Source organism: Coleofasciculus sp. F4-SAH-05, assembly GCF_040222985.1.
Classification (GTDB): domain Bacteria; phylum Cyanobacteriota; class Cyanobacteriia; order Cyanobacteriales; family Coleofasciculaceae; genus Coleofasciculus; species Coleofasciculus chthonoplastes.
Genome location: NZ_JAVKBY010000254.1, coordinates 1 through 57,671, shown reverse-complemented (window position 1 = coordinate 57,671; position 57,671 = coordinate 1). Strand labels below are relative to the sequence as shown.

Here is a 57,671-nt window from a genome sequence, read left to right as displayed (position 1 = left end):
ATTACATTCCCAAAACCCGCTTGGAAAAGCAATACTTACAGCAGTTTTTTCAGGGAATCGGCAGGGGTCGCCATCATACTCGTATGCTACGATATAAACGATGGCAACGTCCCTTTATGTTTTTCTTGTATCTGATTAACGATTTTCGTCGCCTCGCAATTCATTGGTTAAAATACCGCCGGGTGATGACGACTGATATCGTAGCTGCGAGTGAAATGTCATTGCTAGTTAATAGTTTAGCAAGTCCTTTCTATTTGAGAAAACGTTAGTTTTGGCGCTAAATTTAATTATTTATTAATTTCATGAACCAATCAACTCCCAAACATTCCCAAGGAAATCTAAAAGTAGGTGTAATTGCTAACGAATTTTTCGATCTATCTGTCAGTCGCATGGGCGGATTTGGCTGGGCGACACGGCAAGTGGCTAACTGCTTTAACGCTAATCCCAACTTAGGCGTGGATGTCGTCTTTATTGCGGGTGAATCCTACGCTCAATCTAGTCAACCCGATCCCCGAATTCATCAAACACCTCTCATCCAGCGCCAGCCTAATAAATGGGCTTATGCTCGTCGCATTTGGAGTGAAAAAATCGACTTAATCCTATCGATTGACTACCGCCCAAATTATCGCCCTTTATTTTGGCTTCTACCGCGCACACCTATCGTTCTTTGGGTACGTGATCCGCGTCCGCCAGAAGATGTCGAAAAAATTAATACAGTACGCATTCCGGGGCAAGAAAATATGTTGCCCTTAGGGCTAAAATGCTTTGACTGTACATCCTTTGCTGGAGTCGTTAACCAATCAAAATGGATGGGGCGTCGAATTCTCTTTGCCACTCCTGCACCTTTTCTCAAGGATAAAGTTTTAGGAACTTACGGAGTACAACCGCCAGAGGTTTATTTTTTGCCTAATATTATTGATCTAGAACCCGGAGAGATTGTCAAAAGTGAACAACCAAGCGTCATTTTTTTAGCCCGTCTTGATCCCTATAAACGCCCTTGGCTTTTTGCTGAATTAGCCCGCCATTTCCCGGATGTAGAGTTTATCTTTATGGGGCAACCTCATTTTCAAGGCAAGGGGGCTTGGCAACCCGATAACTTACCTGATAATGTGAAACTAATGGGTCATGTTCAAGGAGAGGAAAAAGTTCGCCTTCTGGCTTCAGCCTGGGTCTTGGTTAACACCTCTATTCATGAAGGATTAGCTGTCAGCTTCCAAGAAGCACTCAAATGTGAAACTCCTTTGTTAAGTTGTGTTAATCCTCAAGATGTCGTGTCTCGGTTCGGGATTTATGTGGGGCGTTGGGATGGGAGTGGGATGGACAGTATTCCTCAATTTATTGACGGTTTGACTCGTCTAATCGAGGATCGGGAATTGCGAACTCGCTTAGGTAAAGAAGGTAGAGAATGGGTTCTAGCCAACCATAATCAATCTCAGTTTTTAGCCGCATTCTACGATTTGTGTAAACGAGCCAGAATTGGTCAATCCAAAATTAATGCACTTTTAGGTAAATAAGATAATCTCATCAGCAGAACCCCGAAGATATGACATTGCCTAATTTTTTAATTATCGGTACAGCAAAAGCGGGAACAACATCCTTGAATAACTATCTTGACGAGCATCCACAAATATATATGAGTCCTCGTAAAGAACTGAATTTTTTTGCCCTTGAAGGAGAACGCCAAGACGATTATTGTGGTAATTTTCAGGGAGATAGTGATACGCCTAATTTTATTACTAATCTTGAAGCCTATTGTCGTTTCTTTGAAAAGGTTTCTAGCGAAGTAGCAATTGGTGAAGCATCACCCCTTTATTTGCTGAGTCCAAAAGCACCGGACACGATAAAGCACTATATTCCTGATGTCAAGCTTATCGCAATCCTGCGCGATCCGGTTGAACGAGCCTACTCTGACTTTTTATTTAATTTGAGTAGAGGCGCTGAACCCATTGCTGATTTTTCCCAAGCAATCGCAGCCGAACCCGAGCGAATTTGTCAGAACTATTGGTTTCGTTGGCATTATAAACAAAGAGGGTTTTATTATGCTCAGTTGAAGCGCTATTTCGACAAATTTGCCAGCAACCAAATTAAAGTCTATCTTTATGAAGATTTTCAAGCTGACTCTCTTTCTGTATTAAACGATACCTTTGTTTTTTTGGGTGTAGACGATAATTTTTGTCCCAATATTTCGCAAAAATACAATGTTACTTCTATTCCCAAAAATAGAACGCTGAATAAGTTTCTCGATCCTCGCAATTCAACCAGTGCATTTTTTCGCAAATTTGTGTCACCTGAATTACGCAAGTCGGTAAAATCAAGATTATTAAACCTTAACCGCCGTCCCAAGCCTCCACTACTTCCAGAGGTTCGTAAACAACTGATAGAAGAGTATCGAGAAGACATCTTGAAGCTGCAAGAGCTTATTGATAAAGATTTAACAAGCTGGTTAAACGTTTAAGGTAAAACTAATGCATTATCCCTTGGTTTCTGTGGTAATTTCAACTTATAATCGGCTGGAATTTCTCAAACAAGCTGTCGCTAGCGTTGCAGCCCAAGACTTTAAAATTTGGGAACTTCTGATTGTCGATGATGCTTCTGAAGACGAAACTTGGACGTGGCTAACCACCCTAAATAAACCTAATATTAGGATATTCAAGCAACCCGAAAATTATGAACGTTCGGCAGCACGGAACCGAGGGTTAAAAGAGGCTAGAGGAGAATTTATCATGTTTCTAGATGATGATGATTTACTGCGTCAAAATGCTTTAGATAATTTAGTCAAACCTTTAGTGAAAAATAAAAACCTTGTCGCTTCAGTTGGTGCCAGATGGAAGTTTAAAGCGGGTGATTATGCCCTGAAAATAGAACATCCCCTAATTTATGTAGAGAAATTAATTTGGTCGGAATTACTGGCGGGTTGGTCTTCGATTTCGGGTCAGAATTTATACCGAACAAAAATTATTAGAGACGTGGGCGGTTATCGACCCGATCTGATCATCTGTGAGGATAGGCAACTTTGGCTGAAAGTGGCTAAATTGGGTAAAGTTGCTGTTATTCCAGATATTGTACTAGATTACCGCGTTCACGGTAGACAGTGGCGACCGAAAAATATAGAAGAACTTAGAGAAAAAGTGTTTCAGGAGTTTATTGATAGCCTTCCGGCTACAGAGCAACCCAAGGGAAACCGGATTCGAGAAAGCGCTCGTTTGTCGCAAAGCGCGGAAAATGAGTATAGAAAAGGGAACTATAGAACGGCTTGGCAGAGTTATTTAAAAGCGTCTAACGTTGCACCAGAACTGGCTTTCTCTCCGTTGACTGGTCCTCCGTTAATTCGCAGTCTAGCTAAGTCGATCCTGCGTCCTCTGCTGCCGAAATAGGCTAAATCATTAATGAAAAAAATAGTTCTTATTTACCGCGACCAACTGTTACCTTATTCAGAAACGTTTATTCCGGCTCAAGTTGAAAGTTTTACGTCTTATCAAGGATTCTACGTTGGTTCTTCCTATCTGCCTAGTGCTAAATCTATGGTACTCAAGGAAAATTGTATAGTTTTGGCTGATGAAAAACCCTTGCCCGGTTTATGGAAGACAGCGTACAAATTAGCTGGCGTACTTCATCCAAATTGGCTGAGGCGAATTGAAAATTTATCACCTAGCTTGATTCACGCTCATTTTGGCTTGGATGGCTTTTTAGCATTACCTTTAGCTCGGAAGTTAGGTGTTCCGCTAGTTGTAACATTCCACGGCTATTATGCCACGGCGGAAATCGAGGTAAGCGGAAAAACGTGGTATGAATATGGGGAAGATTTTTTCCAGCGACGGGGGCAGTTTTTTCGGGAGTTTTATGGGAGAAGGCGCGAGATACTTTTTCGAGAAGCCGATTGTTTAATTGCGGTTTCCCAGTTTATCCGTTCTCAACTGATAGAAAAAGGATGTCCGTCGGACAAGGTGAAAGTTGGTTATATTGGAATTGATGTAGATAAATTCACGCCAGATTCCCGGAGACAACGAGAATCAACGGTTTTGTTTGTGGGGCGTTTGGTTGAGAAAAAAGGGTGCGACTATTTAATTCGGGCAATGACTGAGGTGCAAAAAATTAGACCCGATGTTGAGTTAGTGATGATTGGCGATGGTTCTCTGCGTCAGAGTTTAGAAACGTTAGCGAAAAAGGGATTAAGTCGCTACCGTTTTCTGGGAGTACAAGCACCAGAAACGGTTAAAATGTGGATGAATTGTGCTTCTGTACTCTGTGCGCCAAGTATCACGACTGATCGGGGAGAGACAGAGGGGCTGCCGATAGTTATTTTAGAAGCCATGGCAATGGGATTACCTGTGGTGAGTTCTAGGAGTGCGGGGATTCCTGAAGCTGTGGTGGATGGCGAAACAGGGTTTCTGGTTCGAGAAAGGGATTGGCAAAATCTGGCAAAATGTATCTTGATTCTGGTGCAGGATACACAGATGAGGGAAGCGTTTGCGATCGCGGCACGTCAGCGCGTAGAACAACGATTTAGTCTGCAGCGGAACACGGCTTGCCTGGAACAGGTATACACGAGTATCTTGGGTTAATTAGGTAGCGGTAAAAAACCTTGCAATGCAAGCCTAAAAGCAGCATCTCCCTCATCTCCCTCATCTCCCCCTCACCACTCACTCTGGCCACCAGGTCTCGTGCAACACCGGGTCTTCCGCGAACCCAGCATCGACCAGGAGATCCCTCCAATCGATCTTAGCCAATTTGATCGCGTTCCGTAGTTCCGCTAGGTCGCCCTGGCTGACTTTGAGCGCGGCAGTACAGATTCTCTCACAAAGACGGGTATAGGCATACCCACTCCCGACCTCTATTTGCTCGAGGAGCCGAGTAGCTTCATCGGCATCTTCCGGAGCGAAGAGCGTCGCGAGACGCCGGATCGTGTTTGGACTAAGGTTGCTCATCTCTTCATCAAACTAACTTATAATTTTACCGGATTTTTGGTATAGTATTAGCAATTGAGAACCGCTAGACTCTCCCCGAATCGCTGTCTCTGGCAACACATACTCGACAGTTACATCCTCCGTATGACGCATGATTAAAGCAGCATTGCCCACCAGAATACGAGGAGTGTGCCATTCACTCTAAGCTAAAGCCCTCACCCTTCGGTATATTTGTTAACCAGGAAGGCGCGAAATGTCGTCAAATGCCAAAAAGCGAAAGAAAAAAAACTTTGCTAGCTTTAATACCACAGAAGCTTACAAGCAATTAAGCATCAGTGAATTATTACCCTGGAATATTGATAGTAAACCTATTACACCCAGTCCCTTTTTCCAAGAACGCTGGGCTAGATTACAATGTTTTGATTTACAAAAGTATGAAGAATCTAAAAAAATAGTGATTGATGCAATTTGCGAAGAAGCTATCCAACCCTATAAAAAACTAAAAATATGGAAAGGGGCGGCTCTAGACTCTGATATAACTACAGGAAATGTTGATTATTTAATTACTGAACGTAAGGCTTATATTGAAGCTCCTTATCTCTGTATTGTTGAAGCCAAAAAGGATAACTTTGAGCAAGGATTAGCTCAGTGTTTAGTAGAAATGCAAGCCTGTTCCTGGCAAAATCGCCAACGCGAGCAGGAGATTGATGTGTTTGGAATCGTTACCAATGGAGATGGTTGGCGGTTTTATAAATTAACAACTGAAGGTGAGGTGTATGAAACATTACTCTATGGAATTGCTCATCTCGACGAGATTTTAGGGTTGCTGCGCTATATTTTTCAGCGATGTGAACAAAATTTGCATTAAGATAGGATGTTGGATTGTATTGCAACCGCCACAACGGTTAGGACAGTCAATCACCAAATTTTTGCCATCCGCAAGACAAATCCTGGTAGCACTGGCTCACCGCTGACTGTTTCAGGATTCTCCAAGATTTCCGGTTCTTGATTGGGGCGGTAAATATAAACGTTTCGGTTTTTGCGGTCGATCAACAAGCCGAGTAATGTACCATTGTCAATATATTCCTGCATTTTGTTTCGCAATCCACTAAGGGTATCGCTCTGAGAACGTAACTCAATTACGAAATCTGGACAAATCGGTGCAAAAGAGGCTTTTTGTTCCTCACTTAAGGCATCCCAGCGCTCTAGTTTAATCCATGAACCATCAGGGGAGCGGATTGCTCCATTGGGTAAGGTAAAGCCAGCGCTGGAGTCAAACACTTCACCCGTACCATCTTGTTCTGCCCAATTCCCCAACTGTAGGGCAATTTTCATGTTGCGATTCCCTGTATCTGAAAAGGCTGGTGGCATAATAATCACTTCCCCACTGGCAGTACGCTCGATTCTCAAATCGCGATTGGCTAGACAGAATTCGTAGAATTGTTCAACACTAATCGATTTAAGAGCAGGAAAATTCACCGTCAGGGGGACACTTTGGGTTTGAATTAGCAGCGTCGTCATTATTTTTCCTCAGTTGCTTGCTTCCATCTCAAAACTTAAATATTAGCGCGATCGCATTTCTTTTCTTTTTTCTTCTGGGAGGTTCGCGGGTTTGATGGTTAAAGCGACAGGTGCAATATCGGAGGAATCCTCAATCCAATCATCCAATTGGTGCAACAACGCTACCGCTACTGCTGCGGCTTCCCCCCGCTTCCCTGCCATCCGGAAAGTACCAGAAACAACACTCGGTAAACTCGCTTCAGCCAGTATCTCGCGATCGCGCCAGAGTTGATAATTCGATTCATCACCAATCAGCGAGTACAGTTGATCTACATCGGGTGAGGTAGAAGGCTCCCAACCGGGGGGCAAATAATCAGGAAGACATTCCAGCATCCTTGCTTCATTGACGCGAACGCCAATACGCACCCCATAACTGATAAATGAGAATTCTGCCTCCCACTTGAGGCAATCCAATTCAAGTGAATCAGAGTTCTCTTCACTTGGTTGATTCAGACTCGCCAAGGTTAAACTTGGCATGGCAAGGTTGTCATCGGATAGAAGTCCATTGGATGCGATCAAATGGATGCGATCAAAAGCAACGACGACCGAAAGGATTCAAAATATACAATTGCTAATTAGCTTACCGTTTTGAGCCACTTTGTCAAGTCAAAATAAAAAAAATCATGTTAATCGCCAAAAAGCTCAACAGCACAGACAGGAACTGGCTCAAAACTATAACTTGGTTAATCTGAGGCAACGTCTCCTTACTCGCCATCAATACCCAATGAGTTGATATCAAGTGCGTCTTTTGACTGACGCAGGACTTATGCAGCTACACCACATATCGTGGCAAAGGTGCGTTACGCTACGCTAACACACCCTACACATAGAGGTTTTGCGTAAGTCCAATGACGAAAACTTTAACGGAGCCATATTGCGTTGGCTGATCAGACGATTGCCCGGACTTGATGTAGTCAGCCTGAAGAATATGAAAATCAGATTCTTTTTATTCCTTTTTCTTTATTGCTGTCTCTGGCAACACATACTCGACAGTTACATCCTCCGTATTACGCAGGATTAAAGCCCGATTCCTACTGTTTGCTAAATCAAGGTTTCTCAGCGAAGACCCTACTACATTTTCCAAAAGGATACTGCCAACAGCAGATATATTTTCCGTTGAGTTGGGTAATTTTTTCCGGAGTGTAAATCCACTTAAATGTATATCCTGAATCCGATTCTGACGAGAATCCACTTTTTCGATTAGGGGTCGCATGACTAGAACGGCTTCTGTATCGGGTTTACTAATATGCGCTTGTAAAATCGTTCGCCGCATCCCTTGCCCTTTAATAATTGTGTGACTGCGATTAATTTCAATGGGATGAAACAAGTCAATTTCACCAATGGGTAAATTAATCTGTACTGGGTCTTCACCAGACAGACGATTAATTAACGCCTGGAGGGATTTGGCATCATCTTTACCATCATTGGGAATAATTCCATGATCAATCGCTTCAATAATTTGAGGGGGAACCGATTGACTCATCGCCCAGCTACTGTTTGACCATAAACCTACCACATCTTGTAAGGGACTGAGCAGGCTGGCAAACCAACATAAAATAACCACAAAACCAAATAACTGGGAGACATAAAGAAAACGAGACACACTTACTTTAACCAACCGTTCCCAACCCGATCCGGCGGCGGAGATACTTTGATTCCCTCGGTTTGACCACTTTTGTTGAGCAAGGTTCATCTGAGTCCAGATTTTGATAATACAGGAACTCCACTGGGCAATTAAAAAGACAGGTAAATGAATCGGTTTAAGTCGAGATTGTCGTCCCAAAAAAATGATGGTTAAAATGATCGGTCGAGTACAAAGAATCCAACAGAGAATCAGTCCAGCGGCTAACCAATACCCTTGCACTAAACAAATTGATAACGAACCGGGAGTGATTAGAGTTGTCCAGTAACTAATCCGTTGATCCAGGAGACAATACCACATAAACCATCCCGCCTTACCTGGACCCAATCCGATCGCGCGATCGCTGTTCCGCAGCATATTCCCATACCAGCGGCGCATATTCTGGTAAGCGCGATCAACTAATGACCCAGAAATCGTCTCAATGGAATAGACAATCACATCCGGGATATAAAGCATATCGTAACCTCGGCGCAGTAGCCAATACCACGTCGTTTTATCGTCGCCAGAGAGGAATTTAAACTGTCCCCACAACCAATCATCCAACGTATCCAGTTCTAACTGATCCGCAAATGTAGGATGCAGCGCCGCCTCCGCCCGAAATAGGGAAAAGCGTCCCGTCAAACACATCACTTTTTGCGACAGGGACACAGAACACATTTGATAATGACGCTGGGATAGGCGTAAATGGAACCACTCAGAAAACAGATACGATCCCTCAACAATCGGTAATTCATCCGTCGTCAGCGCCCCCATTTTGGGAAAGAGGCGAAAAAATGGCAAACAGCGACGTAAGGTTCCAGGCGTCAGTTCAGAATCGCCATCCATTAAACCAACAACGGCATTTTGGGGTAGATTTAAACGCGCTAATTCTCGTAATCCATCCGCCATGGCTTTGCGCTTCCCTTCCCCGGTTTGTACCATTTGGATTAGGCGAATACAACTGAGTTCAGGATCAACGGATTTAAGTACCTTTAAAATGGCAGCATTTTCCTGATCACTGCTACTGGTAACCAAAAGTGTCAGAGGGTGAGAGAGGCTTTGGGCTTCTTGGGCGATTACCCGAAAGACTCGTTCCGTGATCCAGGGTTTTTCCTTATAGGTAGGGACTAATAAACAAACAGGCGGTAACTTATCCAGGGGAATGCGATCGGCTTGTTTGCGCCACCGGGGAAAAACCCAGTGTAGGTAAATCCGAGAACGAATCACTTGCAGCGCCCACCATGACCATCGCCAAATGCCGATCAGCCCCATACTAATTAAACCAGATATGCCTAATAGGTCTAATTGTTCTGGGTTACGCAGCAAGTAAAAGCCAATAAAACCGAAGGCGGAAAGACACAGCAGGGCGAACCAATTGAGATAGGACGAGATATTTTGCCAACGAAATAATCGAGTCATAGAGTTTTTGAATGTAGAGACGTGCCATGGCGCGTCTTGAATTATTTGTAGGGGCGGGTTTGACGACTATCATTTGTCACCTCACCCAGATGTAACTAAACCCGCCCCGACCAAGAGAGATTACAGTTATCATGTTTTACCTCACAAAAGATGTAACTAAACCAGGACTTACGCAGCCAAACCATATATATTGGTTAAGGTGCGTTACGCTACGCTAACACACCCTACCTATAGATCCTTTGCCTAAGTCCTATAAACTTGCAATCAAGGGAATACAGATAAAAAAAATTGAGATATAAATCCCAATTCAACGATTACCAAAAAGTTTCTTCGGAAACGTTAGCCTCACCGCTTGTCCCAATCCACAGAACTGTTGGGAATTCTCATGTTGCGGCGGCGGTGGAATTTGTACTGTAATCCGCGTCAACGGTTGTCCCACCAATTTAGGCGGAATCGCAGGCTGTAGGGCTTGAACCTGGGTCAACTTATTAAGTTGTTGCAGGTTACTAATTGGCTGAATTAAGTCAATTTCGCCCTTGACTGTTTGGGCATAACCTGCTAGTCCTACAGTCACGGGTTTATCGGTATTGATTGAACTGGCTTGTTCAGCGCTAACCACGGTTTCTACCCACAGGTTATTGCAATCGAGTAGCGTCACTATCGGTTCTAACTGATTAACTTGTTCACCTTGTTCTCGTTCCGCTGTGTAGACAACACCCGCAAAAGGCGCTGACACGTTTTGCACTTTCCGTTCGCTTTGCAGTTGTTTGAGATCATTAACCAGAGAAGGGGCATTTTTTTGTAGAGACTGGCTGTTATTTAGCTGCTGCTTGAGTTTAGCCAATTGAGCTTCCATCGTATTCACCACCACCGATTGCTGTTGAATCGTCTGCTGCAAACTAATCCGTTGATCGGACAGAACCCCGCCCATAATATTATTGCGATTACTGCGAGCAATACCCGCTTGGGCAGCATTGACCGCCTTTTGCGTCCCATCCAAGACAGATTGGGCTTGCTGGACTTCTGCTTGTGCCGATTGCCAGACTAAGCGCAACTGATCCGTTTCCTGTTCGGATACACCTCCTGCTTCTAATAACTTTTGATACCGTTGATAATCTAATTGGGCAGCTTCAGCTTTTGCCTGTGCCGCTTGAACCACAGCTTGCTGTTCCTTAATCGACTCTAAGCCCAGTTCTACATCCACTTGGCGCACGGCTTGGTCTCGACGTTCAAGTTGCTGTAACTGAGTTTTCAGTAATGCTAGGGACTGTTTTGCCGATGCTAGCTGAGTTGCATTCACCTGAATTTGCCCTTGTAATTCGAGACTTTCAAGCTGATTGCGGATTTGTTCTTGGTCTTGGGCGCGTTCTAGGCGGAGTAGGGCTTCTTGTTCTTGGGGACTGGGTTCTTGGCTAATCCGGGCGAGAAGTTGTCCTGATTTCACAACCACCCCTGGCTGGGCGTAAAATGCTTGAATATTTCCCGTGGTTGGCGCTTGTAGCCGCACAATTCGCCCGTTAATCGTGCTACCGTCTACAACTAAGTGACTGAGGCGATAGCCAATGGAGGCAATCCCCACACCAACTGCCCCTAATCCCAGCACCACAAACCCAGTTCCCACCAGGAAACGCCAGGATTGAGTAGATTTTTGGACTTCAGCCGTGGGTGAATCCTGTTCCTCCTCTGGGCGAACCAATTCCGTCCAATCGGGTGCTGGACTAGGGGTTTTAAGATGGTGTCCTTGTACTAAGTCAATCCCGACTTCTTCCACCAGTGAGAGGGTAACCGCATCGCTGACAAATTTAGCCGCCACCTGACTCAGCGCCTGAATGCCTTCGAGAATGGCTTTGGTTAAGACACGACTACTCGGTTCTGTTTTTAAGCGTTGGATGAGTTGACCATCAACTTTAACCAGATCAACCGCCAGTTGTTGACATTGAAACAATGTTAATTCGCGACTGGCAAAGTTATCCAGAACGATCGCACAACCGAGACTTTTGAGTTCGCGGACAAATGCCCGAATTGTGGGAAAATCTTTGGCGATGGTTGATTCGGTTAGCTCAAAACTTAGTTGCTTCGGGTCAACTCCTGATTGATCCAGAAGTGTTTGAATATATTCGATTAGTTCAAAGTTATTTAATCCCTCTCCCGAAAGATTAATCGACAGGCATCGATCCGGCTGTTCCGCTAAGAGTTCTATTCCCTTGCGAATAACGGCGCGATCAGCCTTTTGCAGTTGTCCGGTATCCGACAACGTGGGTAAGAATTCCTGGGGTAAGTGCAGATTTCCGGCTTCGTCTCGCCAACGCAGAAGTATTTCATTGTGTAATACAGCACCCGTCGCCGTTTGATAAACGGGCTGAAACCACAGTTCTAATTTCCCGGTACTGAACGTATCCATTTGAGCGAGGACAGACTCTGGCGAGTGTAAGGTCTCTAGCAGCATAAATTAAGTTCAAGCAGGTAGATACAAATCAAGCACCGAATTAATATCTCTGACGGAAAAATTGCCATAAAATTCCCCTCAGAAACCTCCCAGCAACGTTGTGCCAGGTTACAGCCTCACTTCGATCCGTGAGGGTCGAGCGACAACCTTCGAGCCAAAATAAATTTGGCAGTTTTGTTAGCGAATCAGCTAAAACTCTTGAGGTATGGCACGTCAACGCTCAAATCCTGCACCCTAAACCGCGTTGGTTTGCCTAAGATCTAGTTGTGTTAAGAAAGTTCAACTAATATCATAACCACAGGCAAGAGCGATTGTCAGGGGTTGGGCGTTGAATTTGTCTCAATTTCACGTCCTGAAAGGAATTAAGCGATTTTAAGCATGGCGAAGACTTGCCAGTATGGGTTTCAATGTAACATGGTAGAGCTTGATACTTTACCGCACTAAGCTTACGCGATCGCTCTATTCGGAAAAACCTATGAGAATTCTAGTTACAGGTGGTGCTGGTTTTATTGGTTCCCATCTCGTTGATCGGTTAATGGAAGCAGGTCATGAAGTTCTCTGTCTGGATAACTTCTATACTGGCACCAAGCGAAATATCGTCAAATGGCTGAATCATCCCTACTTTGAACTGATCCGCCACGATATTACCGAACCGATTCGCGTCGAGGTTGACCAAATTTACCATCTAGCTTGTCCAGCTTCGCCCATACACTATCAGTACAATCCTGTCAAGACGATTAAAACCAATGTTATGGGTACCCTCTATATGTTGGGGTTAGCCAAGCGGGTAGGGGCGAGATTTTTATTAGCTTCAACCTCGGAAGTGTATGGTGATCCGGAAGTTCATCCTCAACCCGAAGAATACCGAGGAAATGTTAATCCAATTGGACCGCGCAGTTGTTACGACGCTGAAACTGAAATTTTAACGGAAAATGGCTGGGTTCCTTTTCCCCAATTACAGCCAGGGGTGCGAGTGGCGACTCTTAATCCCGATAATCAAGTCGAGTATCACGTCCCGGACGAGTATATTGTGCAGCCTTACGTGGGTAATTTGCTCCGGTTTGCCAATGCTAAATTCGATCTGTGTGTAACGCCAAATCACTGGATGTATGTACGCAGTAAAACCGGAAAATTGCAATTTTTGCGTGCGGATGAAGACCGACATTGGCATTCTTGGCGTGTCCCTACCGGGGGTGAGTTTCAGGGAGAAGAACCAGAATGGTTTGAACTGGGAACTGCACCGAAAAATGCCAAGGTGAGAGTCGAGCGAATTCGGATGGATGATTGGTTAGAATTCCTCGGTTACTACATTTCTGAAGGCTGCGTTCATGTCCGACGACGAGGGCGGGTTGTTGGTGGACGTGACTATGAGGTGGCTGACTATAACATTTTGATTGCCCAAGAAAATCCAGAGGGTCGAGCTAAAATAACCCACTGTTTAAACAACCTCGGCTTTAAGTTTTTCTCATCAGATGACCACCAATTCCGGATTTGTAGTAAACAACTGGCGGAGATTTTATGTCCTCTGGGTAAGTCGGGTGAGAAATATATTCCGCGCCAGTTTTTCTCGTTATCCAAGCGTCAGTCGCTGATTTTGTTTAAGGCATTAATCATGGGAGATGGTTCCCAGCGCGGAGATGGCTATGTTTATTACACGAAATCAAAACAACTGGCTGATGATGTCCAAGAGTTAGCCATGCGTTGCGGTTATGCGGCGTCTGTTGTGTCTCATGCTGTGGGTCGTGATTTATATCGGGTGAATATTCGACCTATAAAAGACGCTCATTTAATCACCCCAGAGCCATTTCGATATGCTGGCAATGTTTACTGCGTTAATGTGCAGAATCATGTGGTGTGTGTGCGTCGCCATGGACGAGTCGCGTTTTGCGGGAACTGTTACGACGAGGGGAAACGAGTGGCGGAAACGTTGGCGTTTGATTACCATCTGCAAAACGGTGTGGACATTCGGGTGGCTCGTATTTTTAATACCTACGGCTCTCGGATGCTGGAAAATGATGGGCGAGTTGTAAGTAATTTTGTGGTGCAAGCGCTTAAAGGTGAATCGTTAACGGTGTATGGTAAGGGTTCACAAACGCGCAGTTTCTGTTATGTATCGGATTTAGTAGAAGGATTAATTCGGTTGATGAATAATGAACATACCGGACCGATTAATCTGGGGAATCCGGATGAGTATACGATTTTACAATTGGCGCAGGCGGTGCAAAATATGGTGAATCCGGATTCAGAAATTATCTTTCAGGATTTACCGCAAGATGACCCGCAACGTCGCCGTCCGGATATTACGAAAGCGAAGACGTTACTGGGTTGGCAACCGACTATACCTTTACAGGAGGGGTTAAAAACGACAATAGAGGATTTCCGCGCGCGATCGCTTAACGGCTGAAGGGTATTCCCTTGTTTCCAGTTAAGCGACTACAGTATTAACTCATAGGGGCATAGGGGCTTACTAGGACACGAATCAATCCGCTAGATAGCCCTGAGTCCTACCATCTACCAGAGAGGATCAGCTCATGCGCGTTTGTGTTATTGGTACTGGATATGTTGGCTTAGTAACCGGGGTGTGCTTAGCCCATATCGGACACCATGTTATTTGTGTGGATAACAATGAGGACAAAGTCAAATTAATGAAATCTGGGCAGTCGCCCATCTATGAACCGGGATTATCGGAACTGATGCAAGCTTGCAGTGATGCGGGCAGTTTGGAGTTTACCTCGGATTTGGCGAGGGGTGTCGATCATGGCGAAATTCTGTTTATTGCGGTGGGAACGCCAGCATTACCCAATGGTGAAAGTGATACTCGCTATGTGGAAGCCGTAGCCCGTGGGATCGGCAATCACCTGAATGGGGGCTATAAGGTGATTGTGAATAAGTCAACGGTGCCAATTGGTTCTGGGGATTGGGTACGAATGATTGTCATGGATGGTGTCGCTGATCACCAAAAGTCCTCTGGAGGTACGACGTCAGACACAAGTGTTGAGTTTGATGTGGTGAGTAATCCGGAGTTTTTGCGGGAAGGATCAGCGATTTATGATACCTTTAACCCCGATCGCATCGTGTTGGGGAGTAATAGCGATCGCGCTATTTCCATGATGCAGGAACTCTATGCGCCAATCGTTAAGCGGGAACCGGCTGAAGATAAATCCCTCCCCCCGGTTCCGGTGGTGGTGACGGATTTGAGTTCAGCGGAAATGGTGAAATATGCCTCCAATTCCTTTTTAGCTACCAAAATTAGCTTCATTAACGAAATCGCCAATATCTGCGATCGCGTGGGCGCGGATGTGACTCAAGTCGCCCAAGGCATTGGTTTAGATACTCGCATTGGTGGTAAATTCCTGCAAGCTGGGATTGGTTGGGGCGGTTCCTGTTTTCCGAAGGATGTCTCGGCGTTGATTCATACGGCGGATGATTATGGGTTCGATGCTCAACTGTTGAAAGCAGCGGTGAGTGTCAATCATCGTCAGCGCTTAATTGCTGTGGAAAAACTCCAGCAAGAACTTAAAATCCTCAAAGGGAAAACAGTGGGATTGTTGGGATTAACCTTTAAGCCGGATACGGATGATATGCGCGATGCTCCCGCACTGATTCTGATTGAAAATCTCAATCGGTTGGGCGCAAAAGTGAAGGCTTATGATCCGATTATTTCATCGAGTGGGATGAGTCACGGTCTATCTGGTGTGCAGGTGGAAGGTGATCCCGATCGCTTGGCAGATGGCTGTGACGCTTTGGTATTAGTCACCGACTGGGAACAATTCCAGAGTCTGGATTATGGCAAGATGGCGAAGCTGATGCATAATCCCGTGCTTATTGATGGTCGTAACTTTCTCGATCCTAACGTGCTAGAAGACGCTGGGTTCCGCTATGTCGGAGTTGGGCGTTAATTTTTCTAAGTGTTGATTGATAGGGGTGGGTTTGGTTGTTTCCCTTCGCGTGACATCCTCCAGCACTCTAATCGCAGATTAGAGTGCTGGGTTATAAGTAGGTGGACATAATTAACGTGAACGGTGAAGAACTCGCGAGAGCGAGAAGCAAGCTACGTCATTCGTCATTTGTCATTCGTCCTTCGTCCTTTGTAAGTGTAAGGGTTTGATATCATGTCCGCCGAAATAACCCTTAAAAATTAATGCGACGATAGATTTCAGACAGGGGAACTTCTATGTTTAAACTGTGCAGGACGATCACCTGCTCAAGGTTAGAGTACACTTGCCACAGCCAGCGATCATTACTGCTAGGCTCAAGATTATGATACTGCTCAATGTAGGGTTCAGCTTGGCTCACCAGCAGATATTCACAAAAACTAGCAAGAGAACGATATTTTCTGAACTTTTCACCTCGATCATAGGCTTCCGTAGAAGGCGATAGAACTTCGACAATCAGGAAAGGATTGAGAATTTCATCATTGCGCTCACCATTGAACTCTGGGAAGCCATTAACCACCATCAAATCAGTATAAGTCCCACACTGATATTCAGGAATCCAAACTCGCAAGTCGCTGTTATACAAACGAAAATCGGTATCTCTGAGCAAAAACCCCAAGTAAATTAATAAGTTGCTAGCGATCGCACTATGGGCTTCAGAACCTCCCGACATTGTAATAATCTCTCCGTTGCGGTATTCATGACGTTCCGGGTGGGTTTCTTCCATCGCCCGATACTCGTCTAGCGTGAGGCGAGTTGTTCCTACATCTGGGGAACTGGTTTGAGCAAAGACCACAATCAGACCTCTTGAATCATTACATCCTTACCTCTAATCTAAAACGATTGAACGCACCCCAGCTAATCCAGCTCTCGGACAAAAGACATGGCAGTATCGACAACGAGAGTGTGATAAATCGGCGTAAGTAAAATGAAAATGGCTAGCCCCCTGCTCTGCGAGAGCTTCTTTAAGCTGAAGTTCCCCCCGTCCAGATGTACTAAGTAGTCTGACAAAAGTAAAGTTAACGGTGGAGATTAGGCAACAGGCAACAGGCAACAGTAAGGGTTTGAGGCTTGTTAACATTTCTTAGTAAAGTGAACAGAATTGTATGTTCAGATACTTACACCCAGGCTAAAGCCTTATCCCCTGATTCCCCTTGGCAAATTCTTTCAATATGTTAAAACTGAGAAGTTAAGGCGTAGTTGTAGAGGAATGCTCACTTGCCACTCCAATTCCCCAAAGGTTATGGAGGCTCTCTTAACGGACGCATTAAACTAGATAGGGACTGGTGATTCATCCCGCGCTGAATGAAAAATTACAGCCTAGGGAACCTATCGCCAGATGAGCTAAAAATTACTCAGGGGTGCAATTTTCGCTCTAAGAGCGAAAAATTTGTGAAAATACGGTCTACGAAATGAGTACCCATTCGGTAAAGTCAAAGTATCTGCATCTGTTATAGTGTTGCACTCGCCAACACCGTTAGCTGATTGAACTTTTGATCAAAGGAGGTTGATGAGAACGCGATCGCTGTTTCGGCAACGAGCGCAGGAATAGTCACTCAAGGCTTCGGGCGCTCAATGTCTTGTACCTTTGGGTGAAATTACTAGGGGACGGATTCAGGCTTTGCCCAAACCGTTCTATTTACAGCTAAACGTTTCTCGAATTAACTCCCTTAAATTGTTTAGTCAACTATCATTGACTCGGCAAAATTTCCGGGTGAGGATTAGTTCGTAGGTGAACGGTTGCGGCAAGAGTACCCTAAAAAATATGGTGGGAATTGACCTATCAATTTTCTGGAATTCAGACGTAACCGAGTGGTTTTAGCTAAAGCAGGTGGATGTTTATAACCAAAAAGCGTCACTGGCTATCCTCCATTATCTATTAAGACAAGATTCAACCTTCATTCAACCAAGGTTATATGAATCGCCAAGGACTAAGTCCTTTGCTAAAGTGGCGACAGGGTGCAGGGCAAACATCAATCGGTCAAACCAACTCCGGTAATGAACTTAATAGTCCCTGATTCTCAACGATTCGGCTTGCTTAAGCCGCTGCTATGGATTAATCTGCTTAGTATTGGATCACTTATCGTTTTCTGGACGCTAGGATTACTTGAAATTAAACCCGCTCAGGCGACTCTACCTGACTCAGAAGTCGCCAATCAGCAAGATATTGGACAAGAAAAACCGTCCGGTGATTTCCAATTATCTCTGAATCAAGCCGATCGCTTGCATAAACCTGGTTCTGAGCTAAACCAACATCCAGATCCAGCGCCCGTTTCTGCCCAAAGGGTGGAGCATGTCTCAAGACGAGATACTGCTGGCTCGACAAGCCTGAATTCTAACCCTTCAGTCGTAGCCCTTGAACCTAATGCTATTGCGGCGAAAATTGATGAAACCCTTGACCAAACCGTTCCAGCCAGACACGAGGAACGACAAAATAACGACAATAATCCCGCCTCCATCGATAGGGCAAAAGATAGCGGAACAGGGAGAACAGAAGACGTAGAAACTAGAGCGTATTCCAACCGTATTGCTTCCCCCATCCCCAATCCCCCGATTCAAGCTAGTCTATCAACTCAGTCGGGTTTATTCGAACTAGCTTTAAACTCTGCTCACCAACCCTTAGCTATTGAGGAAGAACCGTTTATTCCCGAATTTTCCTCTGATCACAATTGTCACGATTCAACCCCCTGTAACCAACCCCTTACCACTGAAACCTCAGTCCGGTTTAGGGATACCTTCGAGGTGAAGGTGGCGCAGCTTCCAACTCTGTTCCAAAATTCATCTCCCCTCCCTGTACCGACAAACTCGATTCCTCTGGGTTCTACGGGATCTAACTCAGGACAGCTTCCCGCCTTTCCCACGGTTATTTCACCGAATGTTCAACCCCAGGGCGTGAATCCCTACACCCAAACTTGGGGACAGCCCTCTTCGTTTACTCAAACACCTAATACTATCCCTACGGCCGGTACTGGGGCGGCGATGAGTCCTAACTCCTACACCCCAACCTGGGGACAGTCCCTGTCTGGAACCCAAACGCCTACGGTTATCCCCATGCCCAATGCGGGGGCGGCTATGGGTAATAATCTTTACAATCAACCTGGGGGACAATCCTCTTCTTTTGTCACCCAAACGCCTAATCTTATCCCTATGCCCGGTGCTGGGACAGCAGGTGTCAATCCCTACAACCAACCGGGAGGACAACCCTCTTATATTGTCCCCACTCCTAACTTTATTCCTGTGTCAACTCAGGGTTTTCCTGGAGGAGTCAATCCTTACAATCCAGGGGGACAAGTCCCTTATCTGCCTCAAACCGTAATCTTGGTTCCTGTCCAAACCATGGGAATGCCTCTAGGGGGTAATCCCTACAACCCAGGGGGAGGACAAGTTCCTTATTTGCCTCAAACCTTTATCCTTGTGCCAGTACAACCCATGGGAGTTCCCATGGGGGGAAATCCTTATAACGTGGGCGGGGGGCAGGTTGCTTACATTCCCCAAATGTCCCAAGTTGGCTTAACGGTACCGACTCAGATTCCAGTTGGGTTTAATCCCTATAATCCTGGTGGCGGACAGTTTTCCTACTTACCTCAAAACCAAGCCGTTTTACCTGCACCGATTAATCCAAATCCCCAAAATTTTAACGGTTATAATTCGGGTAGCGGACAGGTTTCCTATTTACCGCAAAACCAAGCCGTTTTACCTGCACCAATTAATCCAAATCCCCAAAATTTTAACGGTTATAATCCGGGTAGCGGACAGGTTTCCTATTTACCGCAAAACCAAGCCGTTTTACCTGCACCAATTAATCCAAATCCCCCAAATTTTAACGGTTATAATCCGGGTAGCGGACAGGTTTCCTATTTACCGCAAAACCAAGCCCCCTTACCTGCACCAATTAACCCAAATTCACCAAATTTTAACGGCTATAATCCAGCGACAGGACAGGTTTATGCCCAGCCGCAAACCCAAGCCGCACTACCTCCAATGGTTAATCCCACGGTCAATCCGTCCAATGGGATGAATACAGTGGCACAGTCTCCTTTCGGATCACCCAATCCAGTCGTTGTACCCGGTACAGCTAACCCAACATTACCTCCCCCCATTCCCATTACTCCGCCAACATTAAGACGACCTCAGTCCAATCCATCCTCCTCTCTGCTACGCAGCACAGCCTTACGAGATCCTTCCTTAGCATTCCAAGGAAGCTATGTGGTACAGGGCGACTCTTCTGTGGCGCGGGCGCGGTTGGCTGGTGTCTATCCTCTAACTCCGAAAGCGCTATTTGCTGCCACGTTAGATTTAACTAGCGAAGATAGTGGTTTAGCTGATTCTCCCAACCAGGGATTAAACATTAATGAACTCTATTTTTCTACCGCTCCGTTTACCGATTTACCGAATTTGCGCTTTGTACTCGGTCAACTCGATTTAACGTCTTACTTTGATCGCAATAGCTTTGCTAAAGATGGGGTCACCCATTTCTTTAATCCGGTTTTTCAAACCAATCCAGCCTTAAGTGCCACCGGAATTTCTTCTCGTCCCGGCGTCTTGGTTAATTGGACATTGACCGACACTATTGAAGCCAAAGCAGCGGCGTTTTCATCATCGGGAAGTATTGGTGATTTTGCCTTAGATGGATTTGCCGGTGAAGTGGGTTTACGTTATGGCAATGGCATTATTCGCGGCACTTATGCCACCAATCGCGATGCGGGTTCAGAAACAGGATTTAACGAAATTTTCTCCATCGCACGCGGGGACAATAATGTGGGACTGGAAGAAGATGATCGGGAAGAGGCGTATGGTCTCAATGCTGAATACTTTATCCCTGATTGGAATATGGGCATCTTTGGTCGCTATGGTCGGTATATCAACCGAGAAATAGACGAAGCGGCGACGACCTATAGTTTTGGTGTGAGCTTTTTGGATGTATTTACCCAAAATGATCGCCTAGGATTAGGCTATGGGCAAGAATTATCGAATAACCAAGGAGAAGAAGATCCCGACGTTTTAGAACTATTCTATGATTTCCGATTCTTACCCAATCTCCGTCTAGGATTTACCATCCAGCAACGCAATAACTTCTCCGAAACCGATGTCGGTGTCCGCTTAAAAACTGAATTTGATGTGATTCCTATCGATTGAACAGAGCCGGGGTAGATGGGGGAGATGGGGGAGATGGGGGAGATGGGGGAGATGAGGGAGATGGGGGAGAGAATTTACATAAGACGAATGACAAATGACAAATGACAAATGACGAATGACGAATGACAAATGACTAAACTCATTGGATTAGGATTAGCTGGATTAGCCATTAGCGCACCGATGGTGTACACCATCCCGGCTGTTTATGCCCAAACCGTACCCACAGCCGTTCGCGAAGCCTTTTCACTGCTGAGTCAAGGACGAGTCCAAGACGCGATCGCGGCATTTGAAGCAGCGGTACGGCGCTATCCGGATTCCTTGGATGCCAAGTTAGGGTTAGCGATCGCTCATCGACGACAGGGGAATCTTGACCAAGCCTGGAATGCTTATCAACAAGTATTGGCACAAGATCCCACCAATGCATTAGCCTTAAAATCAGTGGGTCTATTCGGAACCTATCGATCCGAATGGCAGGTTCAGGGAATCGAAGCCCTCACCACATTACTGAATCTCAATCCCAACGATATCGAAGCCCGGGCGTTGCGAGCCCAACTCTACGGTTTTCAACAACAATTTGCCGAAGCCTTAGCGGACTATCAAATTGTCCTACAAGGAAATCCCCCACCCAATATTTTGCTGGGGGCGGCGGAAACCTTTACCAATAGCGGTAACCCCGAACGGGGATTGGAACTGTTTAACCGTTACCTGGCGACAGGAGGACAAATTACTGGGTATCCCGCCCTCGCTTATGCCAGCGCCTTACAAGAAACCGGGAATCCGGCGGCGGCTGTCCAGATTCTGGAAGGACAACTGCGATCGCCCCAACTCCTCTCTGATCAACAATTGGCGATTTTTACCCGAACGGCTTTATCCCAAGCCTATCTCGCCAATCAACAGCCCACTGACGCCTTAAATATCTTAACCCCCCTACAAGGCAATCCTAGTGCAACATTACCCTTAGCACGAGCGCTGAATGAGATTCGCAATCAGACAGGGAACCAAGCCCTGACTCAACAAGTTGCGAATTTATATAATCAGGCGCTCAATCAAACCCCCAACCCCGAACCCAAACTTTTACGGGAAATTGCTGACGTATTTAGCGGATTACCCAACCAACAGCAAACCGCTTTGAATCTCTATCGACAACTCATCAGCTTACAACCCAATGACCGCACTCTCTTAGTCAAACAAGTCGCCTTGGAACGGGAACTGGGGTTAATTTCCGAAGCCGAACTCAAAGCCCGTCTATTAAGCGCCCTGCAACCGCTCCCGGCTGATCCTAGTCAACGCCAACTCATCGCCCAAGCTTTAGCCGGGATTGAACCCCCAGGACCGGAATTATTACCTATTTACACCAATCTCCTCCAATCTGGTGTCAATGTTCCCTTCTTAAATTTCCGCATCGCCCAGATTTTGTTAGAAAACGATAACCTTGCTGGAGCAAGACAGGCGTTAGCTGCTTATACAGCTACCCCCGCAGGTGCGGAAGACTTAGCCCCCCAATTGTTAGCCGCAGAAATTGAGCGTCGGGAAGGAAACTTAGAAGCCAGCGCCCAGCGTTATCAGGCTTTAATTACCAGTAATCCAGCCGAACGAGATCTTCTCAACGCGGCGATACGGGGATTGGCAAATATACGACTACAACAAAATCGTCCCACAGAAGCCCTGGCTGTATTTGATCAGTTAATTGCCCGTAATCCCCAGGACACAACACTGCAACTCGCCCGCGCTAACCTAGCATATCAGGCGGATCTGATTTCAGAATCCCAAGCCCAAGGGGTTCTCAATTACTGGCTACAGACTCAACCCGCTACCAATGCACCGCCAGAACTATTTACTCTGGTGGGAGCATTACCGCCATCTCCTGAACGGGAGGCACTTTATAACAGACTGCTTCAGCTTGATCCAACGAATCTGCCTGTACAAATTCGCTCAATTCAGCTTATCGCCCAACGCAGTCCCGAACAAGCCAGAGTTAGAGTCGCGCAATTAGTCGCCCGTGATCCCACCAACATCCGCAACTACTTTTTACAAGGACAAATTGGTCAAGCGATCGATGATTTAGAACTCGCTGAACAAGCCTATCAGTTAATTTTATCTGCCCAACCCGATAATCAAGAGGCATTATCCGCCCTAGCTGGGGTTCGATTCCGACAGCGCCGATTAGATGAAGCCAGAAATCTCTATTCTCAAGCCTTAGCCCTTGACCCTAATAATCAAGGAATTCGTCAAGCAATGATTGGACTGAAACGAGTTCAAGATGATCAACTAGAAGCCTTAGCGGATTTAGAAACCATGCAAGTTGAACAATTGCAACAAGGAGGAACGTTAGATCCAGAACTATCGACTCAAATGCAACAAATTCGGGAAGACTTTTTACAACGACGAGGATTTCAACCCCCATGGGAACGGTTCTAGTGTGCGCGTATGTAGGGGCGGGTTTTACCGATAACCTTGAGACTCAAACCACTCACTTAACTCGCACCCGCCCCGCCTAAATGACATAAGACGAATGACGTGAGGGGAATGACAAATGACAAATGACAAAGGACAAATCGATTTAGGGGGAAACTTGCCCAGGGTTCTTAAACGCTGGGTTCGTAGTAGGCACTTTAGCAGAAGAAGCGCTAAAGCGCTGACTACAAGCATGACTATAAGCGCTATGTTACTGCTGTTGAATCTCACCAGTTGTGTATCCATAAAATTCTCCGAACCTGAACCACCGGAAGCCTCGGTTTCCCCTTCTCCCTCTCCAGTAACGGCTTCCCCCGTGGCTGATTTTCCCGTTTTATCCCCATCGCCGCCTATCCAGGATATACTCGAACAAAGCTGGGTCATCTACAGACAACAATTTATTCAAGAAGACGGACGAGTAATCGACTACGAAGCGAGCGATCGCTCTACTTCAGAGGGACAAGCCTACGCTATGCTCAGGGCTGTATTGATTAATGACCCAAACACATTTGCCCTCACCTTAGACTGGGCAGAAGCGAACCTGCATCGACTCTCAGAAACTGGCGAACCTGAAGACAATCTTTGGGTTTGGCTGTGGGGTCAAGATGATCAGGAAAATTGGGGTGCCATTGATCGAAATTTTGCCAGCGATGCTGATATTGATGCGATTACCGCATTAATTTGGGCATCCCGCCGCTGGAATCGCCCAGACTACCTAGAGTTAGCGCGAATCAAGCTGCGCGATTTGTGGGACTACTCCACCATCGCTGGACCCGATGGCAAGCGTTATCTCCTTCCTGGACCCAAGCAAGCCTTTGTTCCCTCACCATCAACGCTTTATCTCAATCCCTCCTATCTCGCCCCTTATGCGTTTCGCCTGTTTGCTCAGGTTGATCCCGAACGAGACTGGCTGAGTTTGATAGATAGTAGCTACTACGTCTTAGAAAACTCCTCAAAAGTTTCGGCGGTTGGGTTACCGAGTGACTGGATTGCTTTGGATTTACAGACCAATCAATTTCAGTCCATACCCCCACAGAGCAAACTGAAAAGCGTCTATAGCTTTGATGCGTATCGCGTCTGGTGGCGAGTCGCTTGGGATGCCGAATGGTTTCAATCAACGGAGGCACTCAATTACCTGAAAACAGCAACCCAATACCTTGAAGATCAATGGCAATCGTCTTCTCGCTTGCCAGCTCGCATTAACCTCGATGGAGAATCATTAGTTAAATACGATGCCACCTCCCAATATGCCATGCTTTATATCGCTATGCGCTTAATTAATCCGGCTCTAGCTGAACAACTATTAGAGAGTAAACTTGTACCCCAATACAATCAGGGAATTTGGGATGATGAATCTGCCTACTATACTCAAAACTTAGCCTGGCTCGCCCTTGTATCACCTGACCTGGTAATGAATTCCGAATTTTTCCAATCCCAGCAGCAGTTTTCCAGAAATGCAATAAGGAAATGATACAGAGGTCAATCTCCTCTGTCAAGGCTTTAAACCATTAAGAATTTATTCGTAACCCGAATAATCGCATCTTATATCAGGGTGGCATCGAGTCGAATACCGATTCAGAGGACTAGAAAATGTCACCACCGTTTCTACAAATAACCGGGTTCAGTCAACCTGTTACTCCTTGGACTGAAGCGGGAATGCTATCTACAAACACGCCTATTTCTAATAGATTTCGTGAGTCAACGATGTAACTTGTCATCGTTTCGGGGACATTTGTCCGTAAACCCTTACGACGGACGAATGACAAATGACAAATGACAAATGACAAATGACAAAACCGTAATAGTTCTCCTATGAAACGCCTGTTTCGTCACTCCCAATCTCCAAATCCTTCCACCCATCGCGGACGTCAGCGCTCCACCCGTGTATCTACAGGAACGCGACTCGGATTGTTGCTTCTGTGTAGCGTTTTAGTCGTCGGGCTGGTGATCACGACCAACTTTGCCGTCGCTCAAAGCGACAGTAGCCTGCAAGAGCAGGAAGATCAGTTAATTCGTGAATATACCCTACCCACCACGCCCCAGAAAGAACCTGTTTACAAACCCGCTCCGGCGTCTCCCCCGAAAAAATCCACATCGCCAACGCGCAAGCGAACGACGCCTGCACCTAGTCAACCGCCGCCGCAGAGCCAGCCCACTCGTTCCGCACCGGCATCAACTGAACCCGAAGCACCTGCACCCGCACGTCGTTCTCCTGCACCCTCCTCACCTGCTCGCGAGGAAGAAACGGCAGAGGCTGAACCCTTACCCACAGAAGAATACATCCTGCAATTCAATCGCTCCCCCATCGTCGGGAACCGCTTCCGATTCCGAGGTGTGTATTCTGAAGCGCGACTCGGTTTTACCCGTCCCCGGGGCTGGAAAATCCAAGGGGCGAAAGCCCTAATTCGGTTCCAGCATTCACCTGCCCTAATTGCCAAGGACTCCAATCTCACCGTCCGAGTTAATGGCACGAGTGTGGGTTCAGTCCCCCTCAACCGCCAACAATCGGAAATCGGCAGCGTCCTCTTCAACGTCCCCTCCCGACTGATTCAGGACTATAACGAACTGACGATTGTCGCTCGCCAAAGTAATGACGAAAAATGTAGTGATCCGGGTGACCCCACGCTTTGGACAGAAGTACTACCGGATTCAGAATTACAGTTTGAATATCAGCCCCAACCGATTCCGCTCAACTTTAGCCGCTATCCCTATCCTTTCTTTGACGACCTCAGTTTAGATACCAATCGCATTGTTTATCTCTTGCCCAAGGTTAACGACACCTGGTTAACCGCCGCGTCTCGCTTTCAAGCCGCATTAGGCAGAATGGCAGAATTCCGTCCCATTGATACGGACATCATCAACGATTTAGAGGATGTCGAGTGGGGTCAACGGTTGGTCGTCATTGGCACACCCGCCGAACAACCTGCATTAGCGGATTTGGATCTGCCCTTTAGCATCAGTGGCAACCAAATTTTAGATGGGAACCAAGTCGCTTTACCCAGTGACGTGGGTATCTTAATGATGACCACCACCTTAGATGGGGCGGTTCCCGTTTTAGTGGTGACAGGCAATGGGGCGGACGGTGTTGCCAAAGCTGCCCAGTTTTTAGTCCAGCCTGACAGCCGTAAATTTGGTACAGGTCAAGCTGTATTGGTGAATAGCCTCAAAGAGATAGACACACCATCACTCCGGAATTGGCCCGGTTATTTACCGGAAAAAAATTCCTTTACCCTCAGCGAAATTCAAACCCAAGCCAACGGGGAGCCATTTCAAGACATCACGGTACGCGGGTCAGGCGCCCCCCCAATTCTGATTGATTTTCACGCTTTGCCGGATGACCAATTTGCCCGGGGAAGTTCCATGACTATGCACTATAGCTATAGTCCGCAAGTTAATCCCCGGACTTCTGCGGTAGAAGTCTTACTGGATGGAACGTTTATCGGTGGGGCGCGGTTGAGTTCAGAAGACGGTGCCAAGCGAAAACGATTGAAGGTAGATTTACCGCCGCACTTAATTAAACCCGATTCCCAAGTGGAAGTGGCATTCCGCCTCAATCCCAGAGAACCGGGTGTATGTGGTAAAGTCACTGACCAACAATTGACGGGAACTCTCCATGCAGACACTAGCTTCAACCTGAACCGCCAACAATCGGTACAACTCCCCGATTTAGAACTGTTCCAGGAAGGTTATCCCTTTGCTGCACCCCAGGATTTGTCCAGAACCGCGATTGTGGTGCCGGATTCTCCGAGTAATACGGATTTGCTGACGCTGTTAACTATTAGCGAACGTCTGGGACGACTGAGTAAGGCAGATTCAGTTAATTTAGATGCCTATACAACGACAACGTTGCCTGCTGAGGTGCGCGAGAGTCACCATTTGGTGGGAATTGGTACCAGAGAGCAATTTCCCTTCCCCGAGGTGTTTGATGGCAGTGGTTTCCGCTTACGGAATGCTTTTTCTCGCCAATGGAATCAAGGCAGCATTCAATCGTTACCAGATAACGAAGGCATGATTAAGGAAGTTATGTCACCTGATAACAAGGAACGGGTGCTGTTGGCGCTAACGGCACAGACATCGAATGGGTTAGCACGAGTGCTTGAGGTGATTAAGAAAGATCCGTTTTTCTTCCAACTCCAGGAAGATACGGTACTGATCAGCAGCAATCAGCAAGATTCGGCTAGCTATGATCCGGATGCCTACACATTGGAATTCTTAGAACGTGCGCCTTCGACTCGTCGGATTGAAAATACGGGAGTGTTGAGTAAGGTGTCACGCTTTATTCAAGACAATTGGTTTTTCTTACCGGCTGGCATTTTCGCGATCGCGCTTTTGCTCTATGGGATTTCTCAGTTCTATCTCAAGCGACTTAGTGATCAAAAGAGTCATTAGTTATTGGTCATTTGTCATTAGTCATTGGTCATTAGTCATTTGTCATTAGTCATTGGTCATTTGTCATTTGTCATTTGTCATTTGTCATTGGGAAAATCTTCCCCATCTCCCTCATCTTCCCCTGCTCCCCCAGCTCCCCCTGCTCCCCCAGCTCCCCCAGCTCCCAGACGTTGCATGCAACGTCTCTACATTGCTCCCCCTGCCTTCTACCTTCTTGTTCACTAACCCTTACCATTGAATATGTCTTCATCTTCATCTAAATTCCAGCGATTTCGTCCCCGACGCCCTTTTGCCACTGACTGGCTAGTTGATGTTCTGCCTCGGTTTTTTGACCGTACATTGGAACGCATTGGTATCAGTCATTTAAAATGGCTGGTTCTATTTCTACTGGTGATTTCGATTCCCCTAGTGATTACCCCACTCAAGGTTTGGCAGCAAGGGGTTGTCGCTTTTTTTGTTTTGGCGATCGGGCAAGTGGTTGTGCGAGCGGAAAACCGCGTTAATGATAAACAAATTAGTGAGTACTATCACCTATTTTTAGTGTGGTTGAGTTTAGTCACTACCTCTCGCTATCTTTACTATCGCCTCAACTACACGCTCAACTTTGATGCCTTTATCAATGGCTTATTTTGTGTATTGCTGTTGATCGCTGAACTCTATGCCATCCTCACCCTAGTCCTAGCTTATTTTCAAACCTTGCATATTCAAGACCGTGAACCAGTCGATTTGTCGGCATATCCTCAAGACCAGTGGCCCAAGGTCGATATCTATATTCCCACCTATAACGAAGATGTCGAAATTGTCCGCAAAACGGCAATTGGAGCCATTGCAATTGACTATCCGGAAGACAAAAAAAAGGTTTATGTTTTAGATGATGGTCGAGCCGAGAAATATAAAGCCCGTCGCGAAAAATTACGAAAAATGTGCGAAGAAGTTGGCTGCACGATGATGACGCGGGATAATAACGAACATGCCAAGGCGGGGAATATTAATACCGCGTTTCGTCGCACCAAAGGGGATTTGGTCATGATTCTTGACTGTGATCATATTCCTGTCCGAGATTTCCTTAAACACGTAGCGGGCTTCTTTTTTGATCCAAAACTGGCTTTTGTGCAAACCCCCCACTGGTTTTTTAATCCCGATCCTTTTGAACGGAACCTGCGTACAGATGGCAGGATTCCAGTTGGTAATGAGTTATTTTATAAAGTCCTCCAAAAAGGGAATGACTTTTGGAATGCGGCATTCTTCTGTGGTTCAGCGGCAGTCATTCGCAAAGAATATGCCCTACAAGTGGGTGGGATTGCTACCGAAACCGTAACTGAAGATTGTCATACTGCATTCCGATTGCATTCTCTGGGATACAAGTCATTTTACTACGATAAAATCATGATTGCGGGTTTGGCGCCAGAAAACTTTTCCTCTTATGTGGGTCAGCAAGTCCGATGGGCGCGGGGTATGGCGCAGATTTTGCGGATTGAAAATCCAGTGTTAAACCGTAAGCTCAATTTGACGATTCCCCAGCGGATTTGTTATTTCAGCGCCACATCTCACTTCTTCTACGGTTATCCCCGACTGATTTATGCGATCGCGCCAACCCTATTCTTATTGTTTAGAATCAACCCGATTCAGGGTTTGGGATTGGAAACCTTGGCTTATGCACTTCCTCATATTCTCTTATCCCTTAATACCAACTACATTACGTATAAGCATGTGCGCTTTTCTTTCTGGAATGAAATTTTTGAATTTGTCATGGCATTCCAGGCGGGGTATGTGACGACAATGGCGTTAATTAATCCCAATCTGGGTTCTTTTAACGTCACGGACAAAGACATGACCCTGATTAAACGGGAATTTAGCTTCTCCAATTTTGATTGGCAATCTGTACGGGGTTTGTTAAGTGTAACCGGTTTGGTGGTGTTAGGATTAGCGTCTGTTCCTTTTTGGTTGATCCTACGTCCAGAGGATACAGAGGCAGTTTTGGTTAACGCCTTGTGGTGTGTTTTTAACTTAACTCTGTTAATGGCAGCATTACTGGTTGCCTTTGAACAACCCCAAGAACGCACCGCCCACCGCTTACGGCGACGGCTGGGGGCAACAATTTACAGCTATGACAAAAGTTGGAGTGGCGTGACGCTGGATGTTTCGGAAACCGGAACTCGAATGATCTTAGAAGTCGAAGGTCAACCCAATTTACCCGATGAAATCGAAGTTGAATTGGTGGGTGATTATGGGGCAAGGGTGATTATGGAGGCTCAGATTGTGGTGGCAAAGTCGGTCAATGAGCATCAAATGGAATTGGCGGTTAAGTTTATTAATGTCACCCAATCCCAGCGAGATAATTTAACCTTAGTGACGTATTCCGACGTGAAGGAATGGTATTCACAAACACGGGAATATGTGGATAAACCGTTGCAGTCCTTAGGATTTTTGGCTACAGGTCTTTTCCGTGCTTTCCAGGAATTTAAGGTGGATAAAGGGGCAGTAAAAGTCCGCAAACGGGTTCAAGCTTCAGCTCAATTGTTTTGGGAAGGAGAATTTTATTTGGCAACAGTGACCGCAATTGGGGCGACAAGTTTGCGATTAGAACTCGATGATTCTATTACATCGAATGCTAAATTACTTAAGCCTGATAATTTAAAGAAAATGCAGCAAGAAAAACCCTTAGTGGGCTTGCTATTAAGCCAAGACGCCATGAGCCAATCACGGGAGCGATTTTTAACCCAAATTCTCTCATTAGAAATTCTGGTTCCGGGGGATAGCAGTAGTTCTTCGCCGAAGAAAATCGCGCTAGAATTAAGTTTCCCTGATCAATTCAAGGATCGGCAGTCTGCCAAAATTAAGGAGCTGGTCAGAGTATTGCATTGATGATAGACCCTATTTATCAGCACGCTTCGTGCTGACTACGAACGTGCTGCTGTATCTTTCCCTTACTGACTCACCAATTGCTGAATCACAGAGGTTTGCTGCTCAATCACCGTCGTTTGCTTCTGAGACAGAGCAATTAAAGACGTAATTGACTCTTGCTGCACCTCATTTATCGATTGCATTGCTTTGATCTGCTCTTTAAGTTCCTGAATCGCTTCCTTGAGTTCCTGAACTTGAAAAAAAACTTCTTCTGTGGGTTCCATACCTTAACCAATTACCGCCTTACCTTTCTCAACATACTTAGAAAAAACATCCCAACCGTTATAGCCGCCATTCACCAATTTTCTGACTTTACGCCAATCTCCCACTTTTGCAGCAGTGGCGACTCCTCTATCTTTGAAGTAACAAGCTAGTATCTTAGCAGAAATTTCCGGGTCTAGAGCTAATTCAGGATTATTCTCCAAATCCACCCCCAATTTTTGCCCATACGTGCGATAATTGGCTCTCCCCGTAATCTGAATGTAGCCTCTACCGTGATACTTTGCTCCATCTCCTGGATACACGTTGCCTAAATCCCGGCGTCCTTCATAATGTTTAGTAAAATATTTTGTTCCACCAAACTCATTAATGGGTTTAAACCCGTTGGTTTCCACTCGCACCGTTGCCAGTAAACCAATTAGCACCTGCTTATCCAAAATGTCATAGTCCTGAAGCGCCTCCAGTACCCCCGGTAAATATTTCTGGCTATCACTTAGGGGACAATCCATTATTTTTGCCGCTTGTTCGGGTGTAATCAGTTGCGGTACGGCGGGTTTAGCTGGCTCACTATTTCCTTTACCATTCATCGATGCTTGTTTTTTGGGTTCTTCCGGTTCGTCTTCTTCAAACCAAACCATTGCGGCGGCACCTAGCGGGGGCAAGTCTTCGAGAGTAACCGGGGTAGTCTGGACATCTTCCCCATTGTTTTCCGCATCTTCCAGGGGCGCTGAACGCTCATTTTCCAAACGCTCTTTCTCTTCTCGCCAGCGGCGTTTTTCCGCTTCAAGTCGCCGAAATTGCTCCTGATACTCCATTTGCTGGTTGAGATTCTCCAGGGCTAGAGCCGAATTTTGAGCCACTGTTTCTTCTGTCTTTTGCTTGCTGTTCTTTTCTGTTTCTTCAAACTGAGCAACGAAACCCTGCACGTCTTTCTGAATCAACTGCTCAACGTGATAGGCAAAGGTGGCATAAGCATCGTCGTGGGATTCAAACTGACTGTATTGTCCAGCCATTTGCAGGAATTGCCAGCCCTCAATTTTCATATTTTCGGCTGTATTGCGGAATTGCTTATATTTTTCCCCATGAGCGAAAAATTCTTCCACGGCGGCGGAAACGGCTACCGCTTGACTCAACCCAAACGCACTCCAGCCGACAATTTCCTGTATCCTAGGATTCGGGCTTTTGAATCCCACCAGAGCGGGTACGATGACACCACCAATAATAGTTAACAGCCTCAGAGAGTGATGGCGATCGCGTTCCTTGGTTGCCCGTCCTTCCAGCCACAGCACTTGATCCAACCACCGGGCTTTCATAAAGTCCTTTTTCAAGGTGGGCAAGTCCGTCTGCTCGATTAAGTTACTCAGGTGTTGCCTAAGATATTGACTGTAAGAGTTCTTTTTTGCCACGTTCTATGCCTTGATCTGCAAGAGTCTATACAACAAGGGTGGGCTTAAGACATTATGAAATGACCCAGCGAATAATTTAGTTTTAGCAACAAATGCTTCATGCACCATTCAAACAGGATCAGCGGTATACGTCTCAATCAACTTAATTTTTATTATGTCATAAAAAAAAATACATTAGCATCAATCTCCGAATTACACTTACTCTAAAACCTCCGATTTAACCGAATCAATGTCAACGCTTCTTCCCACCTTATTTGGAGACAATTTATTCGGGCAACGCATCCGCAGGTCGAGAAAGCATCTGTGCAATCAGATGAGCCAGTGCTGCTGCATCTTTACTCACATCAATAGCGTGCAAAAGTCCCGATGCCACTAAATCTGTGGCTCGCTCATCGGTTACCTCTCCCTGCAATGCGGCTGCCAATTTATCAGCCGTTCGTCCACTCCCAGCTAGGATAATCGCAGGTCGCTTGGCTTTCACACTTTGCGCCACATCCTGCCAGGTAATCTCACCACCATTCACCACAATCGTAACCGAAGGTAACCCCTTAGCTAAATGATTACCAATCTCAGATAACCAGGGGGATTCATCTCCCCAATTGCAGCCGGGAACTAAGACAAAGTGGGTGTGATTTGGCTCTAGCATCGCCGCATCAGCATTCATGCTTTTAACACCAGGAAGCATAACCGTACCTATCGCGGCGACACCAATTAATGGGAATGTGGCACAAATCCTTGTCCGCGCTTGACCTATAAATTGCATAATCCCCGCATCCGTCCCCCCATCGACAACCACCACTCCCAGTTGTTCAGCCAGAGGCGCAATCACTTCGAGAAAAATGCGTCGCAAATCATTTTTGTCAGACTCACTAATCTTACTCGCTCCACCCACTAACGCCAGGGTAGGACGGGGTTGGTCAAGACCAAGCTGGTGCAACGCCGCCGCCAACGCCGTGGGACTGTGAACTTGAACAACATGGGCGGTGAGGTTATTGTTAAAGGTTAAAGTACAGGAGTTTTTCATTGAATTGACTCTAGAGAGAGAATATTTTAACCATCAGTTTAACCGTGTCATCGAGGACAATGATCTTAAGATTAAGCCACGTCAATCCTTAAGAGCAACAAGGATAGCCTGTAGAGACGCGCCATGGCGCGTCTCTACATTTATTTAACTGGCTAATACCTTCGTCCTCGTGTTCCAGTAGTCAAATTTGGTGGTATCAATATGCTCAACTACGCCTCCTAAGTGGCGTACCTGATGAACCATGTCACCTGTACCTCCGGGCGCGTCACCGCCTTTACCGTTCCACAGAACAATCAGTCGCACGCGATCAATGCCATACATTAAGGTAGAATACAACGCCCAGCGATTATTGCGCTCGAAGGCATTATCCCCTATCGGCACGTCTCCCAATCGTTCCGGTTGCAGATGAAACGACACATTGGGGTGATTCTGAATCGTATAGAAACGGGATACCCAGTTATCCCCAGCAAAACTAACGGATTCGAGAATAAACTGAGCTGGGGTAAAGGGCAGAAATACCTCCACCTTCATATTCCGCTTTAAGCAGGCTTCGATAAACAAAATATCACCGCCACAGGCTGCACCGGGAGCAATTGCCAAGCAATTGGTACTGGGTTTTAACTTATCCAGAGTCTCCTCAATTTTTTGCTGCGCCTCATTTTCCATGGTGGCGGGAAAACGCGGTTGCTCCCTGGTGGGACTATCAATCATGTGACCGGAAAAGAGGATAACTTGTGTGGGTTCTGGTTCGCTCTCATCCGCCGTTATTGCCGTTTGATTGTTCAGTCGGTCGAGTTCCCCTTGGATCACCACTTGTCCTGCTTGTACATACTCCGGGCGGAAAGAAAGCGCCGCCAAAAGTTCCAGTTGATTTAGGGTGGCTTCTAGGGCAAATTTATTGTTCCAAAGTAGCGTTAGCGCCTTTTTATAGGCTCGCATTACCTGTTTCGGATGGTCGGCTGCTAATACCGCTAAATCTCCTAAGGAAACATACGCCCAGGTATCATTTTCATTGGTCTTAATTGCACTTTCCAGGCAGAATTGAACTGCCCCTTTGAGATTGGGCAACTGTTGCCGCAGGGCTTCTCCTTCGGCATCACTATCGATATCACAATGCTGGACTAAATAATCGAGAAGGACTAATAAGGTTAGGGCATTAATCCCAGCATAATAGTGATTGTGATTCAGCCGATAGGCTTTGAGATAGGTATCAACGGCTTTTTTGAGTAAGTGAGCGGCATCATAGGCAGCGCTCAACCGCTCCGGCTGATCTGAGATTTCTTTCCATTCATTGCGCCACATTTCTTTGTAAATGCGAGCTAAGTAACAGAGTGCATCTATATTTCTGGGTTCATCCTGGAGCAATGATTCTAATTTGACAATCCCTTCATCAAATTGCTTTAAGCGGCTGAGGTGAAAGGCTTCTTCTTTACGAAACTCAGAATTTTTGGAGTTGATTTTCAAGCCTTGGCGATATTCTTTGAGCGCTAGGGCATGATTGCCTAGATTTTTTAGGGCTTTCCCTGCTTCCGCCAGGGCTTCTTCTTTAATTAGGGGATTACTTACCTCTTCGGTTAATAACAAAACATCCCCAATCCGCTTTTGTCGCTGGGCAAGCACCACCCGCTCTTGCCATTCTTTGTATTCCTGCCAGTATCCGGTTGCCAGGGGGGTTTGCAAGGACTTGCGATCGGGTTCATCCAGTCCGGTTAAAATACTGAAAATTGGGCTATGAATGCGGTTTTTGTCCGAATCCCAGGTGGCACGCGCCATTTTCACGATCGCTTGCTTGTCTTTGTGTAAATACTCTGGGTCAGGACAACCGCTATCATCACAGTGATAGGGGAGTGTTCGCACATTGAAAATGTCGTAAGGCATGTAAGCCCGACCACATTGGATGTGAATCAAGCCGCGCTTACGCAGGGCGTGGCGAATGCCTAACTCGTAAAACACGTTGGCATTATCAATACTTAAATCTGCCAGAACTAGGTCAGCGAGCAATAGCTCCTGAAACATATCCGTCAAAATATCGCCGCTAACCATTTCTTCATCGGCGCGAAATGACTCAAATCCTGCCTCTTCTAACGCTGGCTTAATTAAGTTTCGATAAATGCTGTTAAAGTCAATCCAAAGCCCATCGGGTCCTTTTTTTCGTCCAAAGGGCATCACTACAAAGGCATGAGGTAATCCTTTTTTCGGCGGCTCCTGAGGAGGTTCTTCAACTTTTTTGATTACCTCCAATGTTACCGTTTCTTTGGGGGTTTGGGCGGCAACGGCTAGGGTTTCAACTTTGTTTGCTTCTTCTTGGAGTTCGACAATGGGTTCAATAATTTTTGGCGCGGGATGTTTGAGCGCTTCTGTGAGTAAATCATCACTCGGCTCCAGCAAGGGTGTGGCAATTTGACGCCGTTCGTAAATGGGTTGACTATAGTAATTCCAGAGCGTATTTTCTGTCGCCAGCACGAGCTGAAAAAATTCCTCGCCTGTCTGCTCTTTGGCGGTTAACGTTTGCCAGCGATCGCGAATCATGTTGAGAGCTACAATTAGCTGGTTATTCGCATTCACGCGATCGTCGATTCGTCCTAGTTCTAACCACAGGCTGAATGCTGTTGCCAAAAACAGGGTAAACGCCACCCAGACGCCGACACTCACGCCTAAAACGGGTAATAATGCACTCAATCCAGCCAAACTGAACAGGATAATTTGTAAGCGAGTGCGAGTGGTGTTGAGTTGGGCGAGTTCTTGGGTATATTGTTGCCGTTGCGCTTCTAGGCGATAATGCAAGTAATCTGGGGGCAGTAAATCCGTAAAACCCGGATCATGATTTTGGTATTCGCCCTTCTCATCCGGGGGAAGATTACCCGTATAGGGTTGCATTACTAAATCACTGCCAATACTATCAAATACCTGGCGTTGAATCGCTGTAACTCGTTCATTCAACCATTGATGACGATTCTCTTGTCCCGGTAGCAATGTCCGATACAGATAGATCGTTTTGCGAATTTCCTCAGCACCAGCATTGAGGATTTGCCAATACTGTCCTTGTTGCAGGTTGCGACTAATCGCTAAAATGATCACATTGATAATCGGAACTAACACTAAACCAATGATTAATAGTCGTCCCGGTGGGGCGGCGATGAGTTGCCTATCTGTACTGGCGATAACCACCGCTAGGAATGTGGCGATCGCACTGAGCAAAATTGAGCCACCCCGAAGACTTAAATATTGTCTATAAGTGATTGCAGCTTGGGTTTTAAGCTGGGCATATCGCTGCCATGCTGTTTCTAAAACTAAGGAGCGATCGCCTTTGAGATCCTGTTCTATCATTACTCTGCTTGATCCTACTGCTATCCTATGACTCAGCCGAAAAAGAGGGACTAGCTCCACTACGCTAACATCTAGCTTTATCGGAATCACCTCTTGACAGAATCAATTAAATATGATAATTGATAATTATTGATGGTTTGGCAGGGTGGGTTTAGTAATGACGATCTGTGCCGTTAACTTTTATTATCCCTACCTACTTATCCGTCAAACCCGCCCCGACAAAAATTGCCTGTGTCGCACCAATTGTGCCGCTAGTTGAATCGCCGCTTTCATACTGGTAGGATTAGCAATTCCCTGACCGGCAATATCATAAGCTGTACCGTGATCCGGAGAGGTTCGCACAAAGGGTAGACCAATGGTTGTGTTAATCGCTCGGTCAAATGCCATGAGTTTAACCGGAATTAAGCCTTGGTCATGATAAAGTGCCAAATACCCATCAGGGAGATTGGGGATTATGGGATTATCGTACCAGGCTTGACCCGCTTTTACCCAAAGGGTATCGGGTGGTACAGGTCCATCCAATTTTAGCTGAGGACGTTGCTGTCGTTCCTGTTCGAGCCAGGGAATCAACCAGTCTTTTTCCTCACTCCCTAATTGTCCCTGTTCGCCACTGTGGGGATTTAACCCAGAAATGGCAATGCGAGGGGTTTCTACGCCAAACTCCAGCCGTAAGCACTCCACCAGTAAATCCAGTTTTGTTCTCATCAAGTCTGGGGTTAAGGTATGGGGGACTTGATCCAAGGGAATATGGGTTGTGGCTAACAGGGTTCGCAATAGCCACCCGGTATGAGGCGATCGCGCGACGAATAACATCCCGAATCGCTCAACACCAGCCGCCTGTGCTAGCACTTCGGTTTGACCGGGATAATGATGTCCGGCGGCTTTCCAGAATGACTTGGCAATCGGCGCGGTGACAATTCCCTCAAACTCACCCGCCAAGGTTTGCGCGATCGCACGTTTCAAGTAAGCAAAACTCGCCTCTCCACTCGCCGCATTTCCCCGCCCCAGGGTAATCTGACGTTCGGTTGAGGCGTCTAAAGGGATATCTAATATGGATAGGTTATCCGGTTCAGCTAGAGGCGTGGTACTGTCTACGGTGTGCCGCAATTCCTGATACGCCGTCTGTAACAACGAGCGACTACCAATGACTGTTATATCAGCATCCTGAGTCATCTGCTCATCTGCCAACGCCTTCAGCACCACCTCCGCACCAATTCCAGCCGGATCACCCAAGGTGACAGCTAAACGGGGACGCCCTCGGGGGGGATGGCTTGATTGTGTAAACAAATGTTTTTCTGTTTTCATTTTCGATTTGAACCCAATCACGATAATCTTATAACTTAGAGCCTGTTTAGCGATCGCAAGAGGAGATAAGACATGAACCCTGAAATTTTCAATGCGGCAGTACTATCCTTTACCCTAATTCTCGTGGGTATGGGTTTGGGATTTTTGTTACTCAAAATCCAAGGCGGCGAAGGGTAGATTTGTTTGATGGGGTGATGGGGGAGCCATGTAGAGACGTAGCATGCTACGTCTGGGAGCTGGGGGAGCGGGGGAAGTTAACTCAAAACTCTACCTTACTTGTTGCCTGTTGCCTATTGCTTATTGCCCATTGCCCATTGCTTATTGCCTGTTCCCTGTTCCCTGTTCCCTGTTCCCTAACAAATGACAAATTCTGATAGAATCATATAGAAATGTTAAGTTTACAGGCAAAATTTTATAAATGAACTTGTTGGTCGTCGGTGCAACAGGCACTTTAGGAAGACAGGTGGTTCGTCGGGCGCTGGATGAAGGTCATCAGGTACGCTGTCTAGTGCGTAGCCCTAGGAAAGCCACGTTTTTGAAAGAATGGGGAGCGGAATTGGTTCAAGGTAACCTGTGTGAACCACAGACGTTACCCCCTGCTCTTGAAGGCATAACCGCCGTGATTGATGCAGCAACCTCTAGACCAACAGGATCTCTGACGATTAAACAGGTAGACTGGGATGGCAAGGTGGCGCTGATTCAAGCGGCGGCGGCGGCGGGAGTGGAACGCTTTGTCTTTTTCTCGATTCTCAATTGTGAGAAATTCCCCAAGGTGCCGTTGATGGAGATTAAACGGTGTACTGAAGTGTTTCTGGCAGAATCGGGATTAAACTACACCATCTTGCAGCCTGCTGGGTTTATGCAAGGGCTGATTATGCAGTATGCTGTACCAATCCTGGAAGGGCAAGCGGTTTGGATTACTGGGAAAGCGGCGCCCACGGCGTATATGGATACTCAGGATATCGCTAAGTTTGCCGTTCGCGCTCTTGAGGTTCCGGAAACGACAAATAAAATCTTTCCGGTTGTGGGAACACGAGCTTGGCGAGCCGATGAGATTATTAGTCTATGTGAGCGACTCTCGGCTAAGGATGCCAGGATTGCTCGACTCCCGATTAATTTCTTGCGGGCGATGCGCCAGATCACCCGCTTCTTTCAGTGGGGGTGGAATATCGCGGATCGCTTGGCATTCACGGAGGTGTTAGCGACGGGGAAACCGATGATGGCTTCCATGGATGAGGCTTATCCGGTTTTTGGTCTTGAGCCCCAAGACACAACCACATTGGAAGCCTATTTGCAAGAGTATTTTAGCCGAATTACTAAGAAGCTTAGGGAAATTGATTATGAGAAAAGCAAGGCGAAGAAGAAGAGGAAGAAAACGCCGATGAAAAAACCTTAAGTCCAATGGTACTGAAATAAGCCTTTGGGGATCGCCGAAACCTTTGATAGACCGTAGGGTGGGCATTGCCCACCAGCATACCAGTCAGTGCCATTCATCTTAAGTCCAGAAAATAGGTTTAAGTGTTGATTGTTGATTGTGTAGGGATGGGTTTCATGACATCCTCTCCCCCAACCCCTCACCCAACCCCCCTCGTTCCCCCCTACAAGAGGGGGGAGGACTAAGGATGTTTCACTTTTGTTGCACGGGAGAGGGGCTGGGGGTGAGGGTTTTATCTTTTCGTGGGGGTCTGGGGGAGCTATAAGACCCACACTGTAATCTTTGATTCAGCGTGGGAGGATGTCACGATTACCGTTTCTGGACTCACCTAAATGTAGCTAAATCCGCCCTGACTGAGTGCAAGCGTTTTGAGTGTTCATTGACACAGATTGTCGCTTTTGGGTGTAAGCTTTTTTGTCACAGGGGTCTCATTTGAGCTAGCCAGTGTCACTGGCTACAACGACTATTAATGATGTATGACGCGGACTGATAACTGTGGGCAAAGCTGGGATTATCTACAACGACTACAAACCTGTAGCCTGTCGGGTTGCTGAGGAGTTACAAGAGCAACTCACGGCGGCGGGTTGGGATGTGTATATGGCAACGGGTGTTGGCGGACTTTTAGGCTATTCCCGCCCTGAGTCTCCTGTCTGTCATACCCCGATAGATAAGCTGGCGGCGCCGGGTTTTGATGAAAAGATGGCGTTTGCGATCGTGCTGGGGGGAGATGGTACGGTGCTGGCGGCGTTTCGCCAAGTGGCACCGTTTGGGATTCCTTTGTTGGCAATTAATACGGGACACATGGGATTCCTCACTGAATTGTACTTAAATCAACTTCCCCAGGCGATGGAACAGTTGATGGCGGGGGAGTATGAGATTGAAGAACGAAGTATGCTGTTGGTGCAGGTGGTGCGGGATGAATGTATTTGGTGGGAAGCCTTGTGTTTGAATGAGATGGTATTGCATCGGGAACCGTTGACCTGTATGTGCCATTTTGAGGTGAAAATTGGACGGCATTCGCCTGTGGATATTGCGGCTGATGGGGTGATTATCTCGACGCCGACGGGTTCTACGGCGTATTCCCTGAGTGCGGGGGGAACGGTGGTAACGCCTGGGGTGCCGGTGTTGCAGTTGATGCCGATTTGTCCTCATTCTTTGGCGTCGCGGGCGTTAGTGTTTGCGGATACGGAAAAGGTGCAGGTGTTTCCAGCGACGCCGAATCAGTTGGTGATGGTGGTGGATGGCAATGCGGGCTGTTATGTGTTACCGGAGGATCAGGTTCATGTAGCGCGATCGCCTTATTCGGCTCGATTTATTCGTTTGCAACCGCCTGAGTTTTTCCGGGTGTTGCGTGAGAAGTTGGGCTGGGGATTACCTCACATTGCTAAACCGACATCGGTGGAGTTACCTTAGGGGCTGCAGAATAACTTCATTTTCTTTGGCTGATGCGACAACCAGTAGGTGTTTTTTTCGGGGAGTCAAAATTTGAGGCTGTATTCCTTATACTGTCAGGGATACAGCCTTTTTGACGAATGAGGAGGTTGTCGCAATGGCTGAAAGGCTTATTCAGAAAGGGTTTTAGAGTTTTTTGCTGAAGGGGGTTGTCAAAACCGAGGGCTGAAATGCTATAGTTAGAAGAGGTTGTCGCAATCGAACCTTGAAAACCAAATACAGCAAGCGTTTCAGAGGTCGGCAGTCGAAATCCTCTATAATCCCTATCAGGGATTGAAACATTGATGTGCGTGGTTTTCATTGTCGCCTGCTTGGTCGAAATCCTCTATAATCCCTATCAGGGATTGAAACTCGCGACTGGTGCGAGGCTAACGCTTGCATAACAGGTCGAAATCCTCTATAATCCCTATCAGGGATTGAAACTCATGAGTGGCTCGACCCAGAAACAGGCAAGCCCTAGTCGAAATCCTCTATAATCCCTATCAGGGATTGAAACCAATAAAGGAGTAAATTATGGTTGACGGTGGAACAGGAGTCGAAATCCTCTATAATCCCTATCAGGGATTGAAACTATCTGATTTAGTCGATAAGTGCAGTCGATTTCTGTCGAAATCCTCTATAATCCCTATCAGGGATTGAAACACGTCGTTCCCGCCGGAGGGATAGCAGGAATTGAGTCGAAATCCTCTATAATCCCTATCAGGGATTGAAACTTTTTGGATCGCAAAACGCTGAAATTGTTTCTATCCTTGGAATTCCCCTGAATCCCTATCAGGGATTGAAACAGAAACACTGAACGTAAGTAAGGGCTTGGTAACCAAGCCCCTACAATTGCCGACAATTGGCGAAATCCTCTATAACTCCCATCAGCGATAACCAAAACCGAATACCATGTCCCCACTACTTGACAAAACAACCGATCAACGCATTGTTCATCAGGGAACCTGGGAACAGTTTAAGTGTATTCAAATAGGTTTTGAGGGTTCTTCTGGAGTGCGCCTCTCTTATTATGAAGGGATGATCGAGATTCTCATGCCGGGACAAGATCATGAAACATTTGCTCGTATTATTAGTTACTTAATCACCACGTTTCTGGTTGAACAGGGAATCTTCTTTAAGCCTACAGGGGCGATGACTCAGGAAAAACCCGGCGTTGTTTCCGCCCAAGCTGACGAGTCTTTTTGTATCGGAAGTGTCAAGCCGATTCCCGATTTGTCGATTGAAATCGTTTTCACCAGTGGAGATATCAGTAAGTTAGAACGCTATCAAGCGTTGGGCGTTTTAGAGGTTTGGTTTTGGCAAGATGGATTACTGAAGCTTTATCATCTTGGAGATAGTGGTTATCAATCCATTGAACGCAGCCAGCTATCTGGATTGAGTGAACTTGATATTGACTGGCTAAGACAGTGTATTTTGATGGCGGAGACTGATGCAGGGGAAGCGATTCGGGCATTTCGACGCGGGATTTAAGAGTCAGGTGGGCAATGCCCACCCTACTTGTCTAAGCTGTAATGCATTTAAATTGGGTATTAGTAGCGAGCAAGATGCAAAGCCTGCGGCATGGCTTCGCTTAACGCACTACAAGGATTGTGCCATTATTGATATTAAGGTTTAAATGCCGAACAGCTTATAATCCCTACTAGGGATTGAAACTGGGACATTAAGAAACATGGAGATAGCGCGATCGCTCAATCAAAAAACTCTCCTGATTCAATCGCCTGTTGTAGCATAGCTTTTTTGAGTACAGGGGATGGAGTGTCAAGGGATTCGAGGTTACTCGCTAACAATTGCTCGACTGTAGCCGCCAATAAACCAGAGAGAAGATGACGCCAAGCCTGAAGCTGGGCTGAATGTCCGTCTTGCTTGCACCATTGTGCGATCGCATAAGATAGATTTTCTATTTTATCAGGTAACGGTTTGATTAAGTCAGCCAAGTCAGCCAAGTCTTGAGCCGAGAAAAGCTCTCGTTGATTATGTAACAGTTCCATAAAAGCCGCAACATTCTGTTGAGAGAATGACTGTGCTGCGGCTTTGACAACTTCGACAGGCAAATCTAACCCTTCAGCAATCATCTCCACACTCAAACCCAACTGCATCATCCGAGGGATGGCTTCTAACTTAGCTTTGAGTTGACCTTTTTGTTCACCTTCATCTAAGCCTTCTTGCTTGGCTTCCTGATAAACTTTGGTTTGTTTGAGTTCACTTAATCCTAACATGGCTTCTATCTCCTCCCGGCTTTTTTGCGGTTCTCAAGTACAGAAAGAGTTCAGCAAATATACGATAGTATAAATCCTCATCGGGTTGAAACTGAACTTCGACGACATATAAGGGGTTTTCGGGGTTTTCATTCTTGGGAAAAAATAAACCATCGAGTCGAAATGCCAGTTGTTTGATTTCACGGGAGGTGAATTGATAGGTTGCTGCTTGTTCTGTTGACTGGTTAATCAGTTCAAAGAAGATACTGGGAAATTCTTTAAACAGGCTATAAAACAGGGTATCAGTTTTCACTTTCTCCTTTGGCAAACATTACACCGTTGACAACGGCTACTATGCCACCCTCTCTAGTGCAAAATTCCTATCAGAATTATCTTGACTAATTTAAACAAATATGCATAGACCGAGAAAAAACAGCCGACGAAAGTCGGGGCGGGTTTAGTCAGATTTGGGTGCAACCGAAAAGATAATCGTAAAACCCGCCCCTACAAACGCGCCCGGATTCCTCGACGGTTATAAAGGATTATGTAGGGGCGCACCGACGTGCGCCCTTCCACCGACGTGCGCCCTTCCTTGCCAACACCGACGTGCGCCCTTTTACCGCAGCAATGTGCGCCCGGTTTAATCGTAAAATCTATGCAATCATTTTAGCTGTGTCAGATTAATCGCGAAGCAGGGGTTTGGTTGCCAAGCCCCTACAACAAATCGTACAAATGGCAAAGACGCTGCACTTTTTTCTGCATCCGCTGACGCATACTCTCCGGTGAAAGAATCACACAATCTTCCCAATATCGCGATATTTCCCGCAGAAACCAGAAGGGATTCACCACTCGCCGCACCACCTGACGCACCTCTCCCATCTTTTTATCGTCTATATCCTCAGGTTTAGGCTGATAAGCTTTTACTAGCCAACCATAAAAATGTAAGTACACTTCAATGGCATCGAACTCACCGCGCCAGCCGCCACTTGTGGGTAGGATTGCCTGAATTCGGTCTAATCGGAAGCAGCGATTGTGCCAGAGTTCTGGTAAATCAGCCATCTCCTCCTCGACATCTGCGGTTTCTTCACACCAGACTTGCAGGTAAAAGCGTTTTTCGTAGAAGCAAATCTCTGCATAGCGGACAGTATAGTCCAAGTCTTGCCCTTGGGAGTTGCGATAGAGTAACCGAAAGGGTTGTTCTTGATTAATAAACTTTTCCACCTCAATACGCCAGGGTTCAGTGGGTTTGCCAATCTGTTGCAGCAGGGATTGGCGCAGGGGAGGTTCCAGATTGCCTCGGTCGAGTAAAAGTGTAAGTAAAGTTTTAGCTGCTTCGACGTGACCCGCATCGATTAAGGCGGCGGTGGCTTGTTGTAAGGCGTTGACTTGTTCAGAGGTGAGGGTGAAGGGTTTTCCCACTTCCAGTTCTTGTCGTGCGATCGCACTGATGAGCCCAGATGGGCTAGGACTCTTGCCCCAGAAGATGTTCAGGCGACGAGCAATCTCTTCTAGTTGGGCTTTGGTGCCGGGAGGGATGGAGAGGGTCAGTGTTTCTTTCTTTCTGGGCATTTTAAATTTGTACTTGCAGTTTTAGGAAAGTCATGGCATAGTGAAATTAATCTAAGTATATTTTGAATCAGCGGCAATGCAGCCATGACTAACTATGCGATCGCGCTTCAGCCTCTATACTCGCGTTTGTGTGAACAACCGCCTGAAGGAATTATCTTACCTCCAGATTGGTTCTCACTATCCTGGCATCAAGGAGAAACGGTTGCAGCCTTGAGAGAGTCTAGCATTGATGTGGTTTTCAATACCGCCGTAACGGGGGATGGTAAAAGTTTAGCCGCTTATCTCCCCGCGATGACCAGTCGCACGTACACTTTAGCTGCTTACCCAACCAATGAACTGGCGCGGGATCAGGAAAGGCAGGTACGAGGCTATAAACGTAAGTTTCAGCCGGAGTATGATCCGCAAATCTATCGCTTAAATGCGGCGATTTTGGAGGAGTTCATTGAAACTAATCAGCTACCGTCTAAGCAAGCTGGATTGCTGAATCGTTCCGATAACTCAGAAATTTTGCTGACGAATCCTGATATTTTTCACTATATCCATGACTTCCGCTATCTGCGGCGCAATAAAGAAGGAAAGGGAGATAACCCGAATCGGCTATTTGCCAATATTGACAAAAACTACAACTTGTTTATTTTTGATGAGTTTCATATTTTCTCCTCGCCTCAGATTACCAATATCCTTAATGCTATCCTGTTGATTAAGCATACGGTACCGGGAAAACAGTTTTTGTTTTTATCGGCGACGCCTAATGAATTCTTACAGGACTATTTATCGAAAGCGGGATTGAAGTATCGGGTGATTAATCCAGTTGCACAGGGGGCTTATCGATTCTCAGTTGAGGACAGTGATAAAAACTGGCGACCGATTAGTCAACCGATCGCGTTACATTTTCCCCGAAATCTAGAACCGAATTTCCGGTCGAGTTATGATTGGATTGTCGAGAATGCTGAATCAATACTTTTAAGGTTTTTTCAGGAGTATCCGGGGAGTAACTGATTTCACGGATTTATTGTCTAGATGTGGGTAAGGGATGAACGTTTAGTGACACTGATTACACTGAAAGGTTAGTTCTCTATAAGGGAGGATGATTACAATTTTGTTAGTGATGGGAGATGTATCAATGACTCAGGAAAACCTATTATCTCGAATTTCGATTAATCCGACTATTTGCTTCGGCAAACCTTGCATTCGTGGACATCGTATTTGGGTTTCTCTGATCCTTGATTTTTTAGCGAGTGGCATGACACTTGACGAGATTCTTGAGGACTATCCGGGTTTAGAACCAGATGACATTCTTGCTTGTCTTACCTACTGGCGTGACGTCGGCTTGTAGTAAGGGAACCTTAGCCTTGTATTCTATTGAGTTTCCTGTCGTCAACCCAACCTACTTATAGGTTGGTGGCAATAAACTGAACTATGTTAATTTGTGTGAATATGCCTCAAACCCTTACAAAGGACGAATGACTAATGACTAATGACAAATTATTTGATGATAACGGCGATGAACTTCCTCTAGAACCTTTAGATTTAGAGACTACGGAGGATGAGGAGGATGATACTCCAGCCGATGCTGAACTGTTAACCATTCGCTTATTCAAAAATGCGATTCAAGAAGCACCAGGAAATCAAGGCGATCGCATCTTAGCCTCCTTTGCGACTGATGTCTTACCCCCTCTGATTCAGCAGTTAGTGGGGGCAACGGCTAAGGGGGGTCAATTTGCCGAAGATAGACGGGCAGAAGGGAAGAATGTTGACCGGAGTAAAGAGGATCAATCGTTTACCTCACACCTGCTGAATGGTTTGTTTCCCACCTATCGAATTCTCAGGACACTGAAAACTGAGAGTAAACAAACCAATCCGGTTAAACGGAATTGCACTGAAGCCGAAATTCGCCTATTTATCGCCGCCTATATTTTACATGACTTTGACAAGTTTCCCGATTATCCTGACTGGCTGGAACAGTCAGATAGTCGATTCCAACACCGCAACTGGCGAGAAAATCCCGCCCACAAATCAGACGCGCCAGATTTTGGGCGGGGATATGTGGCGCAAAAGATGCGGGAGTTTGGCTTAACGGTATTCCTGGGTGAACAGTGGGAGTCTCAAGTTGATGATATTGTTTGGTTGAGTCATAATGCTGGGGTGAAATGGGATGCAGATTTAGGTTTGGAATGTCGCGGATTAATGCCTAAATTGGATGGACGAATTCGCGGAACGCTGGCAAGTTTAGTTAGACTCTCGGATTTATTCGCCTCTGTGATTAAGCATCCTAGAGATATCGAAAATGATGGATTATTCACCGTACTCCAGAGTCTGAGTAATGGACAGCTTCAGTTTAGTTATCACGCCCTCTCGGATAATCGGGGTGTGATCACGAATATTATTAACAATGCTTTAATGGATGTTCATCCGAGGGAATATTATACGCCATTACTGTATTTACCCGATGGGGTGGTGTATTTGGCAAACGCGGATGCCCCCGCCATTGATACCTGTCAGATTTCGGAACAGGTGATTACTAAAATTCGCCAGTTTTGCACCCAGAGATTGCAGCAGAAATCCACGGGGTTTAGTCGAGATGGGAAGGGATTTAAGTTTGCGGATTATTATTGGCTATTTTTTGAGGCACCGGGGTTAATGCAGGTGAGTATTGATGCGGCTTGCCGACTCATTCCTAGTACCAAAACCTCCTCGGCGAAAAAGCGGAGTGAGAGTTTAGTTAAGTTCAAGAATCAGGGGGATTTACCGGAGATTATCCCGGTGGAATTTGACGCCGATTATCGGATTGATCGGTTAGCTGAATTTGGGGATATCCTGTGTCGAGGAATTTGGCAGAAATGGTGCGATCGCGTCCACCACGTCCAAAGGTTAAAACCGAAGGCACAGCGCCAAAGTTTGCCAGATTTAGATTTAACTCAACAGTTAGCTGAATTCTTGGGATTAGCGGCAATTATTCCGGATATAAAAGCGATTCAATCCCTAAAAAAAACTGGAGGCGTTCCCCTAGATTGGTATTATATCGCCGCCCAGTATATTCAGCAAACTAAAGGGTTAGATGAAAACCAGTTGCGCCAGACAATGGTAGATATGGTGAATCAGGCGACAAGTTTAATTCAACCCATAATTGCAGCCGTAACTATTCCCGATGGTTGGCAGGATTTGCGAACCTATATTAGTCGAGTGGTGACGTTACCAACGGGTGCAGTTACGCCACCAGAGGTGAATCCTTTCTTAATTGAACTGAACCGCTATAGCGCCGCCAAGATAACTGGAAGAGGGCGGGAAAATGTCTGTGCTATGTCTAGTTCGGCTTATACAGTCACGGAACAAATGGAGTCCGCCACGTTATTTGCACCGCAAGTGTATAGTAATCGGCAGATTTTATTTAATACTCAAGCCGCGAAGCGACAAATTTGCTCAATTTGGTCAATTGAACTCATGTTGCGGCAAATCTTGATGAATCAAACCAATGCGACGGGGGCAGATTTTGAGGGGCGGAAGTATCGTTATCTATATCTCTATCCGGCTTACTTTTTTACCCCAGAAACGAATAAATTTTTACACAAGGCTTACACCTGGATTGCCAGAACTCGGTTTGATGCCGATATTCGCAACCATTTAATTCGGGATAAGCAGGAGGCGCGGTTTACACTGGAGAATTATCAACAGGTGGATTCCTTATTAATTCAACCCGACTTACAACCAGAAGATGACCGCACATTCAAACTGAATTATCCCGAGAATCAACCACTTACCTTCTTTTTTATTGCCTTACCGCCAGAGGTAAGATACGAAAATGGCAAAGCAAAAACTACAGATACTGAATCCTGGGTTATGCCTGCTTGGTTAACCTTTGCCTTACCCTTAATTCTGGATGTCAAAGCCGTCGCTTCTGAATCTCCGGTTCCTCCATTTATTAGTGGGGCTGATTTTGAAAAGACGGCTATCCTAGATGGCGAACATCAAGGGATTCGGTCTTTAGTAAAAGCAGATGAATACCGCTTAGATGGTATTTTACCCCGTCAAATAACACCCCGTCTATTTTCCCCCTTAAATGCCTTAAGTGCCGCCTATTGTATTCACTTAGAAGCGAATCGCAAGAAAGATGGCAATCCCGATTGGGGGAAATTAGCGGCATTAGCGCGAGATTTGGACACTGATCCGCTTTATGTCTTTCACTATCTGAGTAAATGGTTCCGCAAACAGGAGAAACTGGACAGTGTTCCCGTTAGCAAAATTAAACTCTATCTAGATTTTTACCATTATTTTGACCCAGAAGGAGAAGCCGTGAACGAACTCAGAGAACTGACTCGACTCTACCGTGTATTTTATCGTGCCAAGCGTCCTTCGGCTAAAGCCAATGCCATTCTTAAACCCATTGATGAGGCGGCGGATGTGATTTTAAAGATTGACAAGGCATGGATTACCACTAGCGACTCACAAATTAATCAGGAGGTATTAATTGATGTTGTGGCATCACGTTTATCCAAGTTAATGAATAATGTCCGCCGACGTGCCGCTGAAGGAAAACCTACTCTAGCTTTCGTGGATGGTAAATGGAAACCCGCGCTGAATTCAGAAGCCGAACGTCAAGCTGTACGTGAGTTTTCTCAGTATTTTATTGAGGTGATTTTTGCCGGAAAACTTAAATGCGATCGCGCCCGTCTCGCCGGGACTCAGTTAAACTTAATTCGGGATACCTGTGAGTACCTTTACCGCATTGCCGATGACCAAGAACGCCAGGAACGGAAGCAGGATGAACCGGAAGAGGTTTCTGAGTTAGACACGGAATCGGTTACCTAATTAATTGTTGTTCACACAATCATCTGGAGTAAAAATTATGACCTTTCTTAAGACTGTCGATTCCCAATTCTTTCACCAAGACATCCCCGCCAAACCCATGGGCAAATATGCTCATTTTATTACCATTCGCATTACCGAATCCTACCCCCTATTTCAAACCGATGGCGAGTTAAATAAGGCACGAGTGCGGGCGGGAATTGTGCAAAAGGAAACCATTAGCCGTCTGGCAATGTTCAAGCGCAAACAGTCTACCCCAGAACGTTTAACTGGACGTGAACTGCTGCGGAACTACAAAATTGGCGACTGGGAAACCTGCGATTATAACGTTAATTTTAGTAAGACAACACCGGATTGTATTCTCTATGGTTTTGCCATTGGGGATGCAGGTTCAGAGAAATCTAAGGTTGTGGTTGATACGGCGTTTTCAATTACGCCCTTTGATGAGTCTCACTTCAATTTTACCCTAAATGCCCCCTTTGAAAATGGCACAATGAGTCGGAATGGAGAAGTCACCAGTCGGATTAATAGCCAAGACCATATCTTACCCCAAGTCTTTTTTCCCAGTATTATCACCTTAAAAGATCCCACCGAAGCCGGATTCCTGTATGTGTTCAATAATATTCTCAGAACCCGTCACTATGGGGCGCAAACCACGCGCACAGGTCGAGTTCGGAATGAACTCATTGGTGTTATCTTTGCCGATGGCGAAATTGTGAGTAATTTACGCTGGACGCAAAAGATATATGACTTGATGAAACAGGCAGATCAAATTCACCCCCCTGATCCGCTAAATGAAGATGACGTTACCGCTGCCGCCACCCAAGGAATGACCGAGTTAATGGCACAAGAATATATCCCCCACACTGATTTTATTGGTGAGTCATTGTTACCCATTTTAGCGGAAGTTAAATCAATCACTAGCAATGAGACACAACTTATCGCCATGTTGACCCAAGCCAATGCTGAATCATCAGCTTATGCCGAAAAATACATTGCTAAAGCAAGCAGCAAGACCAAAAAATCAACGACAAAATCGAAATAATCATGGCTCTAATTTACCGCTGTCAGTTAGAGTTGCATGATAGCCTCTATTATGCCACTCGTGAAATCGGGCGACTCTATGAAACTGAACCTGTTATCCATAATTACGCCCTCTGTTATGCCTTGGGGTTAGTGGATAGTCCCGTTTATGCGACAACCGTTGCTGAAGACAAGTCCTATCGTTACTTTTGTGCCGAACAAGTTCCCAACTATCGGGAACATTTAACCCCTCTCAATGCCCAGGGAATTTACATTACACCAGGGCGAGTCATTCACTATGGCGCGGTTCTTAACACCTGGAAATATGCCAACCCGAACTATCACGTTGAGATGGAGAAAACCCAGAAGAATATCCCCAGTTTTGGCAGAACTAAAGAGATTGCCCCGGAAAGTCAATTTGAGTTTTTCGCCATCTCTCACAAGCCACTCACATTACCCAAATGGATTCGTCTAGGGAAGTGGATGAGTAAGGCAGAAGTAACGATGGAACCATTGGCTACTCCTCAACGAGTGGAGGGTGAATTCACTTATCCTTATCCCCTGAATCCCTTAGATACGATGTTTACCCATCGCGTCATCAGTTATGACGTGATTAATATGTCCCCGGTTAGTTTAATTCGGAATGTGCGAATTCAGGGGCAATATTATCAGCTTAGTGACAGGAAACCTTTCTTGATTCCGGCACAAATGCAGTATCAATTTCAGGGGAGTTAATCGGTTTCATGGTGATAAGGTAGGTTAACCTAGGTAAGGGTACGGCAGTGCCGTGTCCCGACAAAGATGTGGCACCGGAACATCTTGATAAATTGGTTATTGTGTAGGGGCGGGTTTAGGGACTCAATTCAACTATTTACCGATAACTTCTCAACAAAACCCGCCCTCCCCACCGATAAATGAACTAGATTTTCCACGAACCTAATTTTATAGATCCCCCCTAGCCCCCCTTCAAAAGCAGGGAACCGGATTTTAAGCGGGATTTAGGGGGATCTCAACGTGAAACCATAACCCTTCATTTACAGGTAAAACTAATGAATAATACCGATTACATTCCCATCGCCTCTCTCAACCATTATTCCTACTGTCCCCACCGTTGTTGGCGGATGTTTTGTGCGGGGGAATTTAGCGAGAATTACTATACCATTGATGGCACCAGTTTACACGATCGCGTCCACACAGTCGGTGAGTCTCAACGGGAGGAAGTTTGGCAGGTACGGGCGATTTGGCTGAAGTCTCAACAGTATCATCTAATCGGTAAATCGGATTTAATTGAATCAGAATCGGGTGAACTCTATCCCGTGGAATATAAGCGGGGGCGGAAGGGGGAATGGGATAATGATGAATTGCAAGTCTGCGCCCAGGCGTTGTGTTTGGCAGAAATGACCGGACAATCGATTCATCAGGGCTATATTTATTATGCCTATTCCCATCAGCGACAATTCGTCGAGATTTCTGATGCATTGCGACAGGAAACTCTAGATATCCTTGAATCGGTAAAAATGTTAATGAACAGTGGGGAAATGCCGAAACCGATTTACACAAAGCGCTGTAAAGGATGTAGTTTTTATCCTCAATGTTTACCTCAAGCGGCGAAAAAAGTGGGGCGATATCGGGAGGAGGAATGAAAGCTTGCTTGTAGTCGGCGCTTTAGCGCCGCTAACGAAGAGGACTAAAGTCCTCACTACTAACACTAAAGTCCTCACTACTAACAGGAGAAAATTTATGGGAACTGTTTACATTACTCAAGATGATTCATTTATCGGCAAAACCGATGAACGCCTTAGTGTCAAAGCAAACAAACAGAAACTCTTGGATGTTCCCCTGATTAAAGTGGATGGGATAGTCGTATGTGGACGGGCAACAGTATCGCCCGCCGTGGTAACAGAACTATTAAACCGAAAAATTCCCCTGAGTTTTATTACCTGCACCGGGAAATATCTGGGACGATTGGAACCGGAAATGACCAAAAATATCTTTGTTCGTCAAGCCCAATGGCAAGCGGCTGGGGAATCAGAAGCAGCGCTGCATATTGTCCGGGGATTTATTCGGGGAAAGCTGAAAAATTATCGCACGATGCTAACCCGAAATCAGCGTAAATATCCGGAACTGACGTTACAAAAAGCAATAAATCGCCTACAACGTGCGATCGCGCCAATCGAGAAAACGGATAAAATCAACTCCCTGCGGGGGTTAGAGGGGGCGGGGAGTGCGGCGTATTTTGGTGTGTTTGATCAACTGATTCGCGTCCCTGGATTTAAGTTTACCGCCCGACGCCGTCGTCCCCCAACTGATCCGGTGAATGCGATGCTGAGTTTTGGCTATTCTCTACTGCGTCATGATATCCAGAGTGCGGTGAATATTGTGGGGTTTGATCCCTATTTGGGCTATCTTCATTGTCAACAGTATGGTCGTCCAGGATTAGCCTTAGATTTAATGGAAGAGTTTCGACCTTTGGTTGTGGATTCAATGATACTCAATGGCATTAATCTGCGAATCCTCACCCCTGAGCAGTTTACCACGGAACCTCTCAGCCAAGCTGTCTTTTTATCCCCGGAAGGACGGCGAGAATTTCTCAAGCTTTATGAACAAAAGAAGCAATCAACGTTTAAGCATCCTGTCTTGAGGCGCAAATGTACTTATCAGGAAGCCTTTGAGATACAAGGGCGACTCTTGGCGAAGTATCTGATGGGGGAAATTGAGCAGTATCCGCCGTTAATTGTGAGGTAGAGAGTATGTATTTGGTTGTGTCCTATGATATCCCGGAAGATAAGCGTCGAACGAAAATACACAGTATTCTTAAGTCTTATGGGCAGTGGATGCAGTATAGTGTGTTTGAGTGCAGTTTGACGGATACCCAGTATGCCAAATTGCGATCGCGTCTTTCTAAGGTGATTAAGCCAGACCAAGACAGCATTCGCTTTTATTTCCTCTGTGGCTGTTGTCAAGGGAAGGTTGAACGCATCGGCGGTGAACCCATAAGAGATAATTCGATTTTCTTTGTCTGATGCGACAACCAGTAGGTGTTTTTTTCGAGGAGTCAAAATTTGAGGCTGTATTCCTTATGCTGTCAGGGATACAGCCTTTTTCGCGAATGAGGAGGTTGTCGCAAAGGCTGAAAGGCTGATACAGAAAGGATTTGAGACTTTTTTGTTCGCGGGGGTTGTCAAAACCGAGGGCGGAAATGCTATAGTTAGAGGAGGTTGTCGCAATCGAACCTTGAAAACCAAATACAGCAAGCGTTTCAGAGGTCGGCGGTCGAAATCCTCTATAATCCCTATCAGGGATTGAAACCCTTCTTAAGCCGAGCTTCCATTTTTTCGGAAGCGGTCGAAATCCTCTATAATCCCTATCAGGGATTGAAACTGCATTCCATAGATAGATTGATGTTGATGAACCTCGTCGAAATCCTCTATAATCCCTATCAGGGATTGAAACTAAGGGTAAGGATAAGGACAAGGACAAGGGTGATGGGTCGAAATCCTCTATAATCCCTATCAGGGATTGAAACAGGATCAGCAAAAGGTGTAGCCATTTAAGAAAAAGTCGAAATCCTCTATAATCCCTATCAGGGATTGAAACAATACTTTTCAAAATTTGGCTAATGACCGATTAACGTCGAAATCCTCTATAATCCCTATCAGGGATTGAAACTACCAGCTCCGAGGGTGTTGGGCGAAATCTTAGAGTCGAAATCCTCTATAATCCCTATCAGGGATTGAAACAAGAGGGCGGCTACTTTTACAGACCATACATCAGTCGAAATCCTCTATAATCCCTATCAGGGATTGAAACTGATTTTTATCAGCAGAGGCTACCAGAAATTAGGTCGAAATCCTCTATAATCCCTATCAGGGATTGAAACGAATTTGGATCGATTTGCGTCTCACTAGATATATAAGTCGAAATCCTCTATAATCCCTATCAGGGATTGAAACGTGAATGAATACCGTTGTTTGCGTGCTTGCCCAAGTCGAAATCCTCTATAATCCCTATCAGGGATTGAAACTCATTGAAGCTTTCTCCGGGTAAAGCATTAATACGGTCGAAATCCTCTATAATCCCTATCAGGGATTGAAACTACTGGAAACGCCATCTGATACCCGACAAGATTTAGTCGAAATCCTCTATAATCCCTATCAGGGATTGAAACGACCCTCTAAGTGGTGGTGAGTTTTGCTATTTGTCGTCGAAATCCTCTATAATCCCTATCAGGGATTGAAACTGGTTGGTGCTTTTTGGTAGACCGTCTGACTCATCGTGTCGAAATCCTCTATAATCCCTATCAGGGATTGAAACTATATAGTCTCCATTAAACACCGGGCAATTATTTGTCGAAATCCTCTATAATCCCTATCAGGGATTGAAACAACGCAGCGCCCACTAAGAGAAACGAGAAGAGAACGTCGAAATCCTCTATAATCCCTATCAGGGATTGAAACTATCCAATCCATAGGAGACAAAATAGCCCGATCCGGTCGAAATCCTCTATAATCCCTATCAGGGATTGAAACGAATCAAGCCGATAATCCGGCTTAACTTCCATACCGTCGAAATCCTCTATAATCCCTATCAGGGATTGAAACAAATAATTAGGAGCTTTCACGTCTATGAGCGCCCTGAGTCGAAATCCTCTATAATCCCTATCAGGGATTGAAACTATTTTCTGCTCCAATCCTCGCGTGGCAAAAGTTGTATCAATGTCGAAATCCTCTATAATCCCTATCAGGGATTGAAACCTGTTAAACTCACATATCCCACTAAAGGTTTAGCCGTCGAAATCCTCTATAATCCCTATCAGGGATTGAAACAAATAGTAGAAACCTGGAATCATAAAACGGATAGATGGTCGAAATCCTCTATAATCCCTATCAGGGATTGAAACAATTGTTATGATTGGATTAACTTCCTTTACAGAAGGTCGAAATCCTCTATAATCCCTATCAGGGATTGAACAACGGTTGAGCGCAGTCCCCATCTAAAATCACAAGATTTAGATGGGGTTAGCAAAACGCAGCCAGTTACCTGGACTTAGTGAACTTGATATTGACTGGCTGAGACAGTGTATTTTGATGGCGGAGACTGATGCAGGAGAAGCGATTCGGGCATTTCGACGCGGGATTTAGCACCCTGAAGTTTGGCTAGTCGGTGGGCAATGCCCACCCTACTGGCGTGGCACACCTTAATTGGTGGATTAGAATTGTAGGGGCGCATGGCGTGCGCCCAGAAAATCGCTTGTCTATAATCTCCATCAGGGATTGAAACTGGGACATTAAGAAACATGGAGATAGCGCGATCGCTCAATCAAAAAACTCTCCTGATTCAATCGCCTGTTGTAGCATAGCTTTGATAAACCAGAGAGAAGATGACGCCAAGCCTGAAGCTGTGCTGAATGTCCATCTTGCTTGCACCATTGTGCGATCGCGTCTGATAGATTGAAATACAAAAACAATTTACCCTTAATATTAGCTGACAACAAGCAAGTTGTCAATAATAAACTGGCGATTCATCCCACGCTCAATCGAAGATTAGTCCCAACTTCCAGAAAAACTTCAAAGGTGCGTTACGCTTCGCTAACGCACCCTACAAATAACAAATAGACAGGAACCGTAGGGGCACTATCCTTGCGCCCTAAAAAGATTAAAATTAGTTGATACCCTAGGTAAGGGAACGGCATTGCCTTGTCCCTAAAAATTTCCCAATCATTGGTTATTTTAATGCCTCATAGTCTAATTCTCAACCTGCTTCCCCAATCGCCAATTCCCACCCAGTTTCTGAGTGGACGCCATTTACACGCCCTATTTCTTAATTTAGTGAGTTCCGTCGATAGAAACCTAGGCGATTATCTCCATGAAGCCAAAGCCGATAAAGCCTTTACCTTGAGTCCCCTACAACTTCAGCATCGGGGTGATACAGCGTCTCCTATTCTACAATGGCAACACCATAAACCAATTCCCCAAGGGACTCCCTGTTGGTGGCGGATTTCCCTGTTGGATGATACCTTATTTAGCCAATTAACCCACCTGTGGTTAAACCTGAATCCCGAACAACCCTGGCATTTAGGTCCAGCTAACTTGCAGATTACCAGTATCCTGGGAACAAAGCAAAAAGGAATACCAGGATGTTGGGCAAATGCCCTCAGTTATAGCCAATTATACGACCAAGCGTCAGCGTGCGATCGCGCCCTGAATTTTGCCTTTTCTACCCCGACGGCATTTCGTCAAAGTAAATATGATTGTTCCTTACCGACAAGGGAGTTAGTCTTTAACAGTTTAATTAAGCGCTGGAATCAATACAGTGGCATAGAATTCCCGAAACCATTAGTCGATCATGTTTTTCCCAGTTTCTTTGACATTCACACAGAATTAGTTGCCGATTCTCGCAGTAAGTTTATTGGCTGTGTTGGCGCGATGAATTTTCGGATTATGGGACAACTTGAGGCACAGATGATTCAGCAAATTAACGCCTTAGCCGATTTTGCCCTCTATTCTGGCGTAGGGCGGAAAACAACGATGGGAATGGGGATAGTGCGGCGAATAAAGTCGTAAAGACGTTGCACCGGAACATCTCTATAAAATGGTTATTGTGTAGGGGCGGGTTTAGGGACTAAATTCAACGATTCACCGATAACCTCTCAACAAAACCCGCCCTCCCCACTCTTTACACGCCCTCAGTTATAGCCAATTATACGACCAAGCGTCAGCGTGCGATCGCGCTTTCTTAACAATTCAGAAGGCTGGATATATCTATCTCCCACGATTGATGAATATCTGCCACAAAAATGTAGAAATAGGGGTATCAGGGTGAAACCTGATAGATAGATTAGAGAGATGGAGACGGATACTATGACATTAGGTCAATCTCAACGCGGTGTTGGTGTCTTTCCAACGCGACAAGCCACCGAAGAGGCTCTTAAAAATCTGAGAGATGCAAATTTTCCCATGAATCAAGTCTCAGTTATTGCTCGGAATGAGGAGCAAATTGCTGGTGTGGTCAAACTTTCTGTCGATACTGACAAACAAAGCCGAGAATGCTGGGAAGTTGGTAATTCCAGTAAGCGCCCATAACACATCACAAGATTGCTCCAATTGCGGCGAGAAAGTACCCAAAAAGTTGCACGTTCGATGGCA

General features: G+C 45.8%; 41 protein-coding genes, 4 pseudogenes and 2 CRISPR repeat arrays (1 of these 47 running past the window's edge). Of the genes and pseudogenes, 30 read left to right on the top strand and 15 right to left on the bottom strand.

All coding sequences use genetic code 11. The features are described from left to right. The 6 genes from hpsE to RIG27_RS31145 all read left to right on the top strand — a co-directional run. Positions 1-269: the 3' end of a hormogonium polysaccharide biosynthesis glycosyltransferase HpsE gene (hpsE, locus tag RIG27_RS31170; protein WP_446350960.1), read on the top strand. It extends 673 nt beyond the left edge of the window; 269 of the gene's 942 nt are visible here — the last part of the coding sequence; the start codon falls outside the window, past its left edge; the stop codon is at positions 267-269. Between the two features lie 33 nt (positions 270-302). Beyond that, positions 303-1,514 (top strand): glycosyltransferase family 4 protein, encoded by a 1,212-nt coding sequence (locus tag RIG27_RS31165; RefSeq protein ID WP_446350959.1) that lies wholly within the window; start codon positions 303-305, stop codon positions 1,512-1,514. Positions 1,515-1,543: 29 nt separating this feature from the next. Then, the gene (locus RIG27_RS31160; RefSeq protein WP_446350958.1) at positions 1,544-2,455 is read left to right on the top strand and encodes a sulfotransferase family protein; all 912 of its coding nucleotides are present in this window, start codon (positions 1,544-1,546) and stop codon (positions 2,453-2,455) included. A 10-nt stretch (positions 2,456-2,465) separates the two neighbouring features. Continuing rightward, complete coding sequence (locus RIG27_RS31155) at positions 2,466-3,374, top strand: glycosyltransferase family 2 protein (RefSeq protein WP_446350957.1); 909 nt, start codon at positions 2,466-2,468, stop codon at positions 3,372-3,374. A gap of 12 nt (positions 3,375-3,386) precedes the next feature. Next, complete coding sequence (locus RIG27_RS31150) at positions 3,387-4,562, top strand: glycosyltransferase (protein WP_446350956.1); 1,176 nt, start codon at positions 3,387-3,389, stop codon at positions 4,560-4,562. Between the two features lie 595 nt (positions 4,563-5,157). Then, a complete protein-coding gene (locus tag RIG27_RS31145; protein WP_446350955.1) occupies positions 5,158-5,772 on the top strand; it encodes a hypothetical protein in 615 nt (204 codons plus the stop codon). A 50-nt stretch (positions 5,773-5,822) separates the two neighbouring features. Here RIG27_RS31145 and RIG27_RS31140 read toward each other — a convergent pair whose 3' ends face one another. From RIG27_RS31140 to RIG27_RS31125, 4 genes are all read right to left on the bottom strand, one after another. Continuing rightward, positions 5,823-6,425: a Uma2 family endonuclease gene (locus RIG27_RS31140; RefSeq protein WP_446350954.1), complete on the bottom strand. Its 603-nt coding sequence runs from the start codon at positions 6,423-6,425 to the stop codon at positions 5,823-5,825. 42 nt (positions 6,426-6,467) lie between these two features. Further along, entirely contained in the window at positions 6,468-6,941 is a 474-nt protein-coding gene (locus tag RIG27_RS31135) for a hypothetical protein (protein ID WP_446346534.1), read from the bottom strand. A 469-nt stretch (positions 6,942-7,410) separates the two neighbouring features. Next, positions 7,411-9,504: a glycosyltransferase gene (locus RIG27_RS31130; protein WP_446350953.1), complete on the bottom strand. Its 2,094-nt coding sequence runs from the start codon at positions 9,502-9,504 to the stop codon at positions 7,411-7,413. 307 nt (positions 9,505-9,811) lie between these two features. Beyond that, positions 9,812-11,950 (bottom strand): EAL domain-containing protein, encoded by a 2,139-nt coding sequence (locus tag RIG27_RS31125; protein WP_446350952.1) that lies wholly within the window; start codon positions 11,948-11,950, stop codon positions 9,812-9,814. A 475-nt stretch (positions 11,951-12,425) separates the two neighbouring features. Here RIG27_RS31125 and RIG27_RS31120 point away from each other — a divergent pair. The 4 genes and pseudogenes from RIG27_RS31120 to RIG27_RS31105 form a co-directional block, all read left to right on the top strand. Beyond that, a pseudogene (locus RIG27_RS31120) lies at positions 12,426-12,861 on the top strand (GDP-mannose 4,6-dehydratase); the annotation flags it as partial. A 194-nt stretch (positions 12,862-13,055) separates the two neighbouring features. Further along, positions 13,056-13,658 (top strand): annotated as a pseudogene (locus RIG27_RS31115) (GDP-mannose 4,6-dehydratase); the annotation flags it as partial. An 81-nt stretch (positions 13,659-13,739) separates the two neighbouring features. Continuing rightward, positions 13,740-14,354: pseudogene (locus tag RIG27_RS31110) on the top strand (GDP-mannose 4,6-dehydratase); the annotation flags it as partial. A gap of 127 nt (positions 14,355-14,481) precedes the next feature. Beyond that, the gene (locus RIG27_RS31105; RefSeq protein ID WP_446350951.1) at positions 14,482-15,849 is read left to right on the top strand and encodes a UDP-glucose dehydrogenase family protein; all 1,368 of its coding nucleotides are present in this window, start codon (positions 14,482-14,484) and stop codon (positions 15,847-15,849) included. Between the two features lie 232 nt (positions 15,850-16,081). On the opposite strand, the gene RIG27_RS31100 is transcribed toward RIG27_RS31105, so the two are convergent. Then, positions 16,082-16,681 carry a Uma2 family endonuclease gene (locus tag RIG27_RS31100; protein ID WP_006104778.1) on the bottom strand — a complete coding sequence of 200 codons (600 nt, stop codon included), beginning with the start codon at positions 16,679-16,681 and terminating at the stop codon, positions 16,082-16,084. 1,202 nt (positions 16,682-17,883) lie between these two features. On the opposite strand from RIG27_RS31100, the gene RIG27_RS31095 reads away from it, so the two are divergent. The 3 genes from RIG27_RS31095 (at position 17,884) to RIG27_RS31085 (ending at position 24,946) form a co-directional block, all read left to right on the top strand. Further along, positions 17,884-21,021, top strand: a complete 3,138-nt coding sequence (locus RIG27_RS31095) for a hypothetical protein (protein ID WP_446350950.1) — start codon at positions 17,884-17,886, stop codon at positions 21,019-21,021. A 129-nt stretch (positions 21,022-21,150) separates the two neighbouring features. Further along, positions 21,151-23,439 carry a tetratricopeptide repeat protein gene (locus RIG27_RS31090; protein WP_446350949.1) on the top strand — a complete coding sequence of 763 codons (2,289 nt, stop codon included), beginning with the start codon at positions 21,151-21,153 and terminating at the stop codon, positions 23,437-23,439. Between the two features lie 115 nt (positions 23,440-23,554). After that, positions 23,555-24,946: a glycosyl hydrolase family 8 gene (locus tag RIG27_RS31085; RefSeq protein ID WP_446350948.1), complete on the top strand. Its 1,392-nt coding sequence runs from the start codon at positions 23,555-23,557 to the stop codon at positions 24,944-24,946. 154 nt (positions 24,947-25,100) lie between these two features. Here RIG27_RS31085 and RIG27_RS31080 read toward each other — a convergent pair whose 3' ends face one another. After that, complete coding sequence (locus tag RIG27_RS31080; RefSeq protein ID WP_446350947.1) at positions 25,101-25,262, bottom strand: hypothetical protein; 162 nt, start codon at positions 25,260-25,262, stop codon at positions 25,101-25,103. Between the two features lie 25 nt (positions 25,263-25,287). Here RIG27_RS31080 and RIG27_RS31075 point away from each other — a divergent pair, with 25 nt between their 5' ends. Together RIG27_RS31075 and RIG27_RS31070 are read left to right on the top strand one after the other, a co-directional pair. Further along, entirely contained in the window at positions 25,288-27,864 is a 2,577-nt protein-coding gene (locus RIG27_RS31075; protein WP_446350946.1) for a cellulose biosynthesis cyclic di-GMP-binding regulatory protein BcsB, read from the top strand. Between the two features lie 240 nt (positions 27,865-28,104). Next, entirely contained in the window at positions 28,105-30,729 is a 2,625-nt protein-coding gene (locus tag RIG27_RS31070) for a glycosyltransferase family 2 protein (RefSeq protein ID WP_446350945.1), read from the top strand. A 62-nt stretch (positions 30,730-30,791) separates the two neighbouring features. Here the strand turns inward: RIG27_RS31070 and RIG27_RS31065 are convergent, their stop codons facing one another. The 5 genes from RIG27_RS31065 to pdxA form a co-directional block, all read right to left on the bottom strand. Further along, on the bottom strand, positions 30,792-30,992 hold the full coding sequence (locus tag RIG27_RS31065; RefSeq protein ID WP_446346558.1) for a hypothetical protein: 201 nt from the start codon (positions 30,990-30,992) through the stop codon (positions 30,792-30,794). Between the two features lie 3 nt (positions 30,993-30,995). Beyond that, the gene (locus RIG27_RS31060; RefSeq protein ID WP_446350944.1) at positions 30,996-32,393 is read right to left on the bottom strand and encodes a DUF4231 domain-containing protein; all 1,398 of its coding nucleotides are present in this window, start codon (positions 32,391-32,393) and stop codon (positions 30,996-30,998) included. Positions 32,394-32,658: 265 nt separating this feature from the next. Continuing rightward, on the bottom strand, positions 32,659-33,417 hold the full coding sequence (locus RIG27_RS31055; RefSeq protein WP_446346562.1) for a hypothetical protein: 759 nt from the start codon (positions 33,415-33,417) through the stop codon (positions 32,659-32,661). 144 nt (positions 33,418-33,561) lie between these two features. Next, on the bottom strand, positions 33,562-36,744 hold the full coding sequence (locus RIG27_RS31050) for a TRAFs-binding domain-containing protein (RefSeq protein WP_446350943.1): 3,183 nt from the start codon (positions 36,742-36,744) through the stop codon (positions 33,562-33,564). Positions 36,745-36,948: 204 nt separating this feature from the next. Then, on the bottom strand, positions 36,949-38,049 hold the full coding sequence (gene pdxA, locus RIG27_RS31045) for a 4-hydroxythreonine-4-phosphate dehydrogenase PdxA (RefSeq protein ID WP_446350942.1): 1,101 nt from the start codon (positions 38,047-38,049) through the stop codon (positions 36,949-36,951). A gap of 72 nt (positions 38,050-38,121) precedes the next feature. On the opposite strand from pdxA, the gene petM reads away from it, so the two are divergent. The 4 genes from petM to RIG27_RS31025 all read left to right on the top strand — a co-directional run bounded on the left by petM (position 38,122) and on the right by RIG27_RS31025 (position 42,406). Continuing rightward, positions 38,122-38,226 carry a cytochrome b6-f complex subunit PetM gene (gene petM, locus RIG27_RS31040; protein ID WP_446346568.1) on the top strand — a complete coding sequence of 35 codons (105 nt, stop codon included), beginning with the start codon at positions 38,122-38,124 and terminating at the stop codon, positions 38,224-38,226. 241 nt (positions 38,227-38,467) lie between these two features. After that, on the top strand, positions 38,468-39,445 hold the full coding sequence (locus RIG27_RS31035; protein WP_446346570.1) for an SDR family oxidoreductase: 978 nt from the start codon (positions 38,468-38,470) through the stop codon (positions 39,443-39,445). 534 nt (positions 39,446-39,979) lie between these two features. Further along, positions 39,980-40,897 carry an NAD(+) kinase gene (locus tag RIG27_RS31030; RefSeq protein WP_446346572.1) on the top strand — a complete coding sequence of 306 codons (918 nt, stop codon included), beginning with the start codon at positions 39,980-39,982 and terminating at the stop codon, positions 40,895-40,897. Positions 40,898-41,179: 282 nt separating this feature from the next. Next, positions 41,180-41,649: a CRISPR direct-repeat array (repeat unit 37 nt; unit sequence GTCGAAATCCTCTATAATCCCTATCAGGGATTGAAAC). 178 nt (positions 41,650-41,827) lie between these two features. Further along, positions 41,828-42,406: a Uma2 family endonuclease gene (locus tag RIG27_RS31025; RefSeq protein ID WP_446350941.1), complete on the top strand. Its 579-nt coding sequence runs from the start codon at positions 41,828-41,830 to the stop codon at positions 42,404-42,406. A 218-nt stretch (positions 42,407-42,624) separates the two neighbouring features. On the opposite strand, the gene RIG27_RS31020 is transcribed toward RIG27_RS31025, so the two are convergent. The 3 genes from RIG27_RS31020 to RIG27_RS31010 all read right to left on the bottom strand — a co-directional run bounded on the left by RIG27_RS31020 (position 42,625) and on the right by RIG27_RS31010 (position 44,700). Continuing rightward, positions 42,625-43,152, bottom strand: a complete 528-nt coding sequence (locus RIG27_RS31020) for a hypothetical protein (RefSeq protein WP_446350940.1) — start codon at positions 43,150-43,152, stop codon at positions 42,625-42,627. Beyond that, the gene (locus RIG27_RS31015) at positions 43,136-43,444 is read right to left on the bottom strand and encodes a DUF2887 domain-containing protein (protein ID WP_446350939.1); all 309 of its coding nucleotides are present in this window, start codon (positions 43,442-43,444) and stop codon (positions 43,136-43,138) included. The genes RIG27_RS31020 and RIG27_RS31015 overlap by 17 nt, the downstream gene beginning before the upstream one ends. A 401-nt stretch (positions 43,445-43,845) precedes the next feature. Further along, a complete protein-coding gene (locus RIG27_RS31010) occupies positions 43,846-44,700 on the bottom strand; it encodes a helix-turn-helix transcriptional regulator (protein ID WP_446350938.1) in 855 nt (284 codons plus the stop codon). A gap of 84 nt (positions 44,701-44,784) precedes the next feature. Here RIG27_RS31010 and cas3 point away from each other — a divergent pair, with 84 nt between their 5' ends. The 9 genes from cas3 (at position 44,785) to RIG27_RS30965 (ending at position 55,667) form a co-directional block, all read left to right on the top strand. Next, on the top strand, positions 44,785-45,699 hold the full coding sequence (cas3, locus tag RIG27_RS31005) for a type I-D CRISPR-associated helicase Cas3' (RefSeq protein WP_446350937.1): 915 nt from the start codon (positions 44,785-44,787) through the stop codon (positions 45,697-45,699). Between the two features lie 124 nt (positions 45,700-45,823). Continuing rightward, positions 45,824-46,036, top strand: a complete 213-nt coding sequence (locus RIG27_RS31000; RefSeq protein ID WP_446346660.1) for a DUF433 domain-containing protein — start codon at positions 45,824-45,826, stop codon at positions 46,034-46,036. A gap of 134 nt (positions 46,037-46,170) precedes the next feature. Next, the gene (gene cas10d / locus RIG27_RS30995) at positions 46,171-49,506 is read left to right on the top strand and encodes a type I-D CRISPR-associated protein Cas10d/Csc3 (RefSeq protein WP_446350936.1); all 3,336 of its coding nucleotides are present in this window, start codon (positions 46,171-46,173) and stop codon (positions 49,504-49,506) included. A 37-nt stretch (positions 49,507-49,543) separates the two neighbouring features. Beyond that, on the top strand, positions 49,544-50,548 hold the full coding sequence (gene cas7d / locus RIG27_RS30990) for a type I-D CRISPR-associated protein Cas7/Csc2 (RefSeq protein WP_446350935.1): 1,005 nt from the start codon (positions 49,544-49,546) through the stop codon (positions 50,546-50,548). 2 nt (positions 50,549-50,550) lie between these two features. Next, a complete protein-coding gene (gene cas5d / locus RIG27_RS30985; protein ID WP_446350934.1) occupies positions 50,551-51,261 on the top strand; it encodes a type I-D CRISPR-associated protein Cas5/Csc1 in 711 nt (236 codons plus the stop codon). Between the two features lie 314 nt (positions 51,262-51,575). Beyond that, on the top strand, positions 51,576-52,169 hold the full coding sequence (gene cas4, locus RIG27_RS30980) for a CRISPR-associated protein Cas4 (RefSeq protein WP_446350933.1): 594 nt from the start codon (positions 51,576-51,578) through the stop codon (positions 52,167-52,169). Between the two features lie 97 nt (positions 52,170-52,266). Continuing rightward, on the top strand, positions 52,267-53,271 hold the full coding sequence (gene cas1d / locus RIG27_RS30975; RefSeq protein WP_446350932.1) for a type I-D CRISPR-associated endonuclease Cas1d: 1,005 nt from the start codon (positions 52,267-52,269) through the stop codon (positions 53,269-53,271). A 5-nt stretch (positions 53,272-53,276) separates the two neighbouring features. Beyond that, entirely contained in the window at positions 53,277-53,549 is a 273-nt protein-coding gene (gene cas2, locus RIG27_RS30970) for a CRISPR-associated endonuclease Cas2 (protein WP_446350931.1), read from the top strand. A 249-nt stretch (positions 53,550-53,798) separates the two neighbouring features. Then, a CRISPR array of direct repeats spans positions 53,799-55,498; the repeat unit is 37 nt; unit sequence GTCGAAATCCTCTATAATCCCTATCAGGGATTGAAAC. A 40-nt stretch (positions 55,499-55,538) separates the two neighbouring features. Next, the gene (locus RIG27_RS30965) at positions 55,539-55,667 is read left to right on the top strand and encodes a hypothetical protein (RefSeq protein ID WP_446350930.1); all 129 of its coding nucleotides are present in this window, start codon (positions 55,539-55,541) and stop codon (positions 55,665-55,667) included. A 146-nt stretch (positions 55,668-55,813) separates the two neighbouring features. Here the strand turns inward: RIG27_RS30965 and RIG27_RS30960 are convergent, their stop codons facing one another. Beyond that, positions 55,814-55,987, bottom strand: a complete 174-nt coding sequence (locus RIG27_RS30960) for a hypothetical protein (protein ID WP_446346596.1) — start codon at positions 55,985-55,987, stop codon at positions 55,814-55,816. Positions 55,988-56,258: 271 nt separating this feature from the next. On the opposite strand from RIG27_RS30960, the gene cas6 reads away from it, so the two are divergent. Both cas6 and RIG27_RS30950 read left to right on the top strand, forming a co-directional pair. Further along, positions 56,259-57,089 carry a CRISPR-associated endoribonuclease Cas6 gene (gene cas6 / locus RIG27_RS30955; protein WP_446350929.1) on the top strand — a complete coding sequence of 277 codons (831 nt, stop codon included), beginning with the start codon at positions 56,259-56,261 and terminating at the stop codon, positions 57,087-57,089. A gap of 442 nt (positions 57,090-57,531) precedes the next feature. Continuing rightward, positions 57,532-57,671 (top strand): annotated as a pseudogene (locus RIG27_RS30950) (zinc ribbon domain-containing protein); the annotation flags it as partial.

Bases quoted from the DNA above. Each gene is read 5' to 3' on its own strand.
- RIG27_RS31165 (WP_446350959.1), top strand. From the start codon at position 303: ATGAACCAATCAACTCCCAAACATTCCCAAGGAAATCTAAAAGTAGGT.
- RIG27_RS31160 (WP_446350958.1), top strand. From the start codon at position 1,544: ATGACATTGCCTAATTTTTTAATTATCGGTACAGCAAAAGCGGGAACA.
- RIG27_RS31155 (WP_446350957.1), top strand. From the start codon at position 2,466: ATGCATTATCCCTTGGTTTCTGTGGTAATTTCAACTTATAATCGGCTG.
- RIG27_RS31150 (WP_446350956.1), top strand. From the start codon at position 3,387: ATGAAAAAAATAGTTCTTATTTACCGCGACCAACTGTTACCTTATTCA.
- RIG27_RS31145 (WP_446350955.1), top strand. From the start codon at position 5,158: ATGTCGTCAAATGCCAAAAAGCGAAAGAAAAAAAACTTTGCTAGCTTT.
- RIG27_RS31140 (WP_446350954.1), bottom strand. From the start codon at position 6,425: ATGACGACGCTGCTAATTCAAACCCAAAGTGTCCCCCTGACGGTGAAT.
- RIG27_RS31135 (WP_446346534.1), bottom strand. From the start codon at position 6,941: ATGCCAAGTTTAACCTTGGCGAGTCTGAATCAACCAAGTGAAGAGAAC.
- RIG27_RS31130 (WP_446350953.1), bottom strand. From the start codon at position 9,504: ATGACTCGATTATTTCGTTGGCAAAATATCTCGTCCTATCTCAATTGG.
- RIG27_RS31125 (WP_446350952.1), bottom strand. From the start codon at position 11,950: ATGCTGCTAGAGACCTTACACTCGCCAGAGTCTGTCCTCGCTCAAATG.
- RIG27_RS31105 (WP_446350951.1), top strand. From the start codon at position 14,482: ATGCGCGTTTGTGTTATTGGTACTGGATATGTTGGCTTAGTAACCGGG.
- RIG27_RS31095 (WP_446350950.1), top strand. From the start codon at position 17,884: ATGAACTTAATAGTCCCTGATTCTCAACGATTCGGCTTGCTTAAGCCG.
- RIG27_RS31090 (WP_446350949.1), top strand. From the start codon at position 21,151: ATGACTAAACTCATTGGATTAGGATTAGCTGGATTAGCCATTAGCGCA.
- RIG27_RS31085 (WP_446350948.1), top strand. From the start codon at position 23,555: ATGACAAATGACAAAGGACAAATCGATTTAGGGGGAAACTTGCCCAGG.
- RIG27_RS31075 (WP_446350946.1), top strand. From the start codon at position 25,288: ATGAAACGCCTGTTTCGTCACTCCCAATCTCCAAATCCTTCCACCCAT.
- RIG27_RS31070 (WP_446350945.1), top strand. From the start codon at position 28,105: ATGTCTTCATCTTCATCTAAATTCCAGCGATTTCGTCCCCGACGCCCT.
- RIG27_RS31065 (WP_446346558.1), bottom strand. From the start codon at position 30,992: ATGGAACCCACAGAAGAAGTTTTTTTTCAAGTTCAGGAACTCAAGGAA.
- RIG27_RS31055 (WP_446346562.1), bottom strand. From the start codon at position 33,417: ATGAAAAACTCCTGTACTTTAACCTTTAACAATAACCTCACCGCCCAT.
- RIG27_RS31050 (WP_446350943.1), bottom strand. From the start codon at position 36,744: ATGATAGAACAGGATCTCAAAGGCGATCGCTCCTTAGTTTTAGAAACA.
- pdxA (WP_446350942.1), bottom strand. From the start codon at position 38,049: ATGAAAACAGAAAAACATTTGTTTACACAATCAAGCCATCCCCCCCGA.
- petM (WP_446346568.1), top strand. From the start codon at position 38,122: ATGAACCCTGAAATTTTCAATGCGGCAGTACTATCCTTTACCCTAATT.
- RIG27_RS31035 (WP_446346570.1), top strand. From the start codon at position 38,468: ATGAACTTGTTGGTCGTCGGTGCAACAGGCACTTTAGGAAGACAGGTG.
- RIG27_RS31025 (WP_446350941.1), top strand. From the start codon at position 41,828: ATGTCCCCACTACTTGACAAAACAACCGATCAACGCATTGTTCATCAG.
- RIG27_RS31020 (WP_446350940.1), bottom strand. From the start codon at position 43,152: ATGTTAGGATTAAGTGAACTCAAACAAACCAAAGTTTATCAGGAAGCC.
- RIG27_RS31010 (WP_446350938.1), bottom strand. From the start codon at position 44,700: ATGCCCAGAAAGAAAGAAACACTGACCCTCTCCATCCCTCCCGGCACC.
- cas3 (WP_446350937.1), top strand. From the start codon at position 44,785: ATGACTAACTATGCGATCGCGCTTCAGCCTCTATACTCGCGTTTGTGT.
- RIG27_RS31000 (WP_446346660.1), top strand. From the start codon at position 45,824: ATGACTCAGGAAAACCTATTATCTCGAATTTCGATTAATCCGACTATT.
- cas10d (WP_446350936.1), top strand. From the start codon at position 46,171: ATGACTAATGACAAATTATTTGATGATAACGGCGATGAACTTCCTCTA.
- cas7d (WP_446350935.1), top strand. From the start codon at position 49,544: ATGACCTTTCTTAAGACTGTCGATTCCCAATTCTTTCACCAAGACATC.
- cas5d (WP_446350934.1), top strand. From the start codon at position 50,551: ATGGCTCTAATTTACCGCTGTCAGTTAGAGTTGCATGATAGCCTCTAT.
- cas4 (WP_446350933.1), top strand. From the start codon at position 51,576: ATGAATAATACCGATTACATTCCCATCGCCTCTCTCAACCATTATTCC.
- cas1d (WP_446350932.1), top strand. From the start codon at position 52,267: ATGGGAACTGTTTACATTACTCAAGATGATTCATTTATCGGCAAAACC.
- cas2 (WP_446350931.1), top strand. From the start codon at position 53,277: ATGTATTTGGTTGTGTCCTATGATATCCCGGAAGATAAGCGTCGAACG.
- RIG27_RS30965 (WP_446350930.1), top strand. From the start codon at position 55,539: ATGGGGTTAGCAAAACGCAGCCAGTTACCTGGACTTAGTGAACTTGAT.
- cas6 (WP_446350929.1), top strand. From the start codon at position 56,259: ATGCCTCATAGTCTAATTCTCAACCTGCTTCCCCAATCGCCAATTCCC.